Annotated in this window: 48 protein-coding genes and 2 pseudogenes (1 of these 50 cut by a window edge); 15 read left to right on the forward strand and 35 right to left on the reverse strand. The window is 70.1% G+C overall.

Annotation, left to right across the window (positions count from 1 at the left end):
- Positions 1 to 39: 39 nt before the first annotated feature.
- A complete protein-coding gene (locus tag Sm713_RS24390) occupies positions 40 to 612 on the reverse strand; it encodes a putative phosphothreonine lyase domain-containg protein (protein ID WP_212912247.1) in 573 nt (190 codons plus the stop codon).
- A gap of 234 nt (positions 613 to 846) precedes the next feature.
- On the opposite strand from Sm713_RS24390, the gene Sm713_RS24395 reads away from it, so the two are divergent.
- From Sm713_RS24395 to Sm713_RS24415, 5 genes are all read left to right on the forward strand, one after another.
- Positions 847 to 1,839, forward strand: coding sequence for a hypothetical protein (locus Sm713_RS24395; protein WP_249416673.1), 993 nt, complete (start codon positions 847 to 849; stop codon positions 1,837 to 1,839).
- The gene (locus Sm713_RS24400) at positions 1,836 to 5,132 is read left to right on the forward strand and encodes a hypothetical protein (RefSeq protein ID WP_212912249.1); all 3,297 of its coding nucleotides are present in this window, start codon (positions 1,836 to 1,838) and stop codon (positions 5,130 to 5,132) included. Before Sm713_RS24395 ends, Sm713_RS24400 begins: the two co-directional genes overlap by 4 nt.
- Positions 5,132 to 7,897, forward strand: coding sequence for an RNaseH domain-containing protein (locus Sm713_RS24405; RefSeq protein ID WP_212912250.1), 2,766 nt, complete (start codon positions 5,132 to 5,134; stop codon positions 7,895 to 7,897). Before Sm713_RS24400 ends, Sm713_RS24405 begins: the two co-directional genes overlap by 1 nt.
- Positions 7,898 to 8,372: 475 nt before the next feature.
- Positions 8,373 to 9,125, forward strand: coding sequence for an XRE family transcriptional regulator (locus tag Sm713_RS24410; protein WP_249416668.1), 753 nt, complete (start codon positions 8,373 to 8,375; stop codon positions 9,123 to 9,125).
- A gap of 244 nt (positions 9,126 to 9,369) precedes the next feature.
- On the forward strand, positions 9,370 to 10,314 hold the full coding sequence (locus tag Sm713_RS24415) for a M20 family metallopeptidase (protein WP_249416669.1): 945 nt from the start codon (positions 9,370 to 9,372) through the stop codon (positions 10,312 to 10,314).
- Here the strand turns inward: Sm713_RS24415 and Sm713_RS24420 are convergent.
- The 8 genes from Sm713_RS24420 to Sm713_RS24455 all read right to left on the reverse strand — a co-directional run bounded on the left by Sm713_RS24420 (position 10,278) and on the right by Sm713_RS24455 (position 17,056).
- Positions 10,278 to 11,171, reverse strand: coding sequence for a helix-turn-helix transcriptional regulator (locus Sm713_RS24420; RefSeq protein WP_212912251.1), 894 nt, complete (start codon positions 11,169 to 11,171; stop codon positions 10,278 to 10,280). The genes Sm713_RS24415 and Sm713_RS24420 overlap by 37 nt on opposite strands.
- 13 nt (positions 11,172 to 11,184) lie before the next feature.
- Complete coding sequence (locus Sm713_RS24425) at positions 11,185 to 11,517, reverse strand: hypothetical protein (protein ID WP_212912252.1); 333 nt, start codon at positions 11,515 to 11,517, stop codon at positions 11,185 to 11,187.
- Positions 11,518 to 11,683: 166 nt separating this feature from the next.
- Positions 11,684 to 12,097, reverse strand: coding sequence for a condensation domain-containing protein (locus tag Sm713_RS24430; protein WP_212912253.1), 414 nt, complete (start codon positions 12,095 to 12,097; stop codon positions 11,684 to 11,686).
- Complete coding sequence (locus tag Sm713_RS41235; RefSeq protein ID WP_212912254.1) at positions 12,060 to 12,668, reverse strand: AMP-binding protein; 609 nt, start codon at positions 12,666 to 12,668, stop codon at positions 12,060 to 12,062. Before Sm713_RS41235 ends, Sm713_RS24430 begins: the two co-directional genes overlap by 38 nt.
- A gap of 8 nt (positions 12,669 to 12,676) precedes the next feature.
- Positions 12,677 to 13,477, reverse strand: coding sequence for an AMP-binding protein (locus Sm713_RS41240; protein WP_212912255.1), 801 nt, complete (start codon positions 13,475 to 13,477; stop codon positions 12,677 to 12,679).
- 6 nt (positions 13,478 to 13,483) lie between these two features.
- Positions 13,484 to 14,269: a hypothetical protein gene (locus Sm713_RS24445; protein WP_212912256.1), complete on the reverse strand. Its 786-nt coding sequence runs from the start codon at positions 14,267 to 14,269 to the stop codon at positions 13,484 to 13,486.
- Positions 14,253 to 16,475, reverse strand: a complete 2,223-nt coding sequence (locus tag Sm713_RS24450; RefSeq protein WP_212912257.1) for a hypothetical protein — start codon at positions 16,473 to 16,475, stop codon at positions 14,253 to 14,255. The genes Sm713_RS24445 and Sm713_RS24450 overlap by 17 nt, the downstream gene beginning before the upstream one ends.
- Before the next feature lie 41 nt (positions 16,476 to 16,516).
- A complete protein-coding gene (locus tag Sm713_RS24455; RefSeq protein ID WP_212912258.1) occupies positions 16,517 to 17,056 on the reverse strand; it encodes a hypothetical protein in 540 nt (179 codons plus the stop codon).
- Between the two features lie 1,224 nt (positions 17,057 to 18,280).
- Here Sm713_RS24455 and Sm713_RS24460 point away from each other — a divergent pair.
- Positions 18,281 to 18,523 carry a hypothetical protein gene (locus tag Sm713_RS24460; protein WP_212912259.1) on the forward strand — a complete coding sequence of 81 codons (243 nt, stop codon included), beginning with the start codon at positions 18,281 to 18,283 and terminating at the stop codon, positions 18,521 to 18,523.
- A gap of 141 nt (positions 18,524 to 18,664) precedes the next feature.
- Positions 18,665 to 19,951, forward strand: a complete 1,287-nt coding sequence (locus Sm713_RS24465) for an IS256 family transposase (RefSeq protein WP_212912260.1) — start codon at positions 18,665 to 18,667, stop codon at positions 19,949 to 19,951.
- Positions 19,952 to 21,155: 1,204 nt separating this feature from the next.
- Here Sm713_RS24465 and Sm713_RS24470 read toward each other — a convergent pair.
- From Sm713_RS24470 to Sm713_RS24530, 13 genes and pseudogenes are all read right to left on the reverse strand, one after another.
- The gene (locus tag Sm713_RS24470) at positions 21,156 to 21,932 is read right to left on the reverse strand and encodes a TatD family hydrolase (RefSeq protein WP_212912261.1); all 777 of its coding nucleotides are present in this window, start codon (positions 21,930 to 21,932) and stop codon (positions 21,156 to 21,158) included.
- A complete protein-coding gene (locus tag Sm713_RS24475; protein WP_212912262.1) occupies positions 21,929 to 23,221 on the reverse strand; it encodes a hypothetical protein in 1,293 nt (430 codons plus the stop codon). Before Sm713_RS24475 ends, Sm713_RS24470 begins: the two co-directional genes overlap by 4 nt.
- Positions 23,221 to 23,997: a hypothetical protein gene (locus tag Sm713_RS24480; RefSeq protein ID WP_212912263.1), complete on the reverse strand. Its 777-nt coding sequence runs from the start codon at positions 23,995 to 23,997 to the stop codon at positions 23,221 to 23,223. The genes Sm713_RS24475 and Sm713_RS24480 overlap by 1 nt, the downstream gene beginning before the upstream one ends.
- Complete coding sequence (locus Sm713_RS24485; RefSeq protein ID WP_212912264.1) at positions 23,997 to 25,895, reverse strand: P-loop NTPase fold protein; 1,899 nt, start codon at positions 25,893 to 25,895, stop codon at positions 23,997 to 23,999. The genes Sm713_RS24480 and Sm713_RS24485 overlap by 1 nt, the downstream gene beginning before the upstream one ends.
- Positions 25,896 to 26,419: 524 nt before the next feature.
- A pseudogene (locus Sm713_RS40635) lies at positions 26,420 to 26,667 on the reverse strand (IMP dehydrogenase); the annotation flags it as partial.
- Positions 26,668 to 26,701: 34 nt separating this feature from the next.
- The gene (locus Sm713_RS24495; protein ID WP_212912265.1) at positions 26,702 to 27,385 is read right to left on the reverse strand and encodes a hypothetical protein; all 684 of its coding nucleotides are present in this window, start codon (positions 27,383 to 27,385) and stop codon (positions 26,702 to 26,704) included.
- A gap of 20 nt (positions 27,386 to 27,405) precedes the next feature.
- Positions 27,406 to 28,551 carry a hypothetical protein gene (locus Sm713_RS24500; protein ID WP_212912266.1) on the reverse strand — a complete coding sequence of 382 codons (1,146 nt, stop codon included), beginning with the start codon at positions 28,549 to 28,551 and terminating at the stop codon, positions 27,406 to 27,408.
- Complete coding sequence (locus Sm713_RS24505; RefSeq protein WP_212912267.1) at positions 28,548 to 29,354, reverse strand: hypothetical protein; 807 nt, start codon at positions 29,352 to 29,354, stop codon at positions 28,548 to 28,550. Before Sm713_RS24505 ends, Sm713_RS24500 begins: the two co-directional genes overlap by 4 nt.
- The gene (locus Sm713_RS24510) at positions 29,351 to 30,814 is read right to left on the reverse strand and encodes a hypothetical protein (protein WP_249416670.1); all 1,464 of its coding nucleotides are present in this window, start codon (positions 30,812 to 30,814) and stop codon (positions 29,351 to 29,353) included. The genes Sm713_RS24505 and Sm713_RS24510 overlap by 4 nt, the downstream gene beginning before the upstream one ends.
- A 2-nt stretch (positions 30,815 to 30,816) precedes the next feature.
- Entirely contained in the window at positions 30,817 to 31,710 is an 894-nt protein-coding gene (locus Sm713_RS24515) for an ATP-binding protein (RefSeq protein WP_212912268.1), read from the reverse strand.
- Positions 31,704 to 32,528, reverse strand: coding sequence for an ATP-binding protein (locus Sm713_RS24520; RefSeq protein WP_212912269.1), 825 nt, complete (start codon positions 32,526 to 32,528; stop codon positions 31,704 to 31,706). Before Sm713_RS24520 ends, Sm713_RS24515 begins: the two co-directional genes overlap by 7 nt.
- Entirely contained in the window at positions 32,525 to 33,949 is a 1,425-nt protein-coding gene (locus Sm713_RS24525) for a Mu transposase C-terminal domain-containing protein (RefSeq protein WP_249416671.1), read from the reverse strand. The genes Sm713_RS24520 and Sm713_RS24525 overlap by 4 nt, the downstream gene beginning before the upstream one ends.
- A gap of 882 nt (positions 33,950 to 34,831) precedes the next feature.
- A complete protein-coding gene (locus Sm713_RS24530) occupies positions 34,832 to 35,650 on the reverse strand; it encodes an IS5 family transposase (protein ID WP_212912270.1) in 819 nt (272 codons plus the stop codon).
- Positions 35,651 to 35,771: 121 nt separating this feature from the next.
- Here Sm713_RS24530 and Sm713_RS24535 point away from each other — a divergent pair, with 121 nt between their 5' ends.
- Both Sm713_RS24535 and Sm713_RS24540 read left to right on the forward strand, forming a co-directional pair.
- The gene (locus Sm713_RS24535) at positions 35,772 to 36,446 is read left to right on the forward strand and encodes a Type 1 glutamine amidotransferase-like domain-containing protein (protein ID WP_212912271.1); all 675 of its coding nucleotides are present in this window, start codon (positions 35,772 to 35,774) and stop codon (positions 36,444 to 36,446) included.
- 151 nt (positions 36,447 to 36,597) lie between these two features.
- The gene (locus tag Sm713_RS24540) at positions 36,598 to 37,218 is read left to right on the forward strand and encodes a hypothetical protein (RefSeq protein WP_212912272.1); all 621 of its coding nucleotides are present in this window, start codon (positions 36,598 to 36,600) and stop codon (positions 37,216 to 37,218) included.
- 37 nt (positions 37,219 to 37,255) lie between these two features.
- Here the strand turns inward: Sm713_RS24540 and Sm713_RS24545 are convergent, their stop codons facing one another.
- The 4 genes from Sm713_RS24545 to Sm713_RS24560 form a co-directional block, all read right to left on the reverse strand.
- Positions 37,256 to 37,789 carry a hypothetical protein gene (locus Sm713_RS24545; protein ID WP_212912273.1) on the reverse strand — a complete coding sequence of 178 codons (534 nt, stop codon included), beginning with the start codon at positions 37,787 to 37,789 and terminating at the stop codon, positions 37,256 to 37,258.
- 50 nt (positions 37,790 to 37,839) lie between these two features.
- Positions 37,840 to 39,300 (reverse strand): acyltransferase, encoded by a 1,461-nt coding sequence (locus Sm713_RS24550; protein WP_212912274.1) that lies wholly within the window; start codon positions 39,298 to 39,300, stop codon positions 37,840 to 37,842.
- Between the two features lie 171 nt (positions 39,301 to 39,471).
- Positions 39,472 to 39,849, reverse strand: a complete 378-nt coding sequence (locus Sm713_RS24555; RefSeq protein ID WP_212912275.1) for a hypothetical protein — start codon at positions 39,847 to 39,849, stop codon at positions 39,472 to 39,474.
- A 178-nt stretch (positions 39,850 to 40,027) separates the two neighbouring features.
- Positions 40,028 to 40,423, reverse strand: coding sequence for a hypothetical protein (locus tag Sm713_RS24560; protein ID WP_212912276.1), 396 nt, complete (start codon positions 40,421 to 40,423; stop codon positions 40,028 to 40,030).
- 75 nt (positions 40,424 to 40,498) lie between these two features.
- On the opposite strand from Sm713_RS24560, the pseudogene Sm713_RS24565 reads away from it, so the two are divergent.
- Positions 40,499 to 40,756, forward strand: a pseudogene (locus tag Sm713_RS24565) (SDR family NAD(P)-dependent oxidoreductase); the annotation flags it as partial.
- 135 nt (positions 40,757 to 40,891) lie between these two features.
- Here Sm713_RS24565 and Sm713_RS24570 read toward each other — a convergent pair.
- From Sm713_RS24570 to Sm713_RS24610, 9 genes are all read right to left on the reverse strand, one after another.
- A complete protein-coding gene (locus tag Sm713_RS24570) occupies positions 40,892 to 41,335 on the reverse strand; it encodes a VOC family protein (protein ID WP_212912277.1) in 444 nt (147 codons plus the stop codon).
- Positions 41,336 to 41,346: 11 nt separating this feature from the next.
- Complete coding sequence (locus tag Sm713_RS24575; RefSeq protein ID WP_189997684.1) at positions 41,347 to 41,718, reverse strand: nuclear transport factor 2 family protein; 372 nt, start codon at positions 41,716 to 41,718, stop codon at positions 41,347 to 41,349.
- Positions 41,719 to 41,861: 143 nt separating this feature from the next.
- Entirely contained in the window at positions 41,862 to 42,665 is an 804-nt protein-coding gene (locus tag Sm713_RS24580; protein ID WP_212912278.1) for an ester cyclase, read from the reverse strand.
- Complete coding sequence (locus Sm713_RS24585; RefSeq protein WP_212912279.1) at positions 42,662 to 44,254, reverse strand: GMC family oxidoreductase; 1,593 nt, start codon at positions 44,252 to 44,254, stop codon at positions 42,662 to 42,664. The genes Sm713_RS24580 and Sm713_RS24585 overlap by 4 nt, the downstream gene beginning before the upstream one ends.
- A 123-nt stretch (positions 44,255 to 44,377) precedes the next feature.
- Positions 44,378 to 44,788, reverse strand: coding sequence for a hypothetical protein (locus Sm713_RS24590; RefSeq protein ID WP_249416672.1), 411 nt, complete (start codon positions 44,786 to 44,788; stop codon positions 44,378 to 44,380).
- A gap of 501 nt (positions 44,789 to 45,289) precedes the next feature.
- Positions 45,290 to 46,504 (reverse strand): transposase, encoded by a 1,215-nt coding sequence (locus Sm713_RS24595; RefSeq protein ID WP_308293190.1) that lies wholly within the window; start codon positions 46,502 to 46,504, stop codon positions 45,290 to 45,292.
- Positions 46,505 to 47,018: 514 nt separating this feature from the next.
- Positions 47,019 to 48,542 carry a phosphotransferase gene (locus tag Sm713_RS24600; RefSeq protein ID WP_212912282.1) on the reverse strand — a complete coding sequence of 508 codons (1,524 nt, stop codon included), beginning with the start codon at positions 48,540 to 48,542 and terminating at the stop codon, positions 47,019 to 47,021.
- A complete protein-coding gene (gene treS / locus Sm713_RS24605) occupies positions 48,539 to 50,293 on the reverse strand; it encodes a maltose alpha-D-glucosyltransferase (protein ID WP_212912283.1) in 1,755 nt (584 codons plus the stop codon). Before treS ends, Sm713_RS24600 begins: the two co-directional genes overlap by 4 nt.
- Positions 50,286 to 52,268, reverse strand: a complete 1,983-nt coding sequence (locus Sm713_RS24610; RefSeq protein WP_212912284.1) for an alpha-1,4-glucan--maltose-1-phosphate maltosyltransferase — start codon at positions 52,266 to 52,268, stop codon at positions 50,286 to 50,288. Before Sm713_RS24610 ends, treS begins: the two co-directional genes overlap by 8 nt.
- Before the next feature lie 430 nt (positions 52,269 to 52,698).
- Between Sm713_RS24610 and Sm713_RS24615 the strand changes: the two genes are divergently transcribed.
- The 5 genes from Sm713_RS24615 to Sm713_RS24635 all read left to right on the forward strand — a co-directional run.
- Complete coding sequence (locus Sm713_RS24615) at positions 52,699 to 53,526, forward strand: type 1 glutamine amidotransferase domain-containing protein (protein ID WP_189997676.1); 828 nt, start codon at positions 52,699 to 52,701, stop codon at positions 53,524 to 53,526.
- Positions 53,527 to 53,566: 40 nt separating this feature from the next.
- Positions 53,567 to 55,177 carry a thiamine pyrophosphate-binding protein gene (locus tag Sm713_RS24620; protein ID WP_212912285.1) on the forward strand — a complete coding sequence of 537 codons (1,611 nt, stop codon included), beginning with the start codon at positions 53,567 to 53,569 and terminating at the stop codon, positions 55,175 to 55,177.
- 34 nt (positions 55,178 to 55,211) lie between these two features.
- Positions 55,212 to 55,625 carry a hypothetical protein gene (locus Sm713_RS24625; protein WP_212912286.1) on the forward strand — a complete coding sequence of 138 codons (414 nt, stop codon included), beginning with the start codon at positions 55,212 to 55,214 and terminating at the stop codon, positions 55,623 to 55,625.
- A 171-nt stretch (positions 55,626 to 55,796) separates the two neighbouring features.
- Entirely contained in the window at positions 55,797 to 56,426 is a 630-nt protein-coding gene (locus Sm713_RS24630; protein ID WP_212912287.1) for a DJ-1/PfpI family protein, read from the forward strand.
- Positions 56,423 to 57,109, forward strand: the 5' end (the start) of a protein-coding gene (locus tag Sm713_RS24635; RefSeq protein WP_212912288.1) for an AGE family epimerase/isomerase. The gene runs 1,137 nt beyond the window's last position; 687 of the gene's 1,824 nt are visible here — the first part of the coding sequence; it begins with the start codon at positions 56,423 to 56,425; its stop codon lies off the right edge, out of view. The genes Sm713_RS24630 and Sm713_RS24635 overlap by 4 nt, the downstream gene beginning before the upstream one ends.

The following is a 57,109-nucleotide window of genomic DNA, read 5'->3' on the forward strand; positions in this document are numbered from 1 at the left end:
GGGCTTCGAAAGTCGGCTCACTTGGTGCCGCTGCGGGTGTCAGGTGTGCTTCGGTGATGGTGCTTTCCTGCGTGCGGCAGCGGCTCTTCGGGCCTGGGCTCGCGCGGCGTGGTGGTGTTCGAGGGCTTCTCGGGTGCGTCGGGGGATGACCACTTTCGGCTTGGCGGCGGGCGCGACGAAGGTGCTGGCGCCGGTGCCGTAGCGGCCGTTGAGAGTGTCGCTGTCGGTCTTGTAGAGCAGGACGTCGACGATGCCGAGGGCGCGGAGGCGGATCAGTACCCGTTGGACGTCGTCGACGTCGCGCCAGTCTTGGGTGTAGATGCAGATGGGGCGGCGGGTGTCGTCGCTCTTGGGCCGGGTGTTGACGAGCGTGCCTGCCTTGCTGCGGTAACCGAGAAGGCCGTCTTGGGTGGCGGCGCGGATCGTGGCCCAGGAGGCATCGAGAAGGCTGAGCGGAGTGAACCACATCCATTTGCCGCTGAAGGGATGGTCGTTTCCGGTCAGGGGGGTGTCCGGGGCGGCGGCCCACAGCCAGGGTTCGGTGGTCTCGCGTGATGGAGTGGTGCTGGTGAGGGTCTCGGGTTGGGCCGATGGGGCGGTCTTGGTGTTCATGATCGGCACCGTACGCGACATTCATTAGGTTTTTGCTCTATTCAGCCCGGTATGGGTCTCGTGGAACGGAACACTCCTCGATGGCGCCGCGACCTGGCGCTGACCGCGTGCTGCGCAGCCGCTGTAGCGGAAGCAGACCGCATCAGCGACCCTGGCCAGCGCGCCGCCCGGCTCATCGACTGCCTCGGGGTTCTGCGCTCGACCCATGGTGCGGGCACGGCCGCCTCCTTGGACATGGGCGTGCTGCGGCACGGACTGCGCCACGGGCTCGCGCCCCTTCTGCCTGCCGGCGGCGAGGGGGACGACCCGCTCGGCGGGATGAGGCTGCTGAGCGAGGACGGCTTGCTGTGCGATGCCGTGGAAGATCTGGGCCGCGAACATCTCGTGCCGCAGCAGGCGTTGATGGAGTACTGGCCCTGGGCGCGCTTGCGCGCCGAGCAGGAGGAACAGCAGCTGTACGCGGAGATCCGGCGGCTTCCGCCGGACGATTACGCGAGGGTGCGCGAGCTGCTGGCGAGTGATCCGGTGGCGGAGCAGGGTGTGCTGTGGGAGAAGTGGGGCGGGTTGTGGGGGCGGTTCGGGTTCTTCGAGCCGGTCTCGTCCTGGCCATGGTGCAACGCTGCGGGCTGGTGCTTCCCGTGCCCCGCCTGTGCCTGGCCGATGCGGGCTCAGTCCGCCGGCGGCGGTGTCTTCGTCGTCTCGTGCGATGCCCACCTTCTGGAGGGGGCGCAGTACACCTACCGGCCGGTGCGGGGCGGCGGCCCTCCGGTTCTGGAGGGTGGGGGCGGTCTGGCCGGTCAGGTCGAAGGCTTCCCGGCTGCCGGCGACTGCTTGGCGGTCTCCCGGACGGTGTGGCGGTATCTGACCCTGCCGGGGCGTATGGAGTTCGCGATCCGGGACGCGCTGGCCGGCATCGCCGGTCTCGAGATCCTCATGTACCCGGACGGCGACCGCTACGACCTGCACATCACGGCCGCCGACCCTCTGGTGGCCAAGCAGTGGCGGGTGGATGCGAAAACGTGGCGGTCCTTCGCGGCCCTGGCCGATGCGCTGCTCGAGCGTCCCGTGCTGGGCGGAGCGGTACCGCTGACCATCGTGGTCCCCCACCGGCAGCGGTCCGATCTTCCGCTGCTGCGGGCACGTCTTGCCGGGCGTCCGGACTTCGAGGTGATGACCGATGAGGACCTCGTCGGCGAGGTTCGCCGCTGGTGCCGGGGTGAGTCGTGAAGACGACCGGTGAGGTCCGTGAGGCGTTGCAGCGCTGTGCCATCGCGGCCTATCTCACCCTGTCTCAGCAGTGCTTCGCCTTCGAGACCGTCGATGGCCGGCGCGGGGTTCCGTTGGACTTCGCGGCGATGTTCGCCGGTCGGCGCACCGATCTGTGGGGGGCGTGGCTGTCGCTGCCGCGCGCCGAGTACGAGCTGGTGGGCCGGTTGTGGCAGGCGATCAGGCAGGAGGGGGACCTGGCTCAGCCGGAGACGTTCCGTGAGGCGGTGCTGGAGTACGCGGTGGCTCCCACGGCGCTGTTCCGGATTCCGGAGGAGTCGAACGCCGACGAGACCCACTGGCTGGTGGCCTGCCATGCTCAAGAGCCCCTCGTCCTGGCCGAGAACCTGGTTCAGGAGGCCGAGGACTACCGGGGCATGCTGGAGACGGCCCGGCCGACGGCCGGCGAAGGCCTGTGGGCGTTCGGTCACGATGGGCTGTACACGGTAGAGATTCCTGCCAGCGAGAAGAACGCCTTCGTGGCGCCGGTCCGCCTGCGCACCGAGCCGTTCCTTGAGGTGGCGAGGCTGCCGCGCGAAGCCGTGATGGACCGGGTGATGGGCCAGGCGAGAGCCCAGCCGGAAAGGTTCGGGTGGAAGCCCGGCCTGCTGCAGGGATTCTTCGACCGGCTCACGGACGCCTACGGCCGTACGGCGGTGGAGCTGCGGCTTCCTGCCGGGGCGATGACGCTGCTGAACGCGCCCACAGGGGTGGGAAAGAGCGTGCTGATGCGGGATGCGGCCCACCTTCTTGCGGCGAGCGGCCAGGGGCCGGTCCTCATGGTGGTGGGCCGCATCCGTGAAGGGCTGGGGACCGCCGAGCAGCTGGGCGCGGATGACGCACTGGTCGAGGAGACGGCCGCCGCTGTACAGGACGCGGCCGAGCGGGCCGGAAGGCCCCTGCGAGTGGTGCCGTGGGTGGCCTCCTCACGCTACGACGACCAGGCGCAGCTCGCGTTCTCACAGGGCCGCGAGGACCGGTTCGAGCAGTTCGCCAGCGGCTGTGAGATGACCGGTTGGCAGGTGGACGGCCCGCGGCTGGACCGCGCCAAGCTCCCCTGCACCCAACTGGAGTGGCTCGACGGGCCCGCCGAACCGAAGTCCGGCGGCAGGCATCTGTGCCCGCGCATGGGGATCTGCCGGCGTTTTGAGCACGTCCGGCAGGCCTCCGAGGCCGACATCATCGTGACCAACCACCACAACCTGATCCGGGGGCGCTGCAAGGTGCCCGTCGAGGTGGACGGTGAGCGGGTCGTCGGCGACATGAGCGTGCTGGAGTTCGTGCTGCGCCGCTGCCGCGTCGTGATCATCGATGAGGTTGACGCCTTCCAGTCCACCTGGTGTACGCAGGGCGCGCAAGAGTTCACTCTCATCAGCCGTGGCCGCGGCAGCGGCGGGCGGCTGGAAGAAGTCGACCGGCACCGCAACGGCCTGACTGCGCTGAAGAACCTGTTGGTGACCAGCCCGCTGATGGAGGCGCGTCGGCTCAGCGAGACCTTCCTGGACAACGTGTTGACCGGGCATCTGTATCTGGAGTCCGAGCAGGAGCGCCAGAATCGTCCTGGCTCGGGCTGGTACATGGTGGGCAAGAAGGACGCCGAGCTGTGTCGCGTCCTGACGGGCGCCTCGTCGGATGCCGAGGTCAGTGCAGGAGTCCACCAGGCCTACCTCGCACTCTTCCCCGGCGAACAGACCGACGCCGAGCTGCCGGATGGCTGGCAGCCGCTCGCCGAGCAGATCCGCCAGGCTCTGGCCGGCAAGGTCCAGGGCACTCGTCGCAGCAGAAAGCTCGCGGTTTTCAAGGACTCCCTCTCACGGATCCTGGGCGGCGCGCCCTTCAACGTGCCCGCCTCCCGGCGCGCCGCGCTGGTCAATGATCTGCTGGTGCGGGCCTGGCTCGGTGCGCTCCACAACGAGCTGCACACCTTGAAGTGGTCGCTCCTGCCGCTGCTGGGGGAGCTGAACGCGGCCACTGACCTGGTGTCCACGATGGGGCTGATCCCCCGCGACGAGCCGATTCCCTACGGGCCCCTGGGGCAGAACCTGTACGGGTTCAAGCTCGACAAGAACGCCGGGGGGTCCGGCCGGCTGTCGCTGCAGTCTCTGGGCGGCGACCCGCACACCTCCACTGTCCGCCTAGGCGACACCGTCGCCCTGGCGACCGCGGGAGTGCGGCGCAGCGTGCTCGGGCTGTCCGCCACCGCGTTCTTCCCCAGGGCCGCCCTGCAGCACGTGCACGCCCTGCCCGCCTACGTGATGACCGACGCCGCTGTCGGCGCGGTCACCGCTCATGCCGGGAGCGTGTCGGCCACCGATACCGGCTGGCAGCCGATCTCGATCGGCGGCGTGGAGGAGAAACGCAAACCCTCCGAGCTGCGCAAACTCGCCGAGCGACTATGGCACACCCAGCTGTCGTCGCACCTGGAGAAAGTCGCCCGCAACGACCCGCTGCGGGAGCTGGCGCTGCTGGCCGGGAACTCCTACTTCCACGCGGAGATCATGGCCGCCGGGGTCGCGGCCGCGTGCGGCCGGCCGGAATGGGTCGCGGTCCTCGTCAGCAACAGCCGGGACGCCTCCAAGACGGCCGTGGCCCTGCCCGAGGGCGTGGTGCGGGTGACCATCGACGAACTCGAGGACCTGCCCGCCACCCACCCGAGGGTGAAGGTGATCTGCGCACCGCTGTCGGTGGTCTCCCGCGGCCTGAACATCCTCATCCCGCACACCGACCGCTCGGCGCTCGCCTCGGTGTGGGTGGGGGTGCGCCCGATCACGCACCTGCACGAGCCGGCCGTCATGTACGCGAGCATCAACGCCTGCGGTGTCGCCGCCGGCACGGTCAGCGCCGACCCCGCGGGCATGCTCGCCTCCCAGCGCACCGCGGCCGTACGCCAGCGGGAGCTGCTGCTGCGCACCGACCCGCGGTTCTCCCGCATGCCGAAGTTCCTCAAGACCGAGGTGCTGGCGGGCATCCTCGTTGAGCTCATCCAGCTAGCCGGCCGCGCACGGCGCGGCGGCACCCCCGTCGAGCTCTACCTGGTCGACCACGCCTTCTTCAACCAGCAGCTGGGCTGCGACTTCCCCCGCCTGCTGCGCTCCTACTACGGGCAGCTCGACACCGACGAGCAGGACATCCTGCGCCGTGTCTACGGCTCCACCCTCACCGCCTGGCTCGACCTCGCCCACAGCGAGGACCTGCTGCCCAACCCGGTCACCCTCATCCCCGCCCCGACCCTGGACGCCCGAGGACGGAAGTAATGCCATCCCAGGACACCCGCATGTCCATGCTGGCCGCACCGTTGACCCGCGAGCTGACGGGCACCGTGTGGCTGTACCGCTTCCCGGACAAGATCGAGCACGAGTGGAACAGACTGCATGCCGTCTACCGCGGCAAGACCGGATCGAAAGCCAACCTGCCCTATACCGGGCTGCTGATGGTGCTTCGGGCGAGCGGCACCACCAGCGCCTCGCTGTATCCCACCAGCAAGAGCAGACCGCCCCAGTTCCTCGCCCTGTCCAAGAAGCTGCCGTCGGCGCATCTTCGGGCCGTGGTCGCGCTGTGGGAGCAGGCTCTGCTGCAGACGCCGGCGGACGACATCTCACTGGCCTACACCAGTGGTCTCGCCGACCTGTTCGCCTCCGTGGAGCCCGAGCAGGTGGCGGTGTGGGACCACGTCCGTCTCGGCCCGCGCGCCGTGGACGCGGACGGCTGGGTATGGGACGCGGCCGGCTGGAACCTCGCCTCCCTCTTGGCCCGGACAGGCCTGAAGGTGGACGGCCGTACCGTCCCCTGGCGCTCGGACACCGAGAACAACATCATGGTCTGGGATACCGGACACCTGTGGTCGAACAACTGGCTTGAGGCCCGCCCTGCCAAGGAAAAGAAGGGCAAGGAAGCGGCCGGCGAAGAAGCCGAGGCGCCGGAGGAGTGGAAGGTCCGACGCCACTACGCCGCGCTGCGCGTGGATGTGGCGATGAAGTCGCTGCACTCGCTGCCCGTCCCCCTGGCGGTCATGACACCCCGCGTCTCGAGGCTGAGCAACCAGATCAACGGCGCCCGCACCGCCTGGTGGGCGCCCCGCTCCCCCGGCGCCCCGCTGCTCCGCGTGGGCCTGGGCGGCAAAGGCAAGTACACCCATCTCGAGCACACCAGCCGTCTGGCCCTGGATGCGTGGGTGCGGCTGATGGACGAGCCCGTGTTCCCCCGCAGCCCCGAGGACACCGAGTTCCTGCCCATCAGCGCCATGGACCTGTCCGGCGAGCCCGGCGGCTTCCGTGCGCTCATCCCGTTCTCGAAGTCGTTCCCCATCGGCAAAGGCGTCGGCCTGCACACCGTCACCGCCCTGGCCGACCATCTGACCACGGTCACCGGGCAGGACCTCGTCCGCGGCCTGCAGGTCGCCAAGGTGCTCTCGGTGGCCGCCCGCAAGACCGAGTACGGCCGCGATGCCACGCTCCTCGACGACGCCGGTCTCAAGGACATCATGGCCGCCGCGGGCTGCTCCAGGCTGCGCATCCTGGCCCTGTACGAGCACCAGGAGATGCGCACCCGCATGCAGCGGCTGCTGGCCTACCACTTCAACCGACCCGATCTCGCCGACGGTATGCCCGACGACGAGATCGTCGCGCTCGGCTGTCACACCGAGGTGCTGCTGCACCGGGCCCCCGAGCTGCTGTCCCACGGCGGCCACCACGACCGGCGTGGCGCGCTCACCGACGCTCTGCCCGGACTGGCTGCCGAGGACACCGGGGTCCTGGCCCTGGTCGAGACCGAGTACGACGCCAAGGAGTGGGGCCGCCAGCGCCGCGCCGCCCGCCGCGAGGAGGAAGGCGCCGTCGACCCCTACACGCTGGACGCCAAGCCGGAAATCTCCCGGCACCTCGCACGGCACGGCGTACTCGCCCAGTTCCTCACCCCCACCACGAAGAAGCTGCGCTCGAAGAAGAAGGAACGCGATGCCACATCCCCCTTGGAGGCCCTCGGCATGGAGCTCGCCGCGGACTTCCCCGGCCACATGGCCATCGGCGACGTGCTGCGCTCCGCCGGCCTGGTCCACCCCCGCCTGACCCGCGCCATCTCCACCGGAAGCGGCCTCAAAGACCGCGTCGCCCACCTCGGCCTGCACATGCGCGCCCAGCTCGGCGAGAAACACGTCAACCGCACCGAGGAACCCAAACTCATGTGGATCCTCACCGCCTTCGTCCCCGTCGGCGCCCACTGGAAGGCCCTGGCCTACCTGCCCGCCGGCCGGGACGGCAAAGGCCGCTGGCTCAACTACGCCCGCGCCCAGGCACTGTCCCGCAGCCACCCCATCCCCGAGGGCAGCCGCGGCGACGACACCCTGCCCCGACGCATCGACCACGCCCTGTTCGAACTAAGTCGGCACCTCGAGTGCGGCTACGTGCTCTATGTCTCCGGGGACTCCACCCGCCCCGTCTGGCCGCTTCTGGCCAACAAGAAGGCCGACCTGCTCCCCGACGACGACGGCCTGGCCAATGGCAGGCCCGCGCTGCCCGGCGCCACGCTCACACCCGAGCACCGCCCCCGCGCGGTCATCCGCACCACCTCCAGCGCCGACCCGAGCATCCCGCTGCCTGCGCTCTTCCACGAGATCCACGAGGACGGCACCGAACGCGACGGCGACAAGACCAGCAACGCGCTGTTCCGACTCGACCACACCGACACCACGTTCCTCATGAGCCGCCGCCCCCATCAGATGGACGGCAAGACCCCATCGGCCAAGTCCGGACGCTCCCAAGGGCGTTGGAGCTGCGACGACAAGGAACAGCAGGCCGAGACCTGGTACAACCTCACCGCCACCGAGATCGCCGTCATCCAGCACCCCGACGGGGAAGACGCCCTGCCCTACGCCCTGACCTGCGCGAGGCTGTGCAACCACGCCCTCGCGTGGGAACACCGCACCTGCCATCCCCTGCCCGTCCACGCCGCCATCCAGATGGACAAAAACCACCCCGAGTACCGGCGCACTATCGACTGGGAAACCGACGACGCCACCGGCTGACCAGCAACAACGACGGGAAAGCCCCTGCGTGTACTGCGCCAGAACATGCTCAGGACTTGTGGATCAGGCCCCGGGGGGCCGCGGAGGACGTACCTTCCCGAAGGTTCCTGTGACGGTCATCGAGTAGGCCGCGCTCACAGCTCGGGCCGGGAAGGCACGCCCGTGCTCAGCGTCGTCACCGTCGACGGTTCCATCGAGTCCGGCTCCCTGACCGACGAGATCGTCCAGGGTGGCCTCAACTGGTCCACAACTCTTGACAATTCCTCGCGAGCCGTAGCCATGACTGTGAAGGGGCTTTGTCCGGGCGGAATAGGGCCCTGTAAGCCGACCAGGCGCTTCGCTCAAAAACGTGGCTGCCCGTCGGGCCACTGTCCGGCCGGGAGCCTAGACACCCCGGGCGTACGGGTCGCGCTGAACCGCCTGCGCGCGGGGAAGACTGCGGGCATTGCCGGTGGATGGGGAGGGGGTGGTCGCCGTGGCCGCGGCCAGTAGCACGGACTCGGCGCTCAAGCGGGCCCGGCTCGCGCTGAACATGACGTTAGAGGAGGCGGCCGACACGCTGAACGCGATCACCGGGGGTGCGACGGACGCGAGCCTGATGAGCGCGTGGGAGTCGGGCCGGCGCCGGACGGGCAAACGGAACCGGGCAGGTCTGTGCCAGCTCTACCGCGAACGCCCGGAGGCGCTGTTCGCCCACCAGGACGGCGCTGCCACGAGCGTGCTGGAGACCTCCGGCACCGCCGTGGTGGTCAAGGTGCTGACCCGCTGGAGCGACTTGGTCGAGGCGATGGTCGACGTCGTGGCCGGCGCGCGCGAGCAGCTGGTCGTCACCGGCTCCCGGTCGCGGGAGAAGGCGTATCTGGCGGCGATCGAGACGGCCGTGGCCCAGCAGCCGGACCTCGTCCACTACCGCGTGCTGTACGGACCCCCGCGGCACCGGGCACTGGCCGATCACCTGCTGCGGCTGCTGGAGCTGCGCGACCCGTCCGCACGCCACAAGGGGGTCAAGACGCTGCACGTCGGGATGGTGGAACCCGCCGAGGTTCTGGAGAGGTTCTTCGTCGCCTCCGAGACCGCCGCCGTGGTGCCGCTGCCGTCGTTCCACGGGGGCGGAGGGCTTCGACTGCGGCGTCTTACTCGCCTGCGCGTCGGCGCGGCCGGTGGAGACGATCGAAGCCGTCCGCGCGCTGCCGGTGCGGCACAACTAGGGGGCGAGGGAGAAGCGTGATCGAGGACTTGTCGCGGGCGGCCCGGGTTCGTACGGCGTCCGTGGTCGAGCTGGCGAGCGAGCTGATCCGGCGGCCGAGCCGCGGCGGGATCGACGACTACGAGCCCGTCCTGACAGTGCTGGGGAACTGGCTCGCCGCCCGCGAGCTGCCGCACCGCCGCCTGCACGACGCGGCGGGTGCCCTGGTAGGGCTGCTGGTGGAGATTCCCGGCGGGCGGCCGGGCTCCTGGTGGACGCTGGACGCATGCGTGGACACCGCCCCGTACGGCGACGAGGCCGCCTGGTCGTTCCCGCCGGCCTGCGGCGACATCGTGGACGGCTGGCTGCGCGGCCGGGGGGGGCGGCGGACTCCAAGCTCGCCGCCGCGATATTCTGCCACATCGCCGCCGACCTCGCCCCCCGCGCCGAGTCCCTGCACGGCGGGCTCGCGGTGCTCCTGGACGTCGATGAGCACACCGGCGGCTTCGGTGGCGCCCGCGCCTACCTCACCGACCCGCGCGCGGCCCGCCCCGCCGGGGTGATGATCGGCTACCCGGGCATGGACGAGGTGGTGGTCGGCGGCCGGGGCCTGTGGCGAGCGTCGATCGCCGTGCACGCCCCCTCCGGGCACTCCGGGTCCAGCAAGACCGTCATCGGCGCCATCACCCGGGCCGCCCACCTCGTACGGCTCCTCGACGCGGCCGAGCTGCCCGGCGCCAACACAGGCTTGAGGTTCCCGCTGCCACCGAAGCTGTCGGTGACCGCCTTCCACGGCGGACAGGGCTTCTCCGTCACCCCCGACCGGGTCGACATCAACGTCGACGTGCGCACGACCCCCGGCTTCGACGCGCACGACGCCGAGACGCTGGTCCGCAAGGCCGTTGCCGAGCTGGATGCGGCGCTGCCCGCCCCGGTGCCCACGGAGGTCGCCCCGGTCGCCACGTGGCCGCCGTTCCGCCTGGCCGAGGACGAGCAGCCCGCCGCCGCCCTGCTGAACGCCGCCACCGAGGCAGGGCTCACCGTCCGGCCGAAGACCGCGGGACCGTCGAACATCGGCAACCTGCTCGCCGGGGAAGGCATCCCCGCCACGGCCGGCTTCGGGGTGCCGTACGAGGGGCTGCACGGCATCGACGAGCGCGCCCACCTGGCCGAGTTGCCGCAGGTCTACGCGGTCTACCAGCGGGCCGTCCTCGACCTCCTCGGCGGCTGACGTCCCAACAGCGTCCCAACTTCCTCCCAGATCCACTCCCAGCAACCGCCCAACTCCGTCTCTGGGAACGGATCTTCGATCTGGTCGGCGCCGCGCGCGGACTGCTTGCGCAGGATGTCCGGGATCCAGGGGTGGGCGACGATGGCGTAGCGGCCGCCCCTGCGGGTCTCGTCCAGCAGGGCCATCGCGTCCGGGATCGCCCGCTTGACCAGGGATGCGGTCGCCGCCTCCATATCGCCCTCGTGCGCCTCGAGCGCCTCGGCCACAGCCGCCGCGATCGGGCCGGACGGGTCGATGGTGGACGCGGCCCGCACACGGCGGCCCGCGGGCACGGCCTTTACCGGCTTCGCCGTGCGGCCCACCTTCCGTTGGGCGGGGGTGTCGGGTGCGGGGGCTGTGGTGGCGCACTGGGCGGGGTCGAGGTGCTGGGGAAAACCGGCGACCTGGTGGCGGGCAAGCTGCCCGCACAGGACACACGGCTCGGGCGCGGCCAGAGCTTCGACGTCGTCCATGTCGTCGCCTGCGGCCAGGCCGCCGCCTGCTGCCGGGGCCGGTGTGCTCTCGTCCCGTGCGGGCCGGGGCGCGGTGGCTTCGTCTGCGGGCGGTGGGGAGGGGGGTGTGAGTTTCGCGGCCAAGCCGTCCAGGAGGTAGGCGTACTTCGTTCTGAGTTCCCCGGAGGGGTCCCGGCCGGTCTCCCACCCCGTGACCGTGGAGGGGCTCACTCCGAGAGTCCGGGCCACCTGGGCCTTCGACAGGCCGGCCCGCTCACGCAGGTCGCGGCGTACCTGGGCTTCGGGGAGCGCGGGCTGGGGGGTGAGAGACGCGAGCAGCGAGTCGATCGCGTCGAAGTCGCTCATCGGTCCGCGGCTCTCAGATGTAGGTGACGGGGTTGCGGGACAAGTGCGGGCTCGAGGTGGGGCGGCCCACCCGCGCATCGCCGCGCAGCAGGTCGCCCTCGAGGGCGTAGCGGGCGCCGTGCTTGGAGATCCCGGTGATCCTCGCGACGGCGAGCACCGTGCCGTCGGTGTTGATGATCTGTACCTCGTCCTGGGACAGAGCCCGGTCGGCGTTGAACTTCCAGATGCCGCGCCCTGCCTGCCAGGCTTCATCTTCAGACATCCCAGGGCGCCATCCGATCGTGGCGCGTCCCAGCCCGTCGCCGGTGTCAGCGGGCCGCTCGGCTCCCAGCTGGATCTGCAGCACCCCGTCCACCCTCCGCCATTCAACTCTTTAACTTGTTGTGAAGTTACCAGCACGGGGGGTAACTTCACAACAAGTCAAAGAGTAATCCACTCACTCGGCGGACGGACCCGTCCGCCACCACCGAGCCAACCAGGGAAAGCGCATGGCCAAGACCTACAGCGAAGTACTACGCGGCGTCCGCGAGGGCACCTGCACCGCGACCGGCACACCCCGCGCCGAGCTGGTACACCTGCGGTTCACACTGCACGGGCAAGAGGATGAGCCCCGGGTCCCGGCCGCCGGCTCTTGCTGCGTATGCCGTACCGAGGTCTCTGGTCAGCGGGGTGAGGGACCAGCCGTCGGCACTGATGTGATGCAGGACGAGCAGCAGTACGGTCTCGTGTTCCAGATCGAACGGGGCGCGTGCCACGCTGACGAGGCAGTCCCCCGGAGCTTCCAGCGCGCACTCAGTGACCGCCACTTCCAGGTCCCACTGTCCGGCGTCAAGCACCCTCTGACCGGGGTTGTCTTCCCGATCAGACGGAAAGACGGTCCGGAGGCTCTCATGCCGGTCGACCACGTCCTTCAACGCGGCCCGCATGAGCTTGCCCTTGGGGGTTAGTGGCAGGCCGTCCAGGACCGTGCAGGACGAGGGGGACCATGTAGGCGGGCAGGCTCAGGTGCAGCTCTTCAAGGACGAGCCGGCCCCACGCCGGGTCGGCGTGCTGCTTGGCCGAGGCGGGTGCATCGCCCCATGCCCCGTCCGCTCTGCGTGGCACCAGGTAGGCGTACAGTGTGTTGTCCCCGTGCCGGTCCTCATGGGTCACCACGACCGCTGCCGACACGTCCGCCCGCTGGGTCAGTCTGTTCTCGATCTCGCCCAGTTGGGTGCGGAAGCCGCGGACTTTCACCTGCCTGTCCTGGCGGTCGACGAACTCCAGCATGCCCTCACGCGTGCGCACGATGTTCCCGGTCCGGTACATGCGACTGCCATCGCCGGAGAAGGGGTCGGGTGCGAAGCGCTCCGCGGTCAGGGCGGGACGTTGGTGGTAGCCGCGTGCGACGCCTGTCCCGGCCAAGCAGAGTTTACCGGCCTGACCAGGGTCCACCGGCTGCAAGTTCTCGTCGAGGACGTACGCGCGTACGTCGGCCAGAGGGCGGCCGATCGGCACCGAGGCGCCTACCTCGTCGGTACCACGTGGAAGGTGGAGAAGATCGTCGCCTCGGTCGGTCCATAGACGTTCACCACCGAGCCTGGGCCGCAGGCTCGCAGGGCACGCTGGACGACGGAGGGATTAGCGGCCTCGCCGCCGGTCCAGACCTGGCGCATCCCGACGAAGACGTCCGGGTATTCCTCGACCAGGACGTTGAAAAGCGAGGTCGTCACGAACGCGCAGGAGACCTGTTCGTCGGTGATGAGCCGTCCCAAAGTGTAGGCGTCCGTGGTGCCGCTCGGAGCGACTACCACGCGTCCGCCGCGCAGCAGTGGCATCCACATCTCGAAGACCGAGGCGTCAAAATTCAGCGGCGAGTGGTAAAGGACGCTTTCGTCCAGTCCACCTGACCAGCAGGGGTCCTGAGCGAACGCCAAGAGGTCGCCGTGGGAGACACCCACGCCCTTGGGCTTGCCCGTGGATCCGGAGGTGTAGACCACATAGACGAGTTGCAGCGGGGAAACGACCGGGCTGCGGTGCATGTCGCTGCCGTTGGGATTGGCACCTGTCCGAGGCAGGTCATCGAAGATCGCCACTTCGGCCTCAGCGCCGCAGAACGCCCGGACCTCTTCAGCCCGGGCAGGAGAGTCGACCAGGATGCAGCCGATGCCGCACTCCTCGGCGATGGGCCGCGGCGCAGCCGAGCAGCCCGGGTTCGGCGAGCGGCACGGAGAAACGGACCGGTGGCAACACCGGCACCGCGCTCTGTGCCGACTCAACAGGCCCCCCCGCGCCGAGTAATCAGGCTCGACGATCGCGGCAGGCAATGGGCCTCAGCGTCCCGGTGGCCCCGACTCGGGTGGGCCATGAGCCACATGCCCGTTGAGGGAGACCGGGGAGGTGTCGATGGCCCGCAGGTCCTCAGCCATGAGGGGCTGGTCGTAGCGGGTGACGATCTGCGCCAGGCTCTCCACGAGGTTGGCGCGCTGGCCCGCATTGAGCCCTTTAGCGAAGGTCTGGAGCAGGCGGGCGGTCTGGACCCAGGCGTTGTCGGGCGCGTGGTCGGTGATCTGCTGTGCCAGCCGGTTGACGGCGTCGATGGTGTCGCTGCCGGTCGCCTCGGGGTGGTGTGTGAGCCAGTAAGCCAGTGTCAGGGTCGGGGTGGCGGCCAGGGCCTGGTGGAGTTCTTCGGCTTCCTGATGGCGCCGACGGTGCCGCTGTTCGTTCAGCGTCTCCTCGTGCAGCCGCCGTTCGAGGGCAGTGGCCGCTGCCAAGTCCTCGGTGGTCACGGTCAGGGCTGCTTCGGCCCACAGGAGGCGGACCGGGGCACCGTCGAGGTCGGCCCCGGCACCCAGGCGGGTGTTGATGTGGGCCTGCGCGGCCCGGTGCTCGCCGAGCGAGTACAGCCGGGCCGCGGCGCGGGCCGTTTCCAGGGCGTGATGGGTGGCCGTCGCGCGCGGATCGTGATGGAGGCGGGCGGCGGGCACCTCCTGCCACCGGCCGGTCAGTTCAGCATGGAAGCGGAATCCGGGCGTGTTGCTGGGCAGCGTGTAGCTGCCTCCGGCGAGCTGGCCGGCGCGCGGCGCCGGCCAACCGGATCGGCTACGACTGCGGCGCATGGGTGCTAGGGAGCGGGGGCGCGGCGGGGTCCTGGGCCCGCAGCCGGGTGAGTATCTGGTCGCGCAGACGTACGGCGTTGGCGTCCTGCACGGCGGGAGGTGCGGGGGCCCAGCTGTATAGGAGGTTCTGCATGGCGATCAGGCGGTTGGCGCTGTAGTACGGGTCGTCGGCGCGGTGGACGGCGTCGCACACGATCTGCTCGATGGTCTCGCGCCGCTCGGGGTGTTCCAGGGCCGTCTGCATCCAGTAGGCGAAGGCGTCGGCGGCTGGCGGCGACCAGCCGGTGGTGGGGAGGGCGTTGCGCCACATGTCGGTGAGCCATGCTGTGTCGATGGCGGGGTCGGTCAGGAGGGCCAGGCCGGCGGGGGTGCGGCGCTGGGCGAGGTGGGCGAACGTGCTCTGCGCTGCCGCCCGGTACGGGGCATGCGGGTCGCTGGCCCACTGGGTCAGCTGGCGGATGATCCCCGAGTGCTGCTCGCTATCGTCCCACAGGGCGTTCAAGGCCTCGCTGACGGCCTGTGTGATCTGGGCCGTCCGGCCGTTCCTGGCGTCGCCGTCGCCGTGGGCCCTGGTGGCGAGTTCGGCGATGCGGCCGAGCATGCTGGCGGGGTAGGCCTCGGCGAGGCGGCGACAGGCGCGGATGAGGACGGCCGTGAAGTCGGCGGACAGCGGGACGGCTTCGGGTTTGGTCCACCGACGGTAAGCAGTGCGGGCGAGGTCTCCGGTCCGGTCGTCCACAGCGGCCAGGACAAGGAGGTCGCAGGCGGCGTCGCTGTAGATGGTGGACCACTGTTCGGCCAGGGACTTCAGGAGTGCGGTTCTGCGGTGGCGGGCTGTGTAGTGCACGACCCAGTGGCTGACGCGCTGGGTCAGCGGCCTGGCGAGGTCTTCGTCGAGTCCGGTGACCTGGGCAGCGGTCCAGGTGGTGAACTCCTGCAGCAGGTGCGGGCGGTCGTCCAAGAAGTAGTCGACGACGGCCTCGGCATAGTTGTGGTAGCGGAATCGGATCGTGCCGTCCGGCTGAAGGTCGGCGTTGGCCTTCTGCGTCAGTGCCACGACACCGAGCCCTTGCTGCCCGGGACGGGGCTGGGGTGTTTCCTTGAGTGCCTTGGCCAGAGTGGTGGAGGCCTCGTAGATCTTCTCCGAGCTCGCGCCCTCGAGCACCGCGGCGGCGAGCAGGTAGTTGCGGTAGTCGCTGTCCTGGTGGGTGGTGTGCCACGCGAGGAGGTCGCTGCGCCAGTCCTCGGCGGCTGTGACGACCTTCTGGACCAAGCCGGTGAAATACGTGGTGCCGGGATTCTGGCCCTGCACGAGGCGGCCCTTGTCCCGCTCGACGTCCTCCGTGTTGACGATGGCGTTGGCCCAGGCCTGAACTTGCGACGGCTGGAGCCGAGCGATCCCCCGCTGGATGGGTTCGGCCTCAATCCAGCGGTCGATGCCGATGATGAGCGGCACGTTCTTCAGATGTTCTCGCAGGATGTTGGCACGCTTTGGGCCAGCAAGGAGGCGGTTGAGGTGGATCGCACCGTCGCCGCACTTCTTCCACGCCTCGGCACTCATCAGGACGATGAGTACAGACCCCTGGGGCAACTTGTCGGCGTCCTCGGCCAGTTCGCGGCCGAAACCGGCAGGGGGAACCTCGGCCCGCAGGTCCAGGATCCAGCCGGTGTTGTGCTCGTACAGGCCGCTCAGGTCAAACGGGCTGCCGGGTTCCCGCCGTACCTGGCGGACGGCGCCGTTCACGCGGCGGCGCAAGATGTCCAGCGCGGTGCTGAAGCGGCCGCTGCCGTCTGCACCGGTCAGTACGGCCACGGGGCTCTTGCCCAGGATCTCGCTGATCGCGTGGTCGTCATCCTGGCTCCGGACGTAGTTCCGTAGGTGTGCGTCGATGTCCTTGCGGGTGAGGGTGGTGCCGCGCAGCCGCCGGATGCCCTGTTCGATGAGCGTGCCGATCATGACGCCGCGGTTGATGCCGACGCGCTGGTTGGCCTGTGCGATCCAGTACGGCTCGGTGCTCTGTTCGTGGTATTCGGATACCTCGGCGCGGGCAGCGTCCCCCGTGGTGGCGGGGCGGGACTCAACGGCAGGTTCGGGCGTCGGATCGGTCGAGTCGATCTCGGATGCGGTAAGAGCAGGCGGCAGGCCGTAGTCGGCCTCAGGCGGCAGATCGTTCACGAGCTGCGGAGACGGAGCGCTTGAGGTCACGTACTTCCCTTCTCGAGACGGCCGGAGGGACGGTGGCGGGGCTACCGGGAGGCGGGCGGCGGGCCTATGTAGCGGGCCCGGATGCCCGTCATCTCCCCGCCCTTCTCCACCGTGACGGCGTCCTGGCTCGTCTCCACGGGTCCCGCGACGAAGTCGGAGTCGACGGCGGTAACCTTGCCGCGCAGCGTCCCGATCTTCTGCCGCGCGGACGGCCCGGAAGGTGCGCGGCCCTCCTCCCCCACGAACGTCAAGCGCTGCCCGTAGATCTCCTCGAGCGTGCCGCGCACCCGGCCCAGCATGCGCAGCAGCCGGACATCATCCACACTGATGTGCTCAGGGGCGTGCCGGTATCCGTCCAGCACGTCGCGCAGAGTCTCCAGGTTCTCCAACCTCTCAGCGAGCTCCTCCGGATCTGCGGTGAGCGGCAGGCTCAGTTCCCCACGCAGGACGTCCGAGGCTGGCAGGACTGTCTCCGGCTGGCCGTGCCGGTCCAGCAGGTTTTCCAGGCGTTGGTAGAGGAACGTGAAGGTGGCCGGAAGCCCGGCGCCGAGCACGGTGGACAAGGCACTGAGGTCAGGCATGAATTCTCCTCTACTTTATGGACGTTAGGGAAATCTTCAGCAACTTTGACCTGCGCTCACTGAACGGAGAACTGGGTCACGAAAGTTGACCGAAAACGAAAGTTCATCTCTCGTCACACCGTTGCCATCTGCATCAGCAGCCACATCCGGCGGGCCCCTAAGGTCGCTCATGTTTCCCTGGCCGGGTCCGGATCGGTCTCTGAATGTTGCGGTGCACGCTCGGCGCTTCTTCTGGGTACCGCACCACGGGGAGGGCGGTGGCCGGACTGACGATAGAGCAGCTCATCAGGGTGTCTGGCCACGCGTTCCTCCCGCCAGGCAGTGTCGAAACAGAGCCGGCCCGCACTACGGGCCATAGCCCACGCGGCACGGCAACTGGTCACAGGAGACAAAAGAATGCGAGCGAGGGTCAGGCGCATAACTCCCAGCGTGAACGCCGCAGTCCCCACAGGAGGTGGTTCCAACGCGTCGGCTTGCCTGTGTCCCACAGCATCGCCGGTATCCAGACGTTCTCAAGATGGCGTGCATTATTCTATGCTTGGGTATGTCAATTCTCACTTCCCTTCACAGGCAGCACAGCAGCCCTTAAATCTGACTGCTGTAATGAACGTTGAGCGGACCTGCAGAACCGATACAAGAACGGTTTCCGGCCCGCGCGACGCCACCGACAAGGCGAGGGGTTCACCCACGGCAGTTGCCTCAGGGGGAAACGGGAAAGGTCAGGCCCGGCATGACGACTCAGCCGGCCCGGCGTGTTCGACTCCCGCAGTTGGAGGCCCTCCGGCCGCCGCGGTGAGTCCCTATGCGGGCGTGTCCGTCGATGTCGACGCCGTCAGCGCCTATCCGACCCTGCCGCTCGCCGGTCGGGACAACTCGGTGACCACAACGCGGTCACGGCGACAGCGAACCCATGAAACTGCGGCCAGTCGGTGGCGGTCTGCGCCTCAGTCACCACCAACGCGCCCGGATGGGGCACGCCCACGGGGAGGTGACGTTCACCGGACCTGGCGGCCTCAATCAGACCGCTGCCCTCAACGCCGCCGGCCAGGCCTGCTTCAGTTCCACCAGCCTGCCTCCGGCACCATCATTGCCCACTACAACGGGGACGTGCTTCACAGCCTCGACGGGCTTCGTGGTCATCAGCGCAACGAGCGTGGCCACCACCATCACGGCCCATCCCGGAAGGTCCAACTACGGCTCAACGGCGCCTTCGTTATCCAGGTCATGAACGCGACGCTGAGGAACGCCGCGACCAACGCACCGGCCCCCGGCATGACGGTGGCCTTCACCGCTAACGCGGTGAGCGGGCCGATCGTGATCGGCACGGCCGTCACCGACGCCAACGGCGTGGCGACCCTCGCCCCGCCCACCCGCACCGTTCCGGGCACCACCCTGACGGCGGCCAGTTACACGGCGTCGTTCGCCGGAGCGACTGCTTCGCACCATCCTCCGTCACGGGGGGCCTGACCTCCGTCCCGCTCCCAGTGCCGTAACCCCACGTAGGGAAACGACACGACCGCACCACCGCACACCCAGCACCGGGCCGCTCATACCTCGTGCGGGTCTGTACGGTGAGTGGTGTAACTCCCGAGCTGGAAGCGACAGTTGATGACTGACGTGACGAGTGGCAGCGAGGCCGGGAAGGCCCCTGTGAGTGGGACGGGCGCCGTGGATGACGGGCTGGTCGCCGAGTTGGTGGCCCGGGCTCAGGCCGGTGGCGTGAAGCTCACCGGGGAGGGTGGCCTGCTGCAGCTGCTGACCAAGCGGGTGCTGGAGTCTGCCCTGGAGGGCGAGCTCACTGATCATCTGGGGCACCAGCCCGGTGAGCGGGCCGAGGGCGGTCGGGACAACTACCGCAACGGGCACCGGTCCAAGACCGTGGTCACCGAGTCGGGGCCGGTCGAGATCTCGGTGCCGCGGGACCGGGCGGGGTCGTTCGAGCCGCAGCTGGTCAAGAAGCGTCAGCGGCGTCTGGGCGGGGTGGACGAGATGGTCCTGTCGCTGTCGGCGAAAGGGCTGACGCATGGGGAGATCTCCGCGCATCTCGCCGAGGTGTACGGCACGGAGATCTCCAAGTCCACGATCTCCGCGATCACCGACAGTGTGATGGCTGGCATGGCGGAATGGCAGAACCGCCCGCTGGACAGCGTCTACCCGGTCGTCTTCATCGATTGTGTGAACGTGAAGGTCAGGGACGGGCAGGTCGCCAACCGGCCTGTCTACATGGCGGTGGCGGTCACTGCCGAGGGGCATCGGGACATTCTGGGTCTGTGGATCGGCGACGGCGGGGAGGGCGCAAAGTACTGGCTCCAGGTCCTGACCGAGATCAAGAATCGCGGCGCGGCTGATGTCCTGATGCTGGTCTGTGACGGCCTGACCGGCCTGCCGGACGCCGTGAACACCGTCTGGCCTGCGACGATCGTCCAGACCTGTGTCGTTCACCTGCTGCGGAACAGCTTTCGTTACGCGGCCCGGCAGGACTGGGAGAAGATCGCGAGGGCGCTCAGGCCCGTCTACACCGCGGCAACCGAGGACGCCGCCCTGGAGCGGTTTGTGGAGTTCACCGACGCCTGGAGCAAAAAGTATCCGGCGATCGTTCGCCTCTGGGAGGCGGCCTGGGCGGAGTTCGTGCCCTTCCTCCAGTTCGACGTGGAGATCCGCAAGATCGTCTGCACCACCAACGCGATCGAGAGTATCAACGCGCGGATCCGCAGGGCCGTCCGGGCCCGGGGGCACTTCCCCACCGACCAGGCCGCCCTCAAATGCGTCTACCTGGCCGTCATGAGCCTGGACCCGACCGGCACCGGACGCAAACGCTGGACCATGCGCTGGAAGGCCGCACTCCAAGCCTTCGACATCACCTTCGACGGCCGGCTCACCGCCGGACGCCGCTGAAGAAAACCGACCGAGTTCCACCGTTTGCTACACAGACCCCAGCTCTGACCAGCAGCGATAGCGAACTGCAACTGGAGTACTAGGACCTGGACGTTGGTGATCACGGCGCGGTCGGCGTTCGCGAAGTGGTCAAGAGGTTGCGCGCGTTGGTCGGGGGTGTGGTTGCCGTTGGTTGACGATACGGACAGGGTGCCGGCCCAGGAGGGGCGCTGTTCGGTGGGGAGGGTGCACAGGGTGTGGCCGAATTGGCGGGCGAAGTCTTCTGCGTCGGCGACTTGTTGGGAGTAAACGATCACATGCTTGAGGTCGTGGGTGGTCATCGCTTTGAGGACGCCCAGGTGCAGGGCCGTCGTCCGGCGGGCGGTCGGGGACGGGGACTCCCACGTCGGTGCGGTCGACGCGGTGCGCTTCGGGCGCGGGCGGGTGTCCCGGGGCCTCGGCCAGGCGGGGGGCTTCCCACTCGTACGGGGTCGCGGTAGGTAGAGGCGGCGCTCGATGCGGATCCGGGAGGAGTCGTGGACCATCGTCCACTCCTTGTCCCAACTGCCCGCGGTACGGTGCGCCTCGTCGACGACCGTGAGATCGAAGGTGGGTGCAGGGAAGATGGAGTGCTGGATTTCCTCGATCCGCGAGAGAGAGTCCAAGGTGACGAACACAGTCGCCGGCTCGTTCTTCTTAGCGCGCTGGGCCAGCCAGTACGCCAGGTACCCCCCGAACCTGTGCTGCTCGCTCCTGCTTCGGCGAGCGCGGGGGGCTTGTCGGCGTTCAGCGACGACACCGCCATCAACGCCTCCCTCCGCCCGTCCGCGCGAGCAGCCGCCGCCCACTGGCCGATCGAATCCCGGCTGGGCTACCACCACCAGCAGAAACCCGACGTTCAGGGCCTTTGCCGTAGGAGGGCAATCAGCGTCTTACCCGTCCCGCACGCGGAGACCATGTGCCCGCGACTCCCGGGCTTTTTCAGCCCGCGTGCCCCGCTGTCCACGGCCGCCTGCTGATCCGCGCGCAGCACCCGACGGGCGGGAACGGGGGTGTCGGCTGCGAGTGCCATGAGCGCCGTGGCGGAATCGGGGGCGGAAGGAGTCACGGGCGACCTCGAGCTCGCAGCGGAAACGGGCACGCCTATCCTCCCGGATCGACCGGGCCGGCCTGGCGGAAACGGACCGATCGCAAGCTCCAGTGAGGATGTGCTCCTGCGGCGGTGTCACCGTGGCGGGAGTGAGGCGAGGTGGGACCGTACCCGTCGGCTGAGCAGTGTTGCGCAGCGGGTGTCGCGCACGAGTGCGGCCAGGTTGTGCCACACGGTCTGGCGGATGTCCCTGGGTGTTGTTCGGTGGTGGCGTGCGAGGGTCTGTTCAACGGCGGTGACGTTGCCGGGCAGTGGCTGGGCGGAGCTGCGGTCGCCGAAGGGGTGGTCGGTCTCGGTCAGTACACGGTCGAGAGGAATGGTCTGCAGCAGAGCGGTCTTGCGTGCGGCGGAGGCGTTGACGGAGAAGTAGCAGCCCAGGCGGACGGCGCGGGCGGTCTGCTCCGGGTCTCCGAGCCACCAGTGGAGAACCATGCCGGGGGCCGGGGACCGTTCCAGTTCGTCCAGCACCTGCTCGCAGGCGACGTAGCTGTGAATGCTGGCGATGCGCGGGGTTCGCGCCAGGACGTCGAGGACGTTGCGGAGGGTGGTCTGTTGGTTCTCGAGCGGGACGCGACTCCTGCCGTCGAGTCCGATCTCGCTGACCAGCGGGGTGTGGTCGATCAGTTGAGTGAAGGTGTTGGGGTCGAAGCCGGTGTGGCTGCGGGCGAGTCCGGGGTGGGCGCCGACTCCCCAGATGATCCGGTCATCGTGTCGCTGGACGGCTCGGGCGGCCTCGGGCAGGGACCGGGTGGCGGCGAAGATGACGGCGCCCAGGCCAGCGAGGTCGTCGACCGGGACGCTGGTGTCGATGTGTGCGTGCAGGTCCAGCGGTGGCAGTGCGCTCGTCCTCATGATGGGTACAGCAGCTCCAGTTCCGCGACGCCCCGCCGGCACAGCTCGTAGGCCTGGCGGGTGGGGTAGTCGGAGGGCAGGTTCAGGGTGGTGATGTCAGCTGGGCGCAGGCCGCGGGCGAGGAAGGTGCGCAGTGAGGCTTCGACCGACTTGTCGGCCAGGTAGGCGCTGAGGTGTGCGTCATGGCGAGTGTGGAGGTAATCGGTCGTGTCCTCGAGCTGGGCGGCGTGGAAGGAGGCGCGGCGCAGCAGGCAGCCGAAGCACACGCCGCAGTGCGTGCGCACGGGGATGCGGTGGGTGCGGTGTCCAGTGTGGGCGCAGGAGTGGGTGCTGCTGAGCAGCCGGGCGGCCGGGCCGGTGCCGACGAGTCCGGCGGCCAGGGTGAACATCTCGCCCTTGGTGCGGGCGGCAAAGGGGTTGTGGATGACGGCGTGGGCTCCAGCGTCGTGGGCAATGGCGGCCAGGGTCTGCAGGAAGAGGGGGTGGGTGGTGCGGGTGGACACGGCGCCGCGCTGGTCAGGGGTGAGCGGCACGTTGAGAGAGGCGAAACCGTTCTCCGGGATCCACAGCGGCACCTTCTCCACCGCGGCGGTGGCCAGGCCCAGGGCGAGGAAGAGCAGGGAGCGGGTGCGGGTGGAGTACTCGTTGCGCAGTTTCACCCCGGTGGACTGATGGCTTTTGCGGGAGAACCGCAGCGGCTGGTGGAACTGCGGGGGGCCGTCGATGAGGTGGGCTATGTCGTCGGCGACGGCGCGTTGGATGGGGGCGAGGGTGGTGGCGCCGACATGGGAGAGCAGCAGGTGCTGCTCTGGCCCGAGGTCGTGGCGGGAGTAGAGGGCGCCGACCGCCGAGTCGGCGCCGCCGCTGAGGAGGACGACGCGCCGTATTCCAGGGTGCGGGGTGTCGTGGATGGTTTCTTGCGGGGTGGCGGTGTGGTGGAAGCGGATCGACCAGCGGTCTCCGGAGAGGAAGCCCAGGAGGGGTTCGAGGCGTTTACGCACTGCGTCCCAGCGGGCCGGGGCGTAGACGGGTACGTCCAGTTCGAAGGTGCGTTGGGTCCAGTTGGAGCGGTTGGCGCGGCGGCGGGTGGTGCGGTCGGCGGCATAGACCAGCGCGGCGAGGCGGACCAGTTCAATGTTGGGTTCGGGGACGGGGCCTAGTGCTCCCAGGCATGGTCCGAGGGTGGAGACGAAGGAACCGCCCGGGCCGGGTGGCCACCAGAAGGTGGTAGTGCTGTCGGGCTCGGGCCGGGAGGTGTCGGCGTCCAGGCGCAGGGTGTAGGCAGGCATCAGGGCTCCATCCAGATGGACCGCATCGCCTCGATGCCTTCTTCGACGGCTCGGGTGATCTCGGTGGTGCTGGGGCCGGTGATCGTGAGGGGGGTTCGCTCGACCAGGGCGCGTGCGGTTTCGCGGATTTGGCGTTCACCATCGGCGGTGGCCCAGGTGGGGCGGGAGCCGTCGTTCATCTTCGAGGCGGCCTCGCTGAGGATCGCCTCGGAGATGGTCAGGGCCAGGGTTTCCCGGACGACTTCCTCGGGAGTGGGGGGTGCGCTGTCAGTGCCTGCCTCCAGGACCCATTGGGCCACTTCGCTGGCGACGAAGCGGCGCTCCTCGTCCTCGATGGTGCCGTCGGCGAGTGGCCCGCAAGCGGCCTCCACGATCCGACGGGTCCAGTCGATCGGGTCGTCGGCTACGGCCTGCAGTTCCGCGTAGTCGAGGCCGAGTTCCTGCAGGGCCTGCTCGTTGCCGGTGCGGTAGGCGTAGGCCGCGGCCGCTGCGCGGCCTGCCGTACGGGAGGACTGCACGACTGTGCGCTGTGCCCCTCCCCCGGCTCGGCCCCCTCCGGATTCGGTGGCGCCTCCTGCTCCGCCGCCGGGGCCGTCGGCGTGGCCGCCGGAGGTCCGGAACAGGCCGAGGGCTGGGGCGAGTTGGTCCGGACTGAGCTGAGGGGCGGGTGTGCCGGGGTCGGAGCCTGTCAGGGCGTCGAGCCACTGGGTGATGTTGTGCTGCAGTTGTTTGCTGGCAGGTGTGCCATTTCCGGTGTAGGAGCCCTTGGTGCCCATCAGAGGCGGCTTCCTGCGCCCAGGGCGTGCTCCAGGGCACGCTTGGTCCGGGCCGGGTCGGCCGGGGCATGGGTCTTCCAGTGCTCCAGCACGCTGCGGAAGGCGGGGTCGGCAGCCGGGAGGGTCAGGATGGTGGCCGGCTCCAGTTCGCCAGCCGGGACGGACTGCAGGAGCCGGGTGGCCCGTTCAGTGGTGGCCGGGTAGGCGGTGACGATACGGACCATGCCGCGCACGGCCGCGCTCTGTTCGGCCGGGCGGTCCCGGCCTGCCCGGCCGAGGTACTCGACCAGGCTCAGGGCGTCGTCCTCGCCGAGTGCTTCGATGTCGGCGTCGGTCACCCGGTGCTGGTCGAAGCGCGCGGTGGACAGCAGGTTGGCCGCGATGTCCCGCAGCCGACCCGGCAGTCCGGCGTCGAGGAGCTGCTCGCCGGAGAACGCGGCCGCCAAGTAGAGGTAGGGGGCCAGGTCCACGGGGCCGAGACTCGGGGAAAGTTTGGCCCATCGGATCAGTTCGTCCTCGAAGGTGACCGGCTCGGTCTCGTCCGGCGCCGGGTTCTGCTCTCCTGTCGAGGGGGCGTCGTCGTCGGGCGAGGGGCCGACGTCCTGGGCTGGCTGGGGTTCGGGGGCGGGACGGCCGGCGGCCGCTTCCAGTTTGGCCATCCGGGAGCGCAGTTCGCCGCGGGCCAGCCATCCCAGGACGGTGGTGAAGGCGTCGGGCAGGAGCTTCTCCAGCACCATGAGCTTGGCCACAATGTCCGCCTCGAGGAGGATGCCGCGGTGGTCGGCGACGGACTGGCGCACCCGCAGGTCGTTGAGAAAGCGCTTGATGCGGCGGGGGCTGCCTTGGAGCTTCTCGTAGAGGATGGGCGTCATCCGTGAGGCAAAGGCCAGTTCGGCGGAGATGTCGTTGCCGTTCACGGTCGTGGCCAGGTCGTCCAGCAGTCCCTTCTCCCGGCGCAGGCGTACGCAGGCCGCGATGTAGGGGGTGAGCTCCTCGTCGGGCAGGCGCTGGAGAAGTTGCAGCAGGACGAGGAAGGCTTCGGTGTCGAAGCGGCTCAGGGTGGGCAGCGGCACCGTGGTCTGCACAATCTTGTGCAGGTAGAGGCTGGCAGGTTCCTCGAAGTACCGCTCGTCTGCTCCCTGCTGTGTGCTGCCGGGGGCGGCAAAGCGGGCACGCAGGGCGTCGGCCACCCGGTGCTCGTCCGCGGCAACGACGAACGCCATCTTGGGCACCGCCAGGAACAGTCGGATGGTCTCGAGTGTGTCCACGACCGTTTCGGGCAGGCAGCGGTCGAGGTCGTCGACGAGGACGACGACGCGCTTGAGGTGGCTGAGCTCGGCGGACTCCATCAGCGTGCAGAACTCGCTGCGGAATTCCTCCAGTCCGCGGGACGGAGGGTCTGCGGCGTCGGCGTCCTGGCTGCTGGGTTCGATGTTGATCAAGCTGGTGAGGTCGTCGACGGAGGGCAGCTGCAGGGTCAGCGACGTCTTGGCCGCCACCTGCAGGGCCTTGGCCCAGTCGACCCGCCGGCGCAGCGTAGTCAGCACCGCCCGGGCACGGCTGCGGGCCTGTCCCGGCTGTTCTTTCTGGGCGAGTTCGGCGGCGACGGCGCTGAGCACCTCGCCGATCAGGGTTTCCTTGGCGCTGACACCGGGGTCGTAGCGCCACGGATCCGTGCTGATCACGAGAACGGTGGCGTCGGTCCTGGGCTGCGGGGCGAGCTCGTCCTCGATCAGTCGGAGCACCGTGGTCTTGCCGCTCCCCCAGGCACCCGAGACCCCGACGGTCACCGGGTCGAGGGCGTCGTCGAGTACGGCCTGGACCACGGTCTTGGCCACCGCGTCGAACGACAGAAGATCCAGGTGTGTCGGCTCGTCCGACCACAGCTGTGCAGACATGTTGCTCTTGCCCATCCCCCGGGCCTGCGACCTTTTCGTCTCAGGCGGTCCCCACACCAGCACTGTGCACCTGGGTTTTCCCGAATGTGCAGCGAACGCACACAATAACCCTCGTTTCATCCTCAACAACAGCAAGAGAAATATTCGTTGCGGACACCACTGCATCACGATCTTCGGTCCGAGGGCGCGGTCATGGCCGACCGCCCTGCCGCTGCCCCGGTGCGAGCCCGGTACGGGCGGTGGAGCAGCAGGCCGGCCCAGGCCTTCCTTAAGCAGGTGGGCGTGGTGGAGGGCAGGATGAGCCTCGGCGATGAACTCCAGCTGCCCGTATTGGCGTGCGGTGAGGTCTTCGGGGTTCTTCCACAGCGCGAGCCGGGCGTTCTTCCACGCCTTGGTCCCGGCAATGGTCCATCCCTTGCCGCCCGGCTCGGCTTTCCATCCCGACCGGTGCGTTTCAAAAGAAATCCGCCGGGACGGGGCACCCGGGTGCCCGGCCCCGGCGTGGGGGGGGTCGGGCTCAAGGCTTACTTAAGCAGGGTCTTGGTGGCGCGCCGCTCGTCCATCGCCTTGTAGCCCTCGGCGACCTGCTCCAGCGGCAGGGTAAGGTCGAAGACCTTCCCGGGGTTGATGCGGCCGGACAGGACGCGGTAGATCAGGTCGGGCAGGTAGCCGCGGACCGGGGCCGGGCCGCCGCGCAGGCCGACGTGGAAGAGAACAGCTCCTGGCCGTCGATCGCGACCTCGTGCGGGATGCCGACGAAGCCGAGCCGCCCAGGCGAGTTGGCTGCCGACGTCCCGGGAAGCGGTTCAGGTCGTCATGAGGCGGTGGTAGTCCTCGATGCGCTGGACCAGGTCGTCTTCGGAGATGCGGGTGAAGGCGCTCATCCGGGCGGGGGTGAGGCCGCTGATCAGGCCGGTCAGCGCGAGTTCGCACAGGGCCTGGTCGATGCGGGCCCGGGCAGCGCCGAGACTGACCAGGCCCAGCTCGGCGCCGTCCGCGGCCGGCATCGCCCCCTCGATGGCCAGGCCGGCCAGGTCACGCACCGCATCGGTGATCAGCCCGGTGACGAATTCCGCCTTGTCCAAGCCGGCGGCACCCGCCCAGGTGCGCTCGTAAGAGGCCGGTCCGGCCGGGCCGGCGCCGGCGTGCTGCGCGCGGTACGCGGTGATGTACTGCCACACCCACCGGTAGGTCACCGGGCACCGGCTGGTGCGCAAGGTCAGCTCCCGGTACAGCTCGAACACCTCACGGCGCTGCTCGGGCGCCTTGGCCCGGTCTTCTTCCAGCAGCATCTCCAAGCACTGGCGGACCTCGGCGAGCTCTTCCTCGTCGGCCGGGATGTCGAGCGTGATGGGCGGCACGGTCGTAAGCGCTTCCATGACCATCCGGCGGCCCACGCCGTGGCGCTTGGCTAGGGCCTCGGGCAGCCTCTGGCCCGCCTGGTGGTCGCGGCGGATCGCGTCGAGGAGTTCGGGGTCCGGCTCGGGCATCGTCTGCTCCCTGATCTTTGTCAGCGGGTTGTCGGGGTGGAACGGCTCTTGCGTGTGCTGCCCGGCCGTGTGCGGGCTCCTCCGCGCCGCGGACCGGGCGCCTCCATCTCGTGCAGTTCGCAGGCGCGGGCGGCTTCGACCACGGCCTGCTGGTCCCAGCTACTCAGCCGCAGCGGCCCTTCGCCGCGGATCCGGTCCAGGTTCACGAAGCAGCGCGCGGTCTCGAGGAGTCCTGCGGCCCACGCCGGTATCTGCGCCGGGCGGCCAGAGGGTGTCCGGGAGTCGGACGGTGGCGCGGTGGGGCCGGGCAGCTGGGTCTGCGGGCGGCCGGTGAGGATGCGCAGGGCTAGTGCCGCGGCGTGGACGGGGTGGGCGATGCGCGCGTGCAGCCGGTGTGCGAGGAGCAGGGTGTGCTCGTCCGGCTCGGGCGTGAAGCGGCCGGGTGCGGGCAGCGGGAGCACGGTGCGGTCTAGGCGCTTCGAGGCCGCCTCGATATCGGCGCGGGACGTCTTGCGCCGCAGGGGCAGCAGGAAGCACGGCTCACCCGGGTGGGGCGGGAACTGCGCGGTGGCCTGCCACCACGCGAAGTGGCCGGCCGCCTGCGGGTCGTACGGCCCGGCCACCGCCAGGGCACGGCGGGCTGCGGCCAGGGTGTGCACCTGCTCGTGTGCCAGCGCCGGCAGGGCGGCGGCCAGGGCGGCCGGAACGGGGCCGTGGCACAGCAGGGTCAGGCGCATGCCGGTCAACTCCCGCAGTGCAAGGAGGGTTTCGAAGTGCCGGGAGCTGATGCGGTGGGCGCGGGTGACCACGACGTGGCCGATGCGCAGCGTAGATATCCAGGCGGCTACCGTGCGCCAGGCGATCTCGGCCTGTGCCGCCCAGCCGACGGCCTCTGGGTTCCCGTCCACCGGGAGGTGTTTGCCCACAGAGCGCAGCAGGTCGTGGGCGAGCGAGGCGGGAGTGCCGGCCACCGGGGTGGGGTGGACTGTGATCCGGCCGTGGGTGGGGGCGTGGGCGGCCAGGGCCGCGGCCATGAAGGCGTAGTCGTCGCCGCGATCGTGCACCACGGTGAGCGGGGGCAGGCCGGGGCGGGTGCGGCCCGGTGCCCATACCGGCCGCCACGGGCCGCTGTCCCGCTCCCCCTCTGCCGCCTCGCGCGGCGTCATCGTGATACCCCGCCCCCGGACAGTGACGTACCGGCTGCCGGAGCGGCCGCAGCACCGGCGTCGACGTCCGGGCCGGTGGCGGACAGCGGGCGTGCGACCAGGCCGAGGGCGAACAGCACGTCCGGGTGCGGGGCCGGCCCGCACCCGTCGGGGACGAGCAGCCCGCGTGCGGCCAGGCGCGGAATCTGCCCGGCAGGCACAGCGTGAGGAAGACCGTGGACGGCTGTGTGCAGCAGGCATGTCAGGGCGGCGGCCTCGCCCGGGCTGAGGCTGGCGACGGTGTGACCGCCCTCGTGCAGGTTCTGCTCCTGTCCGACAGTGAGCAGTCCGGGCTGTACGGCCAGGTGGAGGGTGGTGTCGGTGTGGACGAGCCGGTGCGGGCCCGCCTGCTCCTCGAGCTGGGCGGCCAGGGTCTTCGCGGCCCGCCGCAGTTGGTGCGCCGGCCACTGCAGGGCCGAGGCCACATCGTCGGGGTGCAACGGGCCGGTCTCCAGCAGGGCCGCGTGCAGCACGGTGGCATGCTCGGCTGCTCCCGGGCCAGATCGTGGGCGGCGTCGCGGGCGCTGGTGCCCCGCATCGCGCAGCAGCGACTCGGGGGACGTGTCAAGGGCGCGGGACAGGGCGAACAGGGCCGCGGCGGACAGGGTGTGCGGACTCAGCCGCCTGTCCCAGTCGGCGACGGGGATGCTGCACAGTGCAGCCAGGTCCTCGTCGGTGAGATGGCGCTCCCGGGCCCGCTTGCGGACGAGGGTCAGGTCGAAGCCGGTCATGTCCCGCTCGCCGGAGGCCAGTTGGCTGCTCATGGGCGCACCGGCCCAAGGCGCGGCAGGACGTGAGGAGCGAGTGGAGCGGGGGTATGCAGGTGCCAGCCACGGGCGGCGGTGTGCCAGTCGTCGTCGGTGTGCGGGTGGTCAAGGGCGGGAACGGGCAGGCCCGCGTCGGCGATCAGGGCCTGAAGGCGGGGCATGGTGCCGAAGCAGTTCGCGAACAGGCCGTGAGCGGGCGCGGTGCGCGGAGTGCGGCGGCGGAATTCGAGCGCCGCGGCGAGCAGCGGGCGGGCGCGGGGCGGAATCGCGTACAGGTGCCGTGGGGCGGGCGGGGCGCCGATGTTGATCCGTCCGTCACGGTCAATGGCGATGTGCGTGGCCTGATCGCCGACGCTGGTGATCTGCGTCATCGCCAGCAGCGGCGTGGCGGTGCCGGTGCACAGCAGAGCCGCGATCGCCGCGGCGCGCAGCGGGCTGGGCAGGCGCGTGGTGATCGTGTGCACGGTGCGCGGGGTCAGGGGCACGGTGGTGATCCCGGGCCCCGCGCGGCGATTGAGGTCGTCGGGCACGTTCAGCAGCACCCCGCAGGTCAGCAGGCCGGCCTGGGCACCGCGGACCCGGGCCACGGTGTGCTGCGGGCTGGGGCTTAAGACCGTCAGCCGGGACAGGAATAGCCGCAGCGCCTCCGTCTCGCGCAGACCGAATGCGGTCGGCTTGGTGAACTCGGCCGGGCGGTCGGCCTCTTCGGCGCCGCCGCTGCCGGTAGGCGGCTTCAACGGCAGGCTGCGGGCCCACCATGTGCGGGCGGCGGCGTAGCCGGCACGGTACTGGGCATCCGTGCGCGCGAAGTCGGCCTCGTTCTGTCGGCGCCAGCACTGGGCTCGGAAGGCGGCAACTCCAGCGCGCGGTACGGCAGGCAGCGGCTGCGCATGATCGAGTGGAGGCGGGCCGGTCCGGTGGTCGGCGACGGCCGGCCCGATCGCGTCAAGGGCTGCCGCCGTACCCGTCACACACGCCACGTCCGCCAGGTGGGCGGCGGCCAGTTGCTCCGTCAGGCGCCGGACGTCGGCCGGCTGAGGGGTATGGGCGAGCAGGGTGAGGCGGATGCCGGTCTCGACACGCCAGGCGGCCAGGCGGCGCAACCGCTCGACGGTGAGACGGTGGGCGCGCAGCACAATCACCTCCCGTACGCCGGTGGCCAGGCTCCAGCAGGTCACCGCCCGCCAGGCCGGGTCGGTGGACATCCGCTCCGCTCCCTCGCGGGAGAACCCGAGGCGGCCCATCGCGCGCAGCACGTCCAGCGCGAGGTAGGCGGGGCTGGTGGTGTGAGGGGTGGGGTCGGCAGTGATCCGGCCGCGAGACGCATCCGCCCACCGGCAGGCGGCCCGGTGCACCGCACGGTCGTCGTCGGCGTCCAGGAGCAATCGCACCGGCCCCGCCGCCGATGCTGTGGCGGCGCCCGGCGTGGGAAGAACAGCGGGCAGGGACATCGTCATGGTCACCGTCCGCCGTCGACCCGGTCGGCCACCGTCTGCAGCAGCCGCCCATCGGGCACGGCGGCCCGGGCGCGGGCCATCAGTCGCAGGGTGTGATGGGTGATCACGACCCAGCGGCGCAGCGCGCCGCCGGCCAGCCGGGCGTCCAGCTCCATCAGGTCGCCGGGATCGACGCCCTGCCACACTGGGTGCAGCGCGGGCACCGCTACCGAGACCTGATCACGGGTCAACGGCTGAAGATGCAGCCAGCCGGCGGTGCGGGTGGCGAGCATCCGCTGGGCGCGCAGGCGCCGCTCCCCGCGGCGGGCGGCGATGAGGACCACGCACAGCCCGCCCGCGACAGCGTCGTACAGGAATCGCAGGTACTCCATGCAGGACGCCGACAGCCGGTGGGCGTCCTCGACCACGACGATCCGCGGCCGATCGGCCAGCGCGTGGCGGATCAGTGTGTCCGCGGCCCCCGGATCAGCCGGCGCCCCACCGGGCAGCCGAAGTGCCCGGTGCAGAGAGTTACGCAGGTCCGCCGGCGCCGGCTGCGCCCGCAGCTCGAGGGGCAGCAGGTCGCCAAGACGGCGGCCGGCCACATGGACGGCGAAGGTCTTACCGATGCCGACATCACCCAGCACGCACACGAACCGGCGCTCGCAGGCGGCGTCGGCGAGCGCGGCGCCCACCGCGAGCATGCCGGGGGTCAGCAGCGTGCGCATCTGCCCAACCCGCAGGAAATGCAGCCCGGATGAGTCAGCGTCGTCCAGGACGGCGAACGGCCCGGCCGCGGCCGCCTCGCCCCACACAGCCCGCACGGAAGACTCGGTGGACTCGGTGGACTCGGTGGACTCGGTGGACTCGGTGGACTCGGTGGACTCGGTGGACTCGGTGGACTCGGTGGTCAGCATCGGCCCAACGCCCACTCCACTACCGTCTCGTCAACCGTATCGGCTCCCAGGTGCTCCATGCCCTTCAGGACATGCTTGGTGACCTTGACCCACTCGCGGAACGAGCCGAGTGCGTACTGGGTGTCGATCCGCTTGAGCAGCGCCTCGTCCACACCGCGCCACACCGGATGAGAGTCGGGCACCGTCTTGAGGATCTCGTCCTCGGTCATCGCGAGGATCTCCAGGCGGATGTAGATCCGGGAAGCGAGCGCCGGGTCGCTCTGCAGCGTCTCGTAGGCCTCACGGCCGCCGACGAACACGATCGCGGGCTGTGGGTCGCAGTTGTCCCACAATTTGCGCAGGAACTCGAAATTCTCCCTGCGGTACTGCTGCGCCTCATCGCACACGATCACATACGGGCGCCGCGGCAGACTCTCGCGCAGCAGCTTGTCGAACGCGGTCGGCGTGCCCGGCATCTTGCAGTTGAGCCGCATCTGGTGAAACAGCTCCTCGCGCAGGTCCTTCGGTCCCGGGCGGGAGCGGGCGAAGTCGAGAGGGAGGATCAGATCGGGATTCATCTCCTGGATCGTGGCCCGCGTGGAAAAGCTCTTGCCGAGCCCCGGGTCGCCGTAGATCACGGACATGGCCCTGGACTCGATGGTGTCGATGACGGTGTCCTTGATCTGCAGCAGAGTGTCCGTGGCAACCAGCGTGGAGTCCTTCAGACCAAGGAAATGCTGCGGGCGCAGGTCGGGGCGGCGCCTGGATGCCTCGCTCGCAGGGGCAGCGGCCGGCTGGCGGCGCTGGCCAAGGTGCTTGCGTTGAGGAGCAGTTGTCACGAGACCTCGTCCTTGGAGTCCTGGGATGCAGTGTCGGTGGAGTCCTGGCCGGGGCGTTTCCACCCGGCCGGGACGGGAGTCAGGGGCCGGTACGGCTGGATACGGCGGCGGGGTGCGACGGGCAAAGCGGCGCCTTCGAGTTCGGCGCGAGCCTCCTGCGCGGTCATCCGCATCGCGCGGACGGGCAGTTCCGGCTCGGTGGATGGCAGGTGCCGCTCCCGCCGGCGCTCGGCGGCGCCGTTCAGGGCCCGACGCAAGGCCTTGCTGTGCTCGTCGCGTTCGAGGAGCACCTTGGCGCGCAACTCCTCGCTGGCCTCGTTACTCAGGAAGGCCCGGCCCAGGTAACGGTTGCCGCGGAAGGTGTACAGGTCAATCTCGTGGGTGTGGTGCGGCATCCACCGCACCCGCACCTCGAGCCCGATCCGGCCCACCCCGTTTTCCGCCATATAGCAGCGACCCGCGAACTCGACCCCGTGACTGGTGATCTTGTGGACCTTGTTGTCGCTCTCCAGCATGAAGGCGCGCAACTCGGACGCGCTCGGCTCAGGCCTGATCTCCGTCGGATCCGCCTGCCACGCTTCAAGCGGCGTCATCCCGGTGCGCTGGATGACGTGCTCGGTGTTGTGCTGGCGGACCCACTGGCCCAGCAGGCGAACGAACGCCTCGAAGGTCAGCAGTGGATCCTGGTCTCCGACGCGGCGGCGGTGATCGAGCCTCGGCGCCTTCGTGTAACGGGGCAGGTCGGCGAAGAACCTTGTCATGCTCGTCAGGTTCAGGCGTTCCACGCCGCCCTTGTGCCGGGCGCTGCGCACCCGGTGCACGGGCACGCCGAGCAGCCCGAAGGCGCGCAGGACGGTCTTGGAGAGGAAGTCGGCGCCGCCGTCGACACGGACCAAGTGCGGCAGCCCGCCAGCCGGGCCGTAGGGGGCCTCGCGCATGACGGAGGCTCGTACGGCCGCCAGGACGGAGCCACGGTGCGCGGAGCCGGCGGTGACCGCCCAGCCCATGACATAGCCGGTCCCGCGGTCCTCGAACCACGTCACCCACACCCTCGACGGCTTCTTGTCGGGCATCATCACCACCGTCTCGGCCTGCTTGTGGTCCCCCTCCCACACCGCGTTCCGCGCCACCGACGGCCGCTGAAAACACGGATCGAACCCACGGGCCGCCAAAATCCCCTCGCGCAGACCCGCCATGAAGCCCGGATCGAGATCTCGGGCGATCGCATCATGCAGTGTCGTCAACCCGACCGGCTTGACGCCCGCCTCCTTCGCGACGCGCACCAAGTGCTCGTGAGCCCGCTTCACGTTGCCCTGATAATCGGCGAGGACCTCGATCACCTCATCAGTGATCTCGAACCGCTGCCGCTCCGGCTTCTCCGGACTGCCGGTCTCCTCCGCGCGGGCCAGCCAGCTCCACACCGTCCGCTTGTGTACACCCACCGCGTCAGCGACCAGCCGTACATGCGCTGTCGTCAACTCCCCTGCGGCCCGCAGCCGTAGCAGCTGAGCCACTGCCGCAGGCCGCAACTCATCCCGATGCCGCCCCAAACCGTCACCCACGGCCCCAGAAGCGTCGCCGTTCGCCGTCACCGGAGCTGGCATGCGCGCCACGAGCGAACCGGAAACCAAGCAGTGATCACGGCGCCAGCCCCTTTTATGACGTCAACTACCACCCCACACAGGGCAGTTCACGCCGCACCCGTGACAGGCGCGACGGATTAGACGCTAAAGCCGACACCCTGACACGCGCCCCTTCGATCACTTGGACGAGTGACAGCAGCCCCGTTTCACCTCCGCCCCACACCCTCATGCGCTACAGAGCACACCGCGAAGGAGGTTCGACGAACACGACACCGATCGATCCGGACTCACACCACCGCCGAGTACGGAATACCACCACCAAGATCAACTATCTGAAATACCCGACGACCAGCACAAATACAAGCCCGCATCAATGATGCGAAAACCCGAACACCTCAGTGGCGCCTTCACCGAACCTCACAGCGTGCGAAGTGAGCGGGGGATATTCGTCGTCGAGGCGGGGAGGAGTCGATCCGGTTTCGATGCGCATGGGACGTGCTTGCCGCCAGATCTGGGAGACAGGCCCTGTCGTGCGTCGGGCTGCGTGGACTGCCGGAGCGTCTCGCCTACGAGGGCGGAGTGCGCGTATGGGGAGGGTGGAATTTCCAGAGATCACAGCGGAGTTCAAGGACTCGTTCGGTTCGCGTGCGTTCTTCGAGGGGGAGGTGTGTCCGGACGGTGCCACCGGTTACACGTTCACCGGCAAGCTAAGAGGATGTCTCACGTGGCGATTTTGGAGAGCCTCTTGTAGCAAGTCATGACTGCCGCGAGACCGAGGAAGGCGAGGAAGTGATTGCCTTTGCGTTCGTAGCGGATGGTCAGGCGGCGGTATCCGAAAAGCCAGGAGATGGACCTCTCGATCTTCCATCGGTGTCGTCCGAGGCGTTCGGAGGACTCCACTCCCGGCCTGGCGATCCGTGGAGTGATGTTGCGTTCCCGCAGCCACGCTAGGTTGTCGGCGGAGTGGTACGCCTTGTCGGCCCGAATCTTCTCGGGGCGCCGCCGCCGGGGGCCGCGCCGTGAGCGGACAGCCGGAATCCCGAGGATGAGCGGGCGAAGCGCCTGGACGTCATTGACGTTCGCGCCCGACACCCCGATGACCACGGGCAGTCCCTGGGCGTCGGTGAGAACATGAAGTTTGCTGCCCGCTTTGCCTCGGTCGACCGGGTTCGGCCCCGTCAGCGGCCCCCCTTTTTTTGCGCGTACCGATGCGGCATCGACGATCACGGAGCTCCAGTCGAGTCCGTTGCGGGCTCCGATCTCGTCCAGAACTATGCGGTGCAGGCGGCGCCATACTCCGGATGCGGTCCAGGCGGAGAACCTTCGGTGAGCCGTCGCTGGCGAGACCCCGAACGTCGGGGGTAGATGCCGCCACGCGCACCCGCTGGTCAACACGTACACGACGGCCGTGAATACGGCTCGCTGGTCAATCGGCGCCGTGCCACCGCCCTGCGGGCGCGAGCGGAAGGACGGCAGTACCGGCTCGACCATTGCCCACAGATCATCCGGCACGAGGCGCTGCAACAGATCCCCACCCATGCATGATCACGATGTCGCTGTCGGGCAGCAGTAGGTCTGGGAGTTGCGCAGTTGTCTCAGGCTTGTGGTCTCGCACCTGCAGCGCCTACTCGACCAACCGGCCTTCTACTAGGGTTGCGCGATGAAGCTTCTCCTCACCGACTCCGGCGTCAGGAACGCGAGCATTCTGGCGGCGCTGGTCGATCTCCTCGGCAAGCCCATCTCCGAGGCCGACGCCCTCTGCATCCCCACCGCAGGGTACGGGGGCCCCTACGGGGACCCATACGGACCATGGCAGTTCACCAGCGGACAGTCCTCCAGTCCCATGACCGAGTTGGGCTGGAAGTCAGTGGGCGTGCTAGAGCTCGCCGTACTGCCCGACATCGAGGAGGAACGCTGGATCTCCTGGGTCCGGGAGGCAGACGTCCTCCTCGTGAACGGGGGCGACGCGCTGTACCTGTGCCACTGGATGCGAAAGTCCGGACTGGCCGACCTCCTCCCGACGCTGCACGACACCGTCTACGTCGGGCTCAGTGCCGGAAGCATGGTCCTGACCCCTCGTATCGGAGAGGAGTTCGTCAGTTGGACGCCCCCCAGCGGTGACGACAGCATGCTGGGAGTTGTCGACTTCTCCATCTTCCCGCACCTTGAGAGCCCTGGCTGCCCAGAGAGAAGCATGGCCGAGGCAGAGCGGTGGGCCGCCAAGATCGGGGATCCGGCATACGCCATCGACGCTGAGACCGCCATCAAGGTGACCAACGGCAGAATCGAGGTCGTCTCCGAGGGCCACTGGAAGCTGCTCAACCCGGCATCATGAACAACAACGACTTTCCCGTCCCCGAGGTCTGCGCGCTGGAGCCGGAGGAGACACCAGGACCGCGATGACCACCCTGCACAATGTGAGGGGGGCGAGCCCTCGTGTGCGGTAAGCGGCAGGCCTCCCGTCGCCAGCTCCGCAAGATCGCCACGTGAGACATCCTCTAAGGGCGACCTGCAAGCTGAATCGGAGCTCCACGTCTTTCGACAACACGGTCAGGTTCGGGCACGGCGGTACCAAAGGCGATTACGAATATCTGGAGTTCACGATCGTCGGTGAGGACGAGAACGTGTTCGCGGTGGAGGGGCGCGGGTCCCGCTCCGAGGACGACACGGTGGATTTCCGGCTCGGGGTGAACAACGGGATCAGCGGGCAGTTCGATGACGGGAAGACGGTGACACTCCCGGCCGGCGGCCCCTGGCGGTCCGTCGGGCCCGTCTATGTCGACGAGGACATGTACGGCAAGACCCAGTACGACGTCCGCTTCGACGGATCTGTGCGCGCGGACGGGCCGACTGGCTACGTCATCGATGGGGAGTTGTCGGCGTTCGGGGGCGCGGCGGCGCTGACGACGCAGTACGCGAGGCTGGGACACAAGGGGGCGGGGGGGTTCCTGGCACCACGAGGCCGTCGCCTGCGAGGACACCCCGAAGAGGATCAGGATCAGGGGCAACCGCGACAGCGGCAAGGACGTTCAGGTGAAGGTGGGCGCCACCAGCGAGGTGGCCAACCTCTACGGCTACGGAGAGGTGATCACCCGCTCGTTGCCTGAGGAGTTCTGAGCGCGCCCCATATGAGGAGGGGGCTGGTCAGGCTCCGATGCCGAGTGCGCCGACGTAGGCGTAGGCGCCGTAGCCGGAGTCGAGGTCGGAGATGAGGTCGTCCCAGATGTCGTCCAGGGTGTCCGCGTCGCCCTCTGCCCAGGCGTCAACAGCTTCGTCCCACACGTAGCGGGCCTGGATGGAGCGCTCGGACAGGTTCGGACGCCGGCGGGCTTGGGGCACGTTCGTCTGGTCGACCGGGTAGACCTCGATACGCCGGCCCCGCCCCTCGTTGTCCAGGAGCCGCTTCAGTGCTCCGGAGCGGACCACGTTCTCGCGTCGACGCTCCTGGTACGCCGCATCGACGGCCTCCAGCTTGCCTGCGGACGGACGGCGGCCGGCCTCCCAGGAGCGCAGGAGGCGCGCGCTGACGCCGTGCTGGCGCAGGGCCTCACGGCCGGCGGGGCTGGCCAGGTAGCGCAGCCGGGCGTTGAGGCCTCGGGTGGTGGTGACCGGGGAGGCGATGCCGCCTTCACGGGCGATGCGGTCGATCTCGCGGGCGAGGGCCTGGCCACCGCTCATGCCGCGGGCGCCGTACTTTTGCCACTCGCCCCACCCGTATTCGCCGCCCACTACTGGTCACCCCCGAGGATGTAGGTGTTCTTCGGCTTCACCTGCGCCAGATCGCGGCCCGCTTCGAATACTTGGCGCCAGTCCCCCGCGACGTGCAATTCGTCGGTGCCGGACATCTCCACCACCGTCAAACCGGCCTCATGCGCTTTGTGCGCCTTGCGCCAGAGATTCGCGAATGCCTGCGAGCGGATAATGTGCATCCAATCCGGGCGCCTAATCGCGCGGTTGGCGCTGGACTCCCCGATGGTGGACACGAACTTAGAATACATGAACTTCACGTATTCCGTGGTCACTTCATCGTCATTCGCAATGGCCTCTTTACGGACCTCTACCAGGGCACGGCGCATTTTCTCCAATAGCCCTTCGCTGCTGCCCGACGTCCACGACTCGTGAATGATCGGCGCATCGCAGAGTGGGGTGTCGAGTCGGGCGCAGTGCAGCAGGAGCCGCAGCGTGGGTTCGGTCACCCACAGGTCACCCGGTTCTTTCCTGGCGCCGAGCGGGGAGGGGAGGTCTTCCGCGGTCCATGCGGGCGGGGTGATGCGGTGAATTCCGGACCGCTTCGGGTCGTGCGCTGCCGCGTCACCGGTCGAGTGGACCAGCTTGCCGATCGGCAGATGGGTCTTGAGCGCGGCGAGGTAGGCCGCGTTGGCGTCGAGCGCGGTGACCTCCAAGTGCACCAGGCCCTCCCGGGCTGCGCGCGCCAGCTCGGCCGCGCGCCACTTCGGCCGGGCCTCCCATACCTGGTCCGCACCCTTTTGAGTGCGCTTTTGGAGGAGGTCGCTGGTCGGGGGGAACTGGCTGTGCTCGTATCGGCCGCCGACGCGGGAGGCCTCGAACAGGTCCATGACGTCGGGGATCGCCCGCTTGATCAGGGCGGCCCGTGCGGCGTCGATGTCGCCCTGGTGCTCGCGCAGGGTACGAGTGACCGCGGCGCGTACCAGGTCGGCCAGGGGGCCGGCGGGGGTGGGGCGGCGCGGCACCCGGGCCTGCTGCTCCACGGCCTGCTGCTCCACGGCCTGCTGCTCCGTGGCCGGTGGCTCCGCAGCCGGTACCGCCGATTCGACCTCCGCGGCCGACGCCGCAGGAGCGGCCGGCGCCAACACGGCCGACCGCACGGGCGCCGGGGTCGGCGGCGCGGCCGTGAGGTCGGCCTCCGGGACGTCGGCGGGGGCCGTGGGGAGCGGGATGGCGGCCTGGATGGTGCCGCGGGTGATGCGGTCCGCGGGGAGGCGGGAGGCCGCGTGCGTCGGGCCGGCGAGTAGATCGAGCGGGGTCATCCCCCAGTGCGCGGCGAGCCGGTCGACGTCGCCGAGCGTCCAGGCCGCCCTGCCGGCCTGCTTCTTGGACACCTGCGCCTGCGTCACATCGAGGGCGGCGCCGAGCTGCGCCTGGCGCTCGCCGGTGCGCTGCATCAGCGCGGCCACGGTGAGCCGCAACAGGTCCTCCGTGCTCATCATGGCGACCACCCTACCAGGGATTATTCCAAATCGGCATTGTTGATTCCTGGTTGACATTCTTGCTGCCTGTGTCCCGAGGTCACGTACGGCCGTGTGACGGCCGTTGGCGATCTGTCCCGACCGGATCCCGCCGGAGCGTGGTGTTCGGGGCTCTCAGGGGCCGTTGACGGCCTAGAGCGAGGCCTTCGGCGACTGGACAGAGTCCGAGAGGGCGGCGGCCAGGCGGTAGACGCCGCCGGCGTGCGTGCTGCCGAGCGGCAGCACGGCCACAACGTCGCGGACCAGCCCGAGGACCGACAGTGAGCTGAACAGGGGTGCGCCGTGCGTGCACGGCCTGTACGTGCCCCGGTCGACCTGGCCGAGGTCACGCCGGACGCCCTCCAGGCGGGGGACGTCGACAAGCGGCGACTCCGCGGCGCGGTTGGCTCGGATGACGTCCGTGAGGATCTTGCGCATGTGGGGGTAGCTGGCGTTCCAGAGCTCGGTCAGCCGGGCTGCTGTAGGGGCGTCGATGTGTGTGTTGGTGCGGATGCTGTCTTCGGTGATCACGGGTACTCCTGGGTGTTGGCGCCGGACGGTGGGCGGCTGACGGCCGGTCACCGTCGAATCCGCGGGAGATCGTCTGTACGGGCCGCTGAGAGCCGATCTCCACCGGGTCGGACCAACTACCCGAGCCCGGCGGGAAATCGCCGGGCCTGGTCGACGTCCGCGTCGGGGGCGGTGAGGGTCACTGCCGGGCCTCCGCTTCGCTGCGGGTGACGCCGGGGTGGGTGCACCGGCGCTGGCCGCCGGTGTCGTCGTCGTCCAGGAGCCAGCCGTACGCGTCGCACGCCGGGCAGGCCGCGATGACAGCCGCCCGCGGCAGTGCCGGCCTCCCGCCGGCCTGCGCCACCTTGGCCTGGGGCCGCACCGTGGTGTACCGGCGCAGGTCCTCCACCCATCCGGGCAGGCACTTCGTCCACGACGCCGCGCCGCCGGTGTTCTTCAGCACGTCGGCCTCCAGCAGGTCGCGATCCCCCGCGTCCAGGCCCACGATCGACGGCCAACCCTGACGGCGCATCGTGCGCAGCAGCGGCACCGCGGACTTGCGGGCCGTCCTCGCGCCGGCCTGCCACTGCCGCATCTGCTGATTGCCCGTCCTCGGCCGCTGATCGAAGGGGCACGTGACCTCGGGGACACCATGAGGGTTCTCCCGGTCCCGGCGTACGCCTATCCGGGCGTCGCCTACCCGGCCTCGAAGGCCGCGGTCAACATGGTCACGGTCCAGTACGCGAATGCCTTACCGGACATCCGCGTCAACGCCGTGGAGCCGGGTTACACCGCGACCGACCTCAACGGTCACACCGGCTTCCAGACCGTGGAGCAGGGCGCGGAGATCATCGTCCGGATGGCGGTGGTGGGCCCGGACGGGCCGACCGGGGGCTACTTCGACGCGGAGGGGACGCTGCCCTGGTAGGCGGACGGCCGCCGCGCCGCCCGGCAGCCGGGGGCCGCGTGGTCCGGGTGCGCCGGGCCGGGTTCGCCGCCCCGTGACGGACGGCCGCGCGGTCCGGCCCGGGGCGCGCCAGGAGGCGTCCCCGGGCCGGCCGGGTCAGGAGTACGCGGCCAGGTCCGCGGGCGTCTGGTCCCGGTAGCCCTGGCTGACCTCCACCACCACCCCGTCGGGGTCGGTGACCCAGATCGTCTTCCAGCCGGGGATGACGGAGTCGAACGCCAGCGGCCCGAGCGAGAGCGTCAGTTCGCCCTCGGCCTCCCGCCAGAACGCGTCCACGTCGTCGACCTGGAAGGCGAGGTGGCGGGCGATGCCGGGGTGGTCGGGCCCGTCGTCGCCCGAGGTGAGCAGCGGGGGGTTCGCCGACCTGAACAGCTCCAGGTAGACGTCGCCGCTGCGCAGGAAGACCACGCGGACGTCGCCGTCCTCGATGACCCGGGCGCGGCGGAAGCCGAACCAGCGGGTGTAGAACTCCTCGGTGGCGTCCTGGTCGGCGCAGTTCAGCCCCACGTGGGACCAGCGGGCGGTAACCGGTGCGGTCATGGCGGCCTCCCTCACTTCCCGGTGACGGGGGCGAACGGCACGGTGTCGTGGACGTTCGTCATGTAGACAATGTGACCGTCGGCGACCTGGAAGTAGTTGCACACGTCGGCCTCGACGGCCACGCCGCTGTGCGTACGCGCCGAGATGTGCGACACGACCGCCGCCTGGTCGCCCTGGACCACGGTGTGGACGGGCCGGTTGGCGAACTCGGCGTACATGTCCGGGAAGCCCTTCATCATCTCGCGCAGCGTCTCGCGGCCCTCGACGTGGCCCGCGAGTTGCTCGTCCATGGTCTGGTCCTCGGCGAACAGGTCGCACCAGGGGTCCCAGTCGCCGGCGTTGGCGAGGGCGTAGTAGCGCTCCACGATCTCCGTGGTGTTCATGCTGTGCTCTCCTTCTGCTGGTGGGAGGGTGCTGCTCCGTGCCGGCCGTACTGGCCGTACTGGTCCGTGCGTGCGGCGGGGCCGGTGCCGGGCGGACGCGGCGGGCGCCGCCGCCGGATGTCCGCCCGGCACCGGGCGGCCGGTCACTCGGGGAGGGGTACGCCGGTCTGGTACATCAGGCCCGTGGTGTCGGCCTGCACCCAGCGCTCGGCGACCTTGCCGTTCTCCAGGCGGTAGACCTCGATGCTGGTCCAGCTGACGGCCTTGCCGGTCGGCTCCTGGCCGAAGAACGGGGCGATGTGCCGGCCGTTGAAGGTGATGTGCATGACGACCTTGTCGCCGTCGGCGGCGTAGAGCTGGTCGGTGGTGACGTGGAAGTCCAGGGCCTCGTGGGCGGCGCGGATGATGCCCTTCAGCTCCTCCAGGCTGGCCACGTCCCAGGCGGGGTTGCGGTCGACGAAGGTCGGGGCGAACAGGTCGTCGAGGTCGTCGTAGCGCCTGCTGTTGACGGCGTCGCTCACCTTCTGGACGACGGCGATGTTGGCGGCGTCGGAGGACAGCTGCTCGCGCAGGCCGAGGAGGTCGTCCTGGGCCCAGCGCTCGACGAGCACGCCCTGGGAGACCCGCCATATCTCGGTGGTGCTCCAGGTGACGTCACGGTCGGTGGCCGGGAGCCCGAAGGCGGTGCCGACGTGCTTGCCGGTCAGCCGCACCCGGGTGACGATCCGGTCGCCGGCCTCCAGGATCTCCTCCAGCTCGCCCCGCAGGCGCAGGGACTCCCTGGCGTCGCGGAGGGCGGCCTGGTAGGAGTCGATGCCCTTGATGTCGAAGCCGGGGTGGTGGTCCACGAAGTCGGGCCCGATCACCTCGGCGATCGTCCTGTGGTCGCCGCTGTTGAGCGCGGTCAGGAAGCGCCGGTAGACAGCGGTGGGGGAAAGGGTGTTCATGCCGTTTCTCCTGTCGGGAGTGGGTGTGTCCTGGATCGGAGAATCAGATCGGCGGCCTTTTCGCCGATCATGATGCTGGGGGCGTTGGTGTTGCCGGCCACGATGTCCGGCATGACGGAGGCGTCCGCCACCCGGAGCCCGGTGACGCCGTGCACGCGCAGCTCGGCGTCGACGACGGCCGCGTCGTCGGTGCCCATGCGGCAGGTGCCCACGGGGTGCCACAGGGTGGTGGCGTTGGCCCGGATGAACGCGCGCAGCTCCGCGTCGGTGGTGACCTGGGGCCCCGGCGCCAGCTCCGCGCCGCGCACCGCGTCGAAGGCGCTCGTGGCGGCCAGTTCGCGGGCGAGTCCCACACCGTGCAGCAGCACGTCGAGGTCGGCCTCGTCCGCGAGGTAGTTCGCCTCGACCCGGGCCTGGTCCCAGGCGTCGGCGCTCTGGAGCGTGACCCGGCCGCGGCTGCGGGGGAGCAGCGCGATGGGGGCGAAGGTGAACCCGGGGCCCTGCCACTGCCCGGCCGGAGCCGTGGGCGGCAGGAACTTCACCGGCCCGAAGGTGAACTGGAGGTCGGGCGGGCCGTCCGGGCCCGCGGCCGGGGTCCTGGTGAACAGCCCGGCCTCGGACAGCAGCGCGCCGGGCGGGTGCTCGCCGCGTGCCTGGTAGCAGACGGGTAGGAAGACGTGGTCCTGGAGGTTGGCCCCGACCCCCGGCAGGTCCGCCAGGGCGCGGATGCCGTGCCGGCCGAGGTGCGCGGCCGGTCCGATGCCGGAGAGCATCAGCAGCTTCGGGCTCTCGAAGGCGCCCGCGCTGAGGATCACCTCCTGGGTGGCCGCCACGGTGTGGGTGCGGCCGTCCTTGACGTACTCGACCCCGGCGGCGCGGCGCCCGTCGAAGAGGACCTGGGTGACGCGGGCCTCGACCTGCACGTCGAGGTTGGAGCGGTCCAGGGCCGGGCGGAGGTAGGCGGTCGCCGCGCTGCTGCGGCGCCCGGCGGCGGTGCGGGTGGTCTGGTAGTAGAACCCGCCGCCCTCCTGGCGGACGCCGTTGTAGTCGAGGCCGGTGCCGGTGTGGCCGAGTTCCCGGGTGGCGGCCACGAAGGCGCGGGCGACGGGGCTGGGGCGTTCCAGGTCCCTGACCTGTACGGGGCCGCCCCGGCCGCGGAGCGGGGAGCGCGGCCCGGCGTAGTCCTCGGACCGTTTGAAGTAGGGCAGGACGTCGTCGTAGGACCAGCCGGGGTTCCCCCGCGCGCTCCACCGGTCGTAGTCGGCGCGGCTGCCGCGCACCCACATCAGGGCGTTGACGGAGCTGCTGCCGCCGACCACTTTCCCGCGGGCCACGGGGATGCTGCGGCCGTCGAGCCGCTTCTCGGGGGCGGTGCGGTAGCCCCAGTCGATCGTGGGGCTCCACGGCGAGGTCAGCAGGGAGAGCACGGAGTCCGCGTCGGTGCCGTGGATCTCGGGCCGGTCGTCCCAGCCGCCGGCCTCCAGCAGCAGGACCGAGTGCCGGGGGTCGGCGCTGAGCCGGGCCGCGAGGGCCGATCCCGCCGACCCGGCGCCGACGACGATGTAGTCGACTGCCCGGCCCCCGCTCATCTCGGGCTCCTGGGCGGGCGGGTGCCGGCCGCCGGCCGGCGGGTGGGACGGCCGGCGGGGCAGCCGTGGTCGGGTGAACCAGTCATGGCGTCTCCTGGGATCGGTGCGGGGCGTCGGGGCCGGTCAGCCGAGGCCGGGGACGGGCACGGGCGTCATGTCGCCCACGCGGTACCAGGAGATGCGCAGCCGGGAGCCGGGGTCACGGCGCAGCCGCCACTCCTGGTTCACGCGGAACGCGGACCTCTTGCCGTCCTCGGTGGTGGTCGCCGTCCAGACCACGGTCAGCGCGACGTCGACCGTGTCGCCGCGGGTCTCGTAGTCGAGCTTCTCGACCACGTGGCTCTGGTCCTCGAATGCCTTGCCGACCACGCCGTACCAGTCGGTGAAGTCGACATGGCTGCGCAGTGTGCGCTCGGGGAACGCCATTTCCAGGTTGTTATCGATGATTTTGGGGAGCAAACGCTCGACGGGCTCATGGCGGCTGAGTTCGTCGAACCATTCCTGCACAAAATTCTCTACGTTCTTCTGCTGCACGGGAATCATCCTCGGGATTCTGGAAAGGGGGTGGGGCGGGACATCGCGGGTGACTTCGAGCGGAGTCCTGAGGGGACATCCTGATAAACGTCGAAGGTGCGGGGGAATCCGGTTGCGGACAGCTCTCCTGCCCATACGGGCGCGGGGTTCCACGGATGGTTCGGGTATTTCCGGAGCGTCGGTTCCGGTGGTCGGTGATCCATCGGCGGGCGCTCGGCCCGGGGAGTTCCCCGCGCTTTCCGGATTCCGTGTTCGGTGTGTCCAGTATGGAGCGGACGGGGCGCCCGCCGTGTTCTTCGCCGATGGCGGGGAACTACTTTTGCAGGTCGATTCGGAGGGACCCGGCGCAAAGGCGGGACCGGGTGCGGGCGCGCCGTCCGCCGTCTTCGCCGGGGCGCGCGGGAGGGTGTGCGCGGCGGGAGCCGGCCGCGCGGGAGTGTGTGCCGCGGCCGCTGGTGCCGGCCGCGCGGTGCCTGCCGGGCTCTCGGCGCCGGCGGCGGGTCATGCGCTGAGGTCGCGGTGGGCGCCGGCCGCGGCCAACGGGCCCGGGTGCGCCGCGGCCTCGCGCAGCGCGCTGTAGGCGGCGGCGGTCGACACCATCGTCATGTGGTGGTGCCAGCCGCGGAAGGAGCGCCCCTCGAAGTCGCGCAGCCCGAAGTGCGTCTCCAGGCGCTGCATCCCGGCCCGGCTGCGGGCGGACAGCGAGACCAGGGGCATGACCTCCTCCAAGAGGCCGCCGGTGACATTGGTGAGCCAGAAGCGCGTCGGTTCCTGCGCCGCGCTGATCTCGCCGATCAGCCTGACGGACTGCTGCGGCGGCGGTTTGACGAGCCGGGCGGCCGTCGGGACGCGGACGTACTGGGAGATGAGCCGGCCTCTTCGCGCCCTGGTGAGGGAGAGGGCCCCGGCGCCGTGCTGCGCCCCGCTGCCGGTGGCGTCGCGCAGCACGTCACGGGCGTTGGTGACCGGGCGCGCCGGGTACGCCGCGGCGTCGCCCTTGGTGACGGGGAAGGAGGCGTCGACCTCCACGGCGTAGTCGATGCCCCTGGCCGTCAGCCAGTTGACCAGGCGCGCGGCGTCGGGCAGGTGCCGCAGGTTGCCGATCACCGGGGCCGGCGAGAGGTGCCAGCGGGTGCCCATCTCCTCCAGCATGTCGGTGATCTCGGCCCACTCGGGCTTGCCGTACACGTTCTCCGGGATATAGGCGGACCGCCGGAAGGCCGCCTCCTCCCGCCACTTTCCGTGGAGGGCGATGCGCCAGTCGACCGGCACGCTCATGGTGTCGGAGGTGAGCACGACACCGAGGCCGAGCTGGCTGTTGACGGTGCGTCCGAGTTCGGGGACGAATCGCTTCTGGACCCCGACGGAACGCTCGCCGCGCTTGGGAATGACGACGCGTTCGACCGACCACGCCTGGGGGCGGCGGCTCGCCTGCGCGTGCCGGGCCAGCAGGGCGCGTACCGGTTCCCAGTCCCAGGGGCTCTGGTTGATGAATTGCTGGAGTGATTGCTTCGCCTGGAAGATGGGGAGACTTTCGGCGATACGACGGACGGACTTTTTACCGTCCACCATTAAGAGTCCGCGCAGGTACACCTCCGCCCACCTGCGCTGATCCATACGCGGCATCGGGCTGAAGATTTCACTGGCGAATGCGGAAACGTTGTCACATGCGAGGGGTGAGATATCAGCGTTCAGTGTTGACATTCCTGTCCTCATTCCCGGGGGAGGGGCACGGCAACGGCACCGATACTCCCCCACAGGCGTCTCGCGACGGGCAAGTGCGACTTAACGTAGTCGTGGACGATCGATTTACCCGTCGGTTTCACTGTCATGGGCGCAGCGAAAGGGTGCCTGCGCATGCCGGAAGAATGCCTGGCGGATGCCGGGCATTCGCAGAGGTGATGTCGCTTTTAGCTGTATCAGCCGGGCGGGTGCCCGAGGGGGCCGTCGCCGGGGAGCGCGTTAACGCGGTGCCGCCGACGACGGCCGGGTCCGGAGTGAACCGAACGGTAACTTTTTGCCGCCGGCCCGCCGGCCGCTCGCCGGCGAGCGGCCGGGGCCGGACCGGTGCCCGCGCATGACCTGTAACGACGCCGAGTGTGCGATCACGTTTCCCCCGTGGTCCTCGGTTCCGTCTCGTGGCGCGCGAGGCACTTACGAGACGCTCCGGACACTAACCTACTCAACACTCGGTATGTTCATGCGGAGCCCGAGAGCGTTGACCAAGGCTTTACCAGCCGGAGTCGGTGCCGAGGAGCCGGCCGATGGCGCGGAGCGGATTCCAGGCCCAGTCGGGGCGGTTGCGGGTCTCGTACAGCACCTCGTAGACGGCCTTGTCCAACTGGTACGCGGCCAGCAGCGGGGCGCGGGCACGGGAGCGCGGGTCCACGCGGGACGCGGCCGCGTAGCCGTCGCAGAAGGCCCCCTGCATACGCCGCGCCCACGCCTCCGCGACCGCCCCGGCGGGGCCCGGGACGCGGTCCGCGGCGCCCAGCACGTGGTACGCCGCATAACTGAAGGACCGCAGCATGCCGGCGACGTCCCGCACCGGTGACGCCATGGCGCGGCGCTCCGTGAGGGGCCGCGCGGGCTCCCCCTCGAAGTCGATCAGCAGCCATCCGTCCGGGGCGCGGAGCACCTGTCCCAGGTGGAGGTCGCCGTGCACGCGCTGCACCCGGCCGGCGGCCTCCGGCTCCATGCCGGCCACCGCCGCGAACGCCTCGCGCAGCGCCTTCTCGTACGGAGCGAGCCGCGGTACCGCCTCCAGCGCCAGGTCGAGACGGTTCGTCATGGCGCCCGCCAGGCGGGCCAGCCCGGGCCGGCCGAGCGGCCTGCTGCCGCCGACGGCCGCCAGCTCACGGTGGACGGCCGCCACCGCCTCACCGAGCCGCCACGCCTCACCGACGCCCGCCGCCTCCGCGGTGCTCGCAGCCTCCGCCGCGCTCGCCGCCGTGCCGCCCCGGGTCCCGCCGGTCGCGCCGGCACCGTCCGTCCGGCCACCGGACCCGCCGGCACCGCCCGCCGGCGCGGCCGCCCCGCCGGGGAGCGGCAGGCGGCGCAGGTCGCGCAGGGCCAGGTCCCAGCCGCTCGGCGCGTCCTCGGCGTACTCCTGGAGCGTGGCGTACGTGGGCCCGTCCGCCGCGGGGCCCTCGATCGAACCCAGCAGCCGCGGCACATGGGCGGAACCCGCCACGTGCAGCATGCGGTGCAGCTCCAGGTCGGGGTTGCTGCCGGGGCCGAGCCTGCGGAAGACCTTCAGCAGGTAGCGGCCGTCCACCACCACCGAGCTGTTGCTCTGCTCGACCCCGAGCGGCCGGCTCGACGGGACGGGGTGCGGCGGGCGCATCCCGGGGCTCTCCGCGCGGAAGCGCAGCCCGTCGGTGCGGGTGCCTCGGGCGATCAGGCCCACGAGACACGAGGTCAGCTCCGGATCCGCCAGGGCATCGTAGACGACGGTGTCCCGGTCGCGGGCGACGACGGCCAGGGTGCCGGCCGCCGCCGGGAGACGGGAGGACACCCCGAGCGGCACCTGGTAGTCCTCCGGCGGCCCCCCGTCCGCGAAGTGGGCGCGGGCCACCACGATCACGCCCTCGGGGCCGCCCGGCGGCCGTGCCTCGCGGAAGGGCAGACAGTGCTCCACACCGACGTGGCGCAGCGGCCGCCCCTTGCCCGCGAACCAGCGCTGCGTCGGCAGCCACACGGTCAGCGAGGCCGCGAGCCGCGCGCTCCAGGTGACACGGGCGGGCGCGGTCATGACGTCTCCTTCGCGTCCGTCAGGGAGAACCACAGGAACCCGTGTCCGCCCAGGGTGAGCCGGTAGGGGTCGCCGGTGACGCGGGGAAACGTGACGTCCCCGGTCAGCTCGGTCGGTACGGCGCCGGCCTCCGCGCCGAGGTGGAGGGTGGCCGGCTGCGGGGAGGCGGAGAAGTTGTGCACGCAGACCAGGACGTCCTCGTCGCCCTCCGCTCCGGTGAGCCGCCTGATGTAGGCGAGGACGGCCTCGTTGTCCGTCTCCAGCTCCTCGAAGGTGCCGAGCCCGAAGGCCGGGTGGCGGCGGCGCACGTCGAGCATGCGGCGGGTCCAGTGCAGCAGGGACGACTGCTCAGCCGCCTGCCGTTCGACGTTGACGGCCGCGTAGTCGTAGGCCGGGTCCATGACGACCGGCAGACCGAGGCGGCCCGGATTCGCCGTGGAGAAGCCGGCGTTCCGGCCGGAGGACCACTGCATGGGGGTGCGGACCGCGTCACGGTCGGGCAGCCAGATGTTGTCGCCCATACCGATCTCGTCGCCGTAGTACAGGATCGGCGAGCCCGGCAGGGAGAGCAGCAGCGCGGTGAGCAGCTGGATCTGGTTGCGGTCGTTGTCGAGCAGCGGCGCGAGCCGTCTGCGGATACCGAGGTTGGCGCGCATCCGCGGGTCCTTGGCGTACTCCGCGTACATGTAGTCGCGTTCCTCGTCGGTCACCATTTCGAGGGTCAGCTCGTCGTGGTTGCGCAGGAAGATGCCCCACTGGCTGCCGGACGGGATCGGCGGTGTCTGGGCCAGCACCTCGGACACCGGCAGCCGGCTCTCGCGGCGCAGCGCCATGAAGATGCGCGGCATGAGGGGGAAGTGGAAGGCCATGTGCGCCTCGTCGCCGCCGGAGGGCGCGTCCCCGAAGTACTGCACGGCGTCGATGGGCCACTGGTTGGCCTCGGCCAGCAGCACACGGCCGGGGTACTCGTCGTCGACGATCTTACGTACGAGCTTCAGGAAGTCGTGCGTCCGGGGCAGGTTCTCGCCGTTGGTGCCCTCCTCGACGAAGAGGTAGGGCACCGCGTCCATGCGGAAACCGTCGATGCCGAGGTCGAGCCAGAACCGCACGACGTCGAGCATGGCGTCCTGGACGCGGGGGTTCTCGTAGTTGAGGTCCGGCTGGTGGCTGAAGAAGCGGTGCCAGTAGAACTGGCCGCGCACCGGGTCGTGGTTCCAGTTGGACTCCTCCGTGTCCACGAAGATGACACGGGCATCCGGGTAGCCGCTGTCGTCGTCGGCCCAGACGTAGAAGTCGCCGTAGGGCCCCTCCGGGCCGCGGCGGGAGGCCTGGAACCACGGGTGCTGGTCGGAGGTGTGGTTCATCACCAGGTCGGTGATGACACGCATGCCTCGGTCGTGCGCGGCGTCCAGCAGCTCCACGAAGTCGGAGATGGTGCCGAACTCCGGCAGCACCGCCCGGTAGTCGCTGATGTCGTAGCCCCCGTCGCGCAGCGGAGAGGCGAAGAAGGGCGGCAGCCAGAGGCAGTCGACGCCCAGCCACTGGAGGTAGTCCAGCTTCTCCGTGAGCCCGCGCAGGTCGCCGGTGCCGTCGGCGTTGCTGTCGTAGAAGGAGCGGACGAGCACTTCGTAGAAGACCGCGCGCTTGTACCAGTCGGCGTCGACGGGCAGGGCCCGTGCGCTGTGGTAGTCCTCCGCGCGCACCTCGGGCAGGTCTCCCGCCCGTGTGCCGTCGCCGGGTCGGTCACTCATGACGGCTCCAGGTGATGATGCGGGCGACGGACTCGGCGGGGTCGATCTTGACGTGGCTGCTGGTGTCCCAGACCACGTCGGCGCCGGTGAGCTCCTCGCGCGCGGCGAAACGCGCCCCGGCCGTCAGGCCGAGCGGCGCGGGGTCGAGGGTGACGGTTCCCTCCTGCGTCCGGTACGGATCGAGGGTGACGACGCACAGCACGGTGTCGCCGCCGGCCGGATCGGTCTTGGAAAAGGCGAGGAGCTGGTCGTTGTCCACCTCGTGGAAGCGGAGGTGGCGCAGCCGGCGCAGCGCGGGGTGCGCGCGGCGGACCCCGTTCAGCGCCGCGATCAGCGGTTCCAGGCTGCGCCCGGCCGCTCGCGCCGCCTCCCAGTCGCGGGGCCGCAGCTCGTACTTCTCGGAGTCCAGGTACTCCTCGCCGCCCTCGGCACCGGCCAGCGCGCGGTGTTCGAGGATCTCGAAGCCCGAGTAGACGCCCCAGCTGGGGGAGAGCAGCGCGGCGAGCACGGCGCGCAGCGCGAAGGCCGCGGGGTGACCGTCCTGGAGGTGTCCGGGGAGGATGTCGGGGGTGTTGACGAAGAAGTTGGGGCGCAGGAAGTCGGCCGTGTCCACCAGTTCGGTGAGGTAGTCGGTCAGCTCCTGCTTCGTGGTGCGCCAGGTGAAGTAGGTGTACGACTGGGTGAAGCCGGCCTTCGCCAGCCCCTGGAGGACGGCGGGCCGGGTGAAGGCCTCGGCGAGGAAGACGACGTCCGGGTGGCTCTCCTTCACCTCCCGGATGAGCCGGTTCCAGAAGACGGCCGGCTTGGTGTGGGGGTTGTCGACGCGGAACACCGTCACCCCGTGGTCGATCCAGTGCATGACAACCCGGAGCAGCTCGGCGTAGAGCCCGTCCGGGTCGTTGTCGAAGTTCAGCGGATAGATGTCCTGGTAGGCCTTGGGCGGGTTCTCCGCGTAGGCGATGGTGCCGTCGGGGCGTGCGGTGAACCATTCCGGGTGGCTGCGCACCCAGGGATGGTCAGGGGAGCACTGGAAGGCCAGGTCCAGGGCGACTTCCAGGCCGAGGGCGCCCGCCGACGCGACGAAACCGTCGAAGTCGTCGAGGGTGCCCAGCTGTGGGTGGACGGCGTCGTGGCCGCCGTCCGCCGATCCGATCGCCCAGGGGGACCCGACGTCGTCCGGGCGGCTGGTCAGGGAGTTGTTGCGGCCCTTGCGGTGGGTGTGGCCGATCGGGTGGACGGGTGGCAGGTAGACCACGTCGAAGCCCATCCGGGCGATGCGGGGCAGCTCCTTCGCGGCGGTGGCGAAGGTGCCGTGGACGGGCTTCCCGTCAAGGTCACGGCCCCCTGTCGACCGGGGGAAGAACTCGTACCAGGCGCCGGCCAGCGCCAGCTCGCGGTCGACCCACACCTGGCGGCTCGGTCCCCGGGTGAGCAGTTCGCGCAGGGGGTGCAGTGCGACGGCCGCGGCCACGCCGGGGGCGAGGGCGGCGGCGGTGCGCTCAGCGGGCGGGAGCCGCCAGTCGCGCAGCCGTTCGGCGGCGGCGACGAGCAGCCCGCGGTCCCCGTCGTCCGCCCGGCGGGCGTGCCGCTCCAGCAGCCGGGCGCCGGTCTCCAGGTCGTTGGCCAGCTCATCGGCGTCCTGCCCGACCGCGAGCTTGGCGCGCACGGCGGCGCACCAGGTGGTCCACGGGTCGCCCCAGGCGTCGACCCGGTAGGTCCACATGCCCGGGCGGTCCGGTACCACCGTCGCCGACCAGCGGTCCAGGCCCTCGTCGAGCAGGGTCATGGGGACACCGGCGGCTCCCGGCCGGTCCGGTCCCGGGCCGCGCCACAGCACCGAGGCGGCCGGCGCCTCGTGTCCCTCGCGCCAGATCGTCGCCTCTATGGGGACGTGCTCGCCGACAACCGCTTTGGCGGGGAACGCCCCGCCCTCCACGGTCGGCGACACATCGCCTATGGATATGCGTCCACTCATTCGTGAAAGCCCTCTCTTTCCGCGTTTTCTCCACCCTCGGGGCGGCGGGATGCCGAGGGAAGCATTCCGGCCGTATCGCGGTGCACTTCGCGGACTTGGCCAAGTGGCAGCGTAAATGTGAGAGGCGGGAATTCCGGTGCGGAACCGGGGGCGAATGCTGCTGGCCGGTTCCGTTGCGGGTTCGCTCAACCGCAGGTCAGTGATGGTACGGGTAGGCGGGTGTCCACTCTGGCACAGTCTCGGGTGCCCGGACGGCGACTGCCCGGGCCGGTGCGCAACTGCGTCAACTTCCCATAGTTGTAGTCATGTCCGAGCCGTTCGTTGCAGCATGTATCAATTCCCGTATCTACTCGGTCCTGTTCGGCGGATGTCATTCTCCGCCGGCTGCGGGGACCGACCCGCGTAACTCGTGATTAACACGGAGGAAAAAGTGTCGCAACGAATTCTCGTGGTGCTTTCGGAATACGGCTATTGGGGTGAGGAACTCGTCGGCCCGCTGGAGGCGTTCGACGCCCGCGGGTACCGCGTCACCTTCGCCACGCCCACCGGCAAGCGGGCCCGCGCGCTGCCGCCGAGCCTCGACCCCGACTACATCGACCCGCCGCTGGGCCGCTCCGTCACCAGCCACGACATGGCCCGCAAGGCCCGGGCGCTCGACGAGTCCTCCCGCCTCGACAACCCGCTGAGCCTGGCGGACCTGATTCCCGAACGCCCGTACTACAGCGCCCTCAACCACCTGCGGGAGCTGGAGGACTACAACCGCCGGCTCCAGTCCGCCACGTCCGACCTGGTGGCAGGGTTCGACGCGCTCGTCATCGTAGGCGGCAGCGGCCCGATCGTGGACCTCGCCAACAACGAGCGGCTGCACGAGGTCGTCCTGGCCTTCGCCGCCGCCAACAAGCCGATCCTCGCCGAGTGCTACGGCGTGGCCGTGCTGGCCTTCGCCCGGGACCTGGAGACGCGGGAGAGCCTGCTTCGGGGCAAGCACGTGACCGGGCACCCCAAGGAGTACGACTACAAGGACGGCACCGGCTTCATCGGCGTGGACTTCAACATGGGCCCGCCGCCGTACCCGCTGGAGTACATCCTCCGCGACGCCACCGGGCCCGAGGGCGGCTTCCACGGCAACGTCGGCAAGGAGACGTCCGTCATCGTCGACTACCCCTTCGTCACCGGCCGGTCCACCCCGGACTCCGTCCTCTCCGGCGAGCTGCTGGTGCAGACGCTGGAGAACGGCCTGCGCCGGTACGGCTGGTAGGGCTGCGCACCACATCCCCGATCAGAGGAAGGACAGCACCATGCGAGCCAGACCAGGGAAGACCGCTGTTTTCGAGCAGTTCGCGGCCGACGGCATCACCTACATGTTCGGGAACCCCGGCACCGTCGAACAGGGCTTTTTGGACGAGGTGCGACGGTCCGGCGTCTCGTACCTGCTGGGGCTCCACGAGGGCGTCGCGGTGGGCATGGCGGACGGCTACGCCCGCGCCGCCCAGCGGCCCGCCCTGGTCCAGCTCCACAGCGGGGTCGGCCTGGGCAACGGCATCGGCATGCTCTACCAGGCCAAGCGGGGCGGTTCACCGCTGGTGGTCCTGGTGGGCGAGGCCGGTGTGCGCTACGACGCGATGGACGGGCAGATGGCGGCCGACCTCGTGTCCATGGCGAAACCCGTGACCAAGTACGCGACCCGCGTACTGGACCCGGCGTCGACCCTGCGGGTGCTGCGGCGCGCCGTCAAGATCGCCATGACGCCGCCCCGCGGCCCCGTCGTGGTGGTGCTTCCGGCCGACGTGCTCGACCAGATCACCACCGAACCCGCCGTCCCCACGCCCCTGCTCGACACGAGCGCCGCGCCGGCCCCCGCCACCGTGTCGCGCGCCGCCGACATCCTGCTCGGCGCGCGGCGCCCGCTCGTCCTGATGGGCGACGGGGTGGCGGTCAGCGGGGCGCAGGAGGAACTCACCCGGGTCGCCGAGCGGCTGGGCGCCCCGGTGTGGGGGGTCAACTCCTCCGAGACCAACTTCGACACCACGCACGCGCTGTACGGCGGGCAGCTCGGCCACATGTTCGGCGCGGACAGCGCCCGGGTGGTCCGTGACGCCGACGGCGTCCTGATCGTGGGCACCTATGTTTTCCCCGAGGTCTTCCCCTCGCTTCAGAGCCCCTTCCGGGACGACGCCCGCATCGTCCACATCGACCTGGACGCGTACGAGATCGCGAAGAACTTCCCCGTGGAGCTCGGCGTGGTCGCCGACCCCCGGGCGGCGCTCGGGGCACTCGCCGGCGAGCTCGAACGGCGAGGCCCGCTCACGCCGCGGGCACCGGCAGCCGCCCGCCCGCCCGTCCCGGCCGCCACCGACGGGGAATCCCTGATGGAGCGCTTCGTGCGGGAGCTGTCCGCGCAGGCCCCCGCCGACCTGGCCGTCTTCGACGAGGCGCTGACCGCGTCGGGCCCGATCGCCGCCCACCTGCCGGCGCGGCGCCCCGGGGACTTCTTCCAGACCCGCGGCGGCTCCCTGGGCGTCGGCATCCCCGGCGCGCTCGGCGTCAAGCTGGCCCGCCCCGAGCTGCCCGTCGTGGGCTTCACCGGCGACGGCGGCAGCATGTACACCATCCAGGCGCTGTGGACCGCGGCCCGCTACGGCATCGACGCCAAGCTGGTGATCTGCAACAACCGCCGGTACCGGCTCCTGGACCTGAACATCGAGCAGTACTGGCGCGAGCTGGGCATCCCGCCGCACGCCGGGCCGGACGCCTTCGACCTGTCCGATCCGGAACTCCGCTTCAGCACCCTGGCCGAGTCCATGGGCGTGCCCGCCCAGCGGGTGGAGCGGCCGGACCAGGTGGAGCAGGCGGTGCGCACCATGCTCGCCCACCAGGGCCCCTACCTCATCGACCTGGCCACCGACTGAGGGCGCCCGAGCGCGCACCCGAAAGGACATCACCATGACATCTGCCCCCTCCCGGCCCGTACTCTCCGTGGACGCCGTCCACCGGCTCGTCGACCAGTGGCGCGCGGCCCTCGCCCGGCGGGCACCGGTGGAGGAACTGCTGCCCCACCTGGCCAACGGCCTGCTGGTGGACCTGCCGGGCCGCATCGTGCGGGGCGCCCAGGACTTCAGGCACTGGTACGGGGAGAGCGGCGGCCAGGCCGCGCTCTGCGACGACCGCCCCGGCGCGGACGAGGTCCGCGTCCGGGTGGTCTCCCCGGTCCACGCCCAGGTCACCCTCCAGGACCCCGGCTCGTCGCCCGACGCCCCGGCCCCGCTCGCCCGCCAGACGTGGTGGGTCGTCCTCCAGGACGGCGTACCGCGCATCCGCACCATGGCGTTCCTCCAGCCGGCTCCGCAGCCCGCCTGAGCCGGCACCGCCCCCGGCGGCCCGGGGCCGGCACATCACCGCCCCGGGCCGCCCCCTTCGTTTCTCCGTGCCGGACCGGCCCGCCGCCTTCGTACCGGAGCCCGGACCGGCCCGCCGCCTTCGTACCGCACCGACCCGCTCCGACCGACGAACGGAAGAGGACCGACCGATATGACCACCGCGACACCGTCCACGATCCTGCCACCCGGGCGCCTGCCCGGCCGCCGGATAGGCATCCTGATGGAGAGCGACTTCGTCGAGGACGAGATCGCCTACTACCAGCACCGGTTCCTGGAGGAGGGCGCCGAGGTCGTCCTGCTGACCCGGCTGTGGGGCCGCCCCTCGCTCACCTTCCGCGGGCACGACTACCGCGCCGAGGTGACCGTCCACAACGACCTGGAGAGCCTCGACTACGGGGAACTCTCCCAGTACTCCGCCCTGATCGTGCCCTCCGGCATGGTCGCCGACCGCCTGCGCTACAGCGAGGACGTGACCCAGCAGGCGCCCGCCGTCGACCTCCTGCGCCGCGCCTTCCGCCTCCCGCACCTCATCAAGGCCTTCTCCTGCCACGGCCTGCTGCTCATGTCGGCCGCCCGCGACAGCATGCGCGACCGGCGGGTCACCGCCCACAACAACCTGGTCGGCGACGTCCGCAACATGGGCGCCGTCTACACCAACCAGGACCTGGTCGTCGACGGCGACCTGGTGACCTCGCGCACCGTGGACGAGCGCCACCTGCTCGCCCGCGCGGTCATCGAACTCCTCGTGGCGGCGAAGCAGGACCCGGCGGTGGCGCGGTGAACGCCGGCCCGACCGCCGCGGTCCCCTTCACCTTCTCCGACCGCACGGCCGGTTACGTCGTGGGGCGCCGCGGCCGCGAGGTCGAACTGCGCACCCTCGACGGGCGCCTGGTCACCCTGCACCTGACGGACGTCACCTACGCCCACCGGATGCGCAACCTGGGCGAGCCCTACCAGGACGCCACCGGCAGCATGGACGAGCACCTGCGCCCCGGCGCCTTCCTCTTCAGCTACGGGCCGGTGTACCCGGAGGGCGGGGAGCTGCACTACCAGGCGACCGAGCTGATCTTCATCACCGAGGCCGGCGGCACGCCGCCGTACGAGAGGGCCGGCTGGTGGACCTCCCAGCTGGGCCGGCTCGCGTCCTTCTACCGCACCTCGCAGTTCGGCACCGGCCCGGTCGACTTCGCCGACTACCGGACCGAGATCCGGGCGGGCGGCGCGAAGACCGGGCGCCACGTCCAGGAGACCGACACGATCTCCCGCATGGTCTACGGCATGGCCACCGCCTACATGCTCACCGGCGAGGAGGACTTCCTGGACGTGGCCGAGAGCGGTTCGAGGTACCTGCACGACCACATGCGCTTCAGCGACCCGGCCGAGGACGTCGTCTACTGGTACCACGGCATCGATGTGCGGGGGCCGCGCGAGAGCAAGCTGTTCGCCTCCGAGTTCGGCGACGAC

Source organism: Streptomyces sp. TS71-3 (assembly GCF_018327685.1).
GTDB lineage: Bacteria > Actinomycetota > Actinomycetes > Streptomycetales > Streptomycetaceae > Streptomyces.

What these genes read in the sequence shown, in the direction of transcription:
- Sm713_RS24560 (WP_212912276.1), bottom strand. Translation starts at nt 40,423, where the DNA reads ATGCGGCAGTGGCAGGCCGGCGCGAGGACGGCCCGCAAGTCCGCGGTG.
- Sm713_RS24500 (WP_212912266.1), bottom strand. Translation starts at nt 28,551, where the DNA reads ATGACGCCGCGCGAGGCGGCAGAGGGGGAGCGGGACAGCGGCCCGTGG.
- Sm713_RS24390 (WP_212912247.1), bottom strand. Translation starts at nt 612, where the DNA reads ATGAACACCAAGACCGCCCCATCGGCCCAACCCGAGACCCTCACCAGC.
- Sm713_RS24630 (WP_212912287.1), top strand. Translation starts at nt 55,797, where the DNA reads ATGACCACCGCGACACCGTCCACGATCCTGCCACCCGGGCGCCTGCCC.
- Sm713_RS24620 (WP_212912285.1), top strand. Translation starts at nt 53,567, where the DNA reads ATGCGAGCCAGACCAGGGAAGACCGCTGTTTTCGAGCAGTTCGCGGCC.
- Sm713_RS24600 (WP_212912282.1), bottom strand. Translation starts at nt 48,542, where the DNA reads ATGACCGCGCCCGCCCGTGTCACCTGGAGCGCGCGGCTCGCGGCCTCG.
- Sm713_RS24485 (WP_212912264.1), bottom strand. Translation starts at nt 25,895, where the DNA reads ATGTCTGCACAGCTGTGGTCGGACGAGCCGACACACCTGGATCTTCTG.
- Sm713_RS24495 (WP_212912265.1), bottom strand. Translation starts at nt 27,385, where the DNA reads ATGCCCGAGCCGGACCCCGAACTCCTCGACGCGATCCGCCGCGACCAC.
- Sm713_RS24405 (WP_212912250.1), top strand. Translation starts at nt 5,132, where the DNA reads ATGCCATCCCAGGACACCCGCATGTCCATGCTGGCCGCACCGTTGACC.
- Sm713_RS24625 (WP_212912286.1), top strand. Translation starts at nt 55,212, where the DNA reads ATGACATCTGCCCCCTCCCGGCCCGTACTCTCCGTGGACGCCGTCCAC.
- Sm713_RS24570 (WP_212912277.1), bottom strand. Translation starts at nt 41,335, where the DNA reads ATGACCGCACCGGTTACCGCCCGCTGGTCCCACGTGGGGCTGAACTGC.
- Sm713_RS24465 (WP_212912260.1), top strand. Translation starts at nt 18,665, where the DNA reads ATGACTGACGTGACGAGTGGCAGCGAGGCCGGGAAGGCCCCTGTGAGT.
- Sm713_RS24395 (WP_249416673.1), top strand. Translation starts at nt 847, where the DNA reads ATGGGCGTGCTGCGGCACGGACTGCGCCACGGGCTCGCGCCCCTTCTG.
- Sm713_RS24580 (WP_212912278.1), bottom strand. Translation starts at nt 42,665, where the DNA reads ATGAACACCCTTTCCCCCACCGCTGTCTACCGGCGCTTCCTGACCGCG.
- Sm713_RS24470 (WP_212912261.1), bottom strand. Translation starts at nt 21,932, where the DNA reads ATGAGGACGAGCGCACTGCCACCGCTGGACCTGCACGCACACATCGAC.
- Sm713_RS24585 (WP_212912279.1), bottom strand. Translation starts at nt 44,254, where the DNA reads ATGAGCGGGGGCCGGGCAGTCGACTACATCGTCGTCGGCGCCGGGTCG.
- Sm713_RS24430 (WP_212912253.1), bottom strand. Translation starts at nt 12,097, where the DNA reads ATGCGGGCCGCGTTGAAGGACGTGGTCGACCGGCATGAGAGCCTCCGG.
- Sm713_RS24575 (WP_189997684.1), bottom strand. Translation starts at nt 41,718, where the DNA reads ATGAACACCACGGAGATCGTGGAGCGCTACTACGCCCTCGCCAACGCC.
- Sm713_RS24460 (WP_212912259.1), top strand. Translation starts at nt 18,281, where the DNA reads ATGAACGCGACGCTGAGGAACGCCGCGACCAACGCACCGGCCCCCGGC.
- Sm713_RS24535 (WP_212912271.1), top strand. Translation starts at nt 35,772, where the DNA reads ATGAAGCTTCTCCTCACCGACTCCGGCGTCAGGAACGCGAGCATTCTG.
- Sm713_RS24480 (WP_212912263.1), bottom strand. Translation starts at nt 23,997, where the DNA reads ATGGGCACCAAGGGCTCCTACACCGGAAATGGCACACCTGCCAGCAAA.
- Sm713_RS24420 (WP_212912251.1), bottom strand. Translation starts at nt 11,171, where the DNA reads ATGAGCGACTTCGACGCGATCGACTCGCTGCTCGCGTCTCTCACCCCC.
- Sm713_RS24515 (WP_212912268.1), bottom strand. Translation starts at nt 31,710, where the DNA reads ATGCTGACCACCGAGTCCACCGAGTCCACCGAGTCCACCGAGTCCACC.
- Sm713_RS24595 (WP_308293190.1), bottom strand. Translation starts at nt 46,504, where the DNA reads ATGAGGACAGGAATGTCAACACTGAACGCTGATATCTCACCCCTCGCA.
- Sm713_RS24550 (WP_212912274.1), bottom strand. Translation starts at nt 39,300, where the DNA reads ATGATGAGCACGGAGGACCTGTTGCGGCTCACCGTGGCCGCGCTGATG.
- Sm713_RS24445 (WP_212912256.1), bottom strand. Translation starts at nt 14,269, where the DNA reads ATGCGCCGCAGTCGTAGCCGATCCGGTTGGCCGGCGCCGCGCGCCGGC.
- Sm713_RS24545 (WP_212912273.1), bottom strand. Translation starts at nt 37,789, where the DNA reads ATGAGCGGTGGCCAGGCCCTCGCCCGCGAGATCGACCGCATCGCCCGT.
- Sm713_RS24530 (WP_212912270.1), bottom strand. Translation starts at nt 35,650, where the DNA reads ATGGGTGGGGATCTGTTGCAGCGCCTCGTGCCGGATGATCTGTGGGCA.
- Sm713_RS24510 (WP_249416670.1), bottom strand. Translation starts at nt 30,814, where the DNA reads ATGACGATGTCCCTGCCCGCTGTTCTTCCCACGCCGGGCGCCGCCACA.
- Sm713_RS24505 (WP_212912267.1), bottom strand. Translation starts at nt 29,354, where the DNA reads ATGAGCAGCCAACTGGCCTCCGGCGAGCGGGACATGACCGGCTTCGAC.
- Sm713_RS24455 (WP_212912258.1), bottom strand. Translation starts at nt 17,056, where the DNA reads ATGCCTGACCTCAGTGCCTTGTCCACCGTGCTCGGCGCCGGGCTTCCG.
- treS (WP_212912283.1), bottom strand. Translation starts at nt 50,293, where the DNA reads ATGAGTGACCGACCCGGCGACGGCACACGGGCGGGAGACCTGCCCGAG.
- Sm713_RS24475 (WP_212912262.1), bottom strand. Translation starts at nt 23,221, where the DNA reads ATGCCTGCCTACACCCTGCGCCTGGACGCCGACACCTCCCGGCCCGAG.
- Sm713_RS24610 (WP_212912284.1), bottom strand. Translation starts at nt 52,268, where the DNA reads ATGAGTGGACGCATATCCATAGGCGATGTGTCGCCGACCGTGGAGGGC.
- Sm713_RS24415 (WP_249416669.1), top strand. Translation starts at nt 9,370, where the DNA reads ATGCGTGGACACCGCCCCGTACGGCGACGAGGCCGCCTGGTCGTTCCC.